The sequence below is a fragment of the Prochlorococcus sp. MIT 1011 genome, assembly GCF_047305235.1.
Lineage (GTDB): Bacteria > Cyanobacteriota > Cyanobacteriia > PCC-6307 > Cyanobiaceae > Prochlorococcus_B.
Genome location: NZ_CP138983.1, coordinates 57672 through 115342, shown reverse-complemented (window position 1 = coordinate 115342; position 57671 = coordinate 57672). Strand labels below are relative to the sequence as shown.

Sequence of the window (57671 nt, the reverse complement as noted above, 5' to 3'; positions counted from 1 at the left end):
GATTTATCGTTGCAGAACAATTTAGAGATCTAAATACAACACCCCAAGCAATCATTCTCGAACCAGTAGGTCGCAATACTGCTCCAGCTATAGCAGTTGCTGCACTTCAAGCAATTTCTTTAGGCAAAGATCCTTTGCTTTTAATTTTGGCAGCCGACCATTTGATAGAAAATATAGATGAGTTTAGAAGAGTAATTCAATCAGCAAAAAAATATGCAAACCAAGGAAGACTAGTAACTTTTGGTATTATTCCCACATGTGCAGAAACTGGTTACGGTTATATTGAAGCAAAAGAGTCACCTAATCAAGAAGATCAAATAACTGGCTTAGAAATAAATAAATTCATAGAAAAACCTAGCAAAGATATAGCAGAGAAATTAATAAAAGATTCTCGTTACACTTGGAACAGTGGTATGTTTCTTTTTAAAGCTAGTTCAATAATAAATGAATTAGAAAAATTCTCTCCAGAAATAATTAATTATTGCAAAATAGCTATAGAGAAAGATTCAGTAGACCTTGATTTTCTAAGATTAGAGGCAGAATCATTCAAAAAATGTCCTAAGATATCTTTAGATATTGCAGTTATGGAAAAAACAAATTTAGGCACAGTTCTTCCTTTAAATGTTGGATGGAGTGACATAGGAAGTTGGAAATCTTTATGGAATATTAGTCAAAAAAATAATGATGGAAACTATATTAATGGAAGAATAATAACCGAAGAAAGTAAAAACTGTTACTTTAAAAGTGAACAGCGCCTTATAATAGGAATAGGGGTGGAGAATCTAATAATTGTAGATACTAATGATGCTATTTTAGTAGCAAACAAAGATCAATCTCAAAATATTGGAAATATAGTAAAAGGATTAAGTTCAGAAGATTTTCCTGAAAGTAAACTACACAAAAAAATATATAGACCTTGGGGCAATTACACTACAGTATTGGAGGGGAATAGATGGCTAGTTAAGCTTATTGAAGTAAAGCCAAACGCTTCTCTTTCTTTACAAATGCATCATCATAGAGCTGAACATTGGATTGTAGTTAATGGAACTGCATTGATAGAAAAAAATGGAGAAAAACAACTTTTAAGCGAAAATGAAAGTACATTTATTCCTTTAGGATGCAAGCATAGATTAAGCAATCCAGGAAGAATGAAACTTGAGCTTATTGAAGTTCAAAGCGGTGCTTATTTAGATGAAGAAGATATAATCCGTTTTGAAGATTCCTATGGAAGAATCAAAAACCTTAGTTAATAAAAATATATGATTTTATCATTAAAAATTAGATAAATTGATTAGATAGAATTATTGAAAATTTCAAATTTTCATTCCACAGTTACACTTTTTGCTAAATTTCTAGGCTGATCAACATCTAAACCTTTACGAGCAGCTATGTGATAACTAAATAACTGTAAAGGTACAATGGTCAACAGAGGACTAACCCATTCACTAACTTTTGGAATAATAAATAATTCATCAAACATTTCTGATTCCGGTCCATGGGTAGATACCCCAATTAAACGGGCATCTCTGGCTTTAGCTTCTTGAGAGTTACTGAGAACTTTTTCATAAACGACACCAGGAGCAGCAATGGATACCACTGGGACATGTCGATCTAAAAGTGCAATTGGTCCATGTTTTAGCTCACCAGCTGGATACCCTTGCGCATGAATATAACTTATTTCCTTAAGTTTAAGAGCACCTTCAAGTGCGATTGGATAATTTATGCCTCTACCTAAGAAAATTACATCTTTTGTTTCAACAAACAAATGTGCTATTTCCTGTGAAAGAGCGTCATGTCTTTTTATAACATCTGTTAGCTGTTTAGGAATTAATCTCAAATCATTGGTGAGATTCAAAATTTCTTGGGGGGTTCTTTTTTCTCTATGAGAAGCAAATAAAAGTGTTAAACCATAAAAGGACAACATTTGACCAAAAAAGGTTTTAGTGGCTGCGACACCTATTTCAATACCTGATCCAAAATCAATAACATTTTCTAGTTCGCGACCAAATGAACTATCAACTCTATTGGTGATTCCCAGGTGATGAAAAGAAAAATTAGCATCTTTAGAAGAATCTCTTCTCTCTTTTTCCATCCTTAGTGCAGCTAAGGTGTCTGCGGTTTCGCCCGATTGACTTACTCCTATTGTCAAAGTATTAGGGGTAAGTGGAGGAGGAGCATATCGAAATTCACTTGCGAAATATACCTTTGTTGGGACCCCTGCAAACTGTTCCAACAAATGAGCACCAACCATGCTTGCATGTCTGCTCGTTCCACACGCAAGTATTTGTATTTGTTCTATCTTTTCAAGGATGAATTTCGAGATTGGGTAAGCCACTGAATTCTCCAAAGGTAAATCCATAGGCAAAAATCTATCTATCCATAATTGTGTTTTCTCTGGCTGTTCATAAATTTCCTTAAGCATGAAATGGCGGAAATTTTTTTTATCCGCAGAAAGCTCGGTGCCCTTTAAAAGCGATGGCGCTCTGTGCTGCCTATTCCCATCATCATTATAAAGTTCGATTCCTAATGGACTTAAAAGTGCAATTTCATTATCCTTTAAAGGTAAAAATGTACGTGTAAATTCTGCTAATGCAGGGGTATCACTTGCACAAAAAAACTCACCTTCGCCAAAACCAAGAACTAATGGTGCCTGTCCGCTAGAGACTACTAAAGCATTGGGAGCCTTAGACCAAATTACAGCTATTGCATAAGTCCCCTCTAACAAATTCAAAACCTTTTGAACAGCTTTTAACAACGTTTGTCCATTGGGAGGAAGCCCATTAGCCTGACTTTGTTCTATTTCAAGCCCAATTAAATGTGGAATTATCTCAGTATCAGTTTCTGATGTAAATTTAATTCCTTTGAGTTTCAGGCTTTGAGACAAATCCCTATAATTTTCAATAATCCCATTTTGGACAACTGCAATTTGCCCTGTTGAGTCAAGGTGAGGATGCGAGTTTATCTCATTAGGTTTACCATGAGTGGCCCATCTAGTATGTCCAATACCTACATGACCTTTTGGAGGGTTTTTGCTAATTAGATTTGCAAGATTAATCAACTTTCCTTTGGTTTTTTTTATATTCAGCTTTCCAATTTGATCATTATTTGAATTGTCAATTGTTGCTATCCCCGCAGAATCATAACCTCTGTATTCCAGTTTTCTCAATCCATCAATAAGTATGGAAGAAACTTCTCTTGATCCAATTACAGCAAATATTCCACACATAAACCTAAATTAATATCACAAATTATTTTTTATATAAAATAAACCTTCTTTAAGAAAAATACTAATTTTTAGTAAGCCAAACCCATACTTCTAGTTGTTTCATCACCTAAATAAACCCTAATACTGAGGAAATCAGTTGGACAAGCGGTTTCACACCGCTTACACCCAACACAATCTTCAGTTCTTGGAGATGAAGCTATCTGAGAAGCTTTACAGCCATCCCAGGGGACCATTTCAAGAACATCTAGTGGACAAGCCCTTACGCATTGGGTGCAGCCAATACAGGTGTCATAGATTTTGACGGCGTGTGACAAATTACCAACCCATATTTCCTTGATGTATAAAACTATACCTACGTTTCGCTACATAAAAAAAAATAGTTGCAATGCCGTCACTTTTGTTAACTCGACACTCTAACCCGTAAGATTGGAAGTCAGGTCTAAGAAGGTTATGTCCCAGGAAGCAATCCTTGAAAAAGTTCGTTCTATCGTCGTAGAACAACTAAGCGTTGAAGCCGGTGAAGTAAAACCGGATTCAAATTTCCAAAACGATCTCGGTGCAGACTCTCTCGATACTGTCGAATTAGTGATGGCTCTCGAAGAAGCATTTGACATAGAAATCCCTGACGAGGCTGCAGAAGGCATTGCCACTGTCGGGGATGCAGTCAAATACATCGAAGAAAAACAGTCTTGAGGTTCAAATGATGGAGAAACTCCATCGAGTTGTTATCACAGGTCTTGGCGCTATTACTCCAATCGGCAACAACCTCGAAAGTTACCTTCAAGGGCTTATCACCGGGAAAAATGGGGTAGATCAAATAACACTCTTTGATGCCTCATCACATGCATGCAGATTTGCAGCAGAAGTGAAAAGTTTTGACCCGACTGGCAAATTAGAGCCAAAAGAATCCAAAAGATGGGATCGTTTCTCAAAATTTGGAGTCATTGCGGCAAAAGAAGCCCTAAATGATTCAGGTCTGATCATTGACGATTCTAATTCTGGGAGAATTGGAGTAATTATTGGTTCAGGAGTTGGCGGATTGCTGACTATGGAAACCCAAGCTCATGTTTTAGACAAAAAAGGAGCTAATCGGGTTAGTCCATTTACTGTTCCCATGATGATTCCAAACATGGCTACTGGATTAGCTGCTATTGCACTTGGTGCTAAAGGTCCAAGTTCAGCAGTTTCAACTGCTTGTGCTGCGGGATCAAATGCGATTGGGGATGCATTCAGATTGCTTCAATTAGGCAAAGCAGATGCAATGGTTTGCGGAGGAGCAGAAGCAAGTATCACACCTTTAGGAGTAGCAGGTTTTGCCAGTGCCAAAGCCCTATCTTTTCGCAATGATGATCCATCTACAGCGAGTAGACCATTTGATTCGCAAAGAGATGGATTCGTTATTGGCGAAGGAGCAGGAGTATTAATTTTAGAAACTCTTGACCATGCATTAAAAAGAGACGCAACAATCCATGCAGAAATTATTGGTTATGGCACAACATGTGATGCCCATCACATTACATCTCCGACACCAGGTGGGGTTGGAGGAGCTGAAGCTATGAAACTTGCATTGATTGATGGGAAAATTAATCCAGAAGAAATCGATTACATTAATGCTCATGGAACTAGTACTCCAGCCAACGACAGCAATGAAACATCTGCTATAAAGACTGCTTTAGGGAATCATGCCTATAAAGTGCCTACAAGCTCAACTAAATCAATGACTGGGCACCTCTTAGGAGGCTCTGGTGGAATCGAAGCTGTTGCTTGTGCTCTTGCAATAAAACATGAAATAATTCCGCCAACAATCAATTATTCAAATCCAGACCCAAATTGTGATTTAGATTATGTCCCCAACAATGCAAGAGAAAAGAAATTAGGCGTCGTGCTATCTAACTCATTCGGGTTTGGCGGTCACAATGTCTGTCTAGCTTTTCGACAAATGATCTAATCAATTTCATTTTCACTTTCCACTTAATTTTTTTCACTCACTAATTCAAAATGGTTGCCTTGACTACTTCCCTAGACACACTTTGTATCAACAGCATCAGGATGCTTGCTGTTGATGCAATTAATAAATCCAAAAGTGGTCACCCAGGTCTCCCAATGGGTTGTGCACCTATGGGTTATGCCTTATGGGACAAACACTTACGTCATAATCCCAAAAATCCAAAATGGTTTAATCGAGACAGGTTTGTTCTTTCAGCAGGACATGGATGCATGCTTTTGTATGCTCTTCTGCATTTGACTGGCTATGACTCTGTCACCATCGAAGATATAAAAGAATTTAGACAGTGGGGAGCTAAAACCCCAGGGCATCCAGAAACTTTTGAAACTCCTGGAGTAGAAGTAACTGCAGGACCACTAGGAGCAGGCATTTCAAATGCAGTTGGATTAGCTATTGCAGAAGCTCATCTATCAGCAAAATTCAATAAGTCTGATGCAAAAGTTGTAGACCATTACACCTATGTGATCATGGGAGATGGATGTAATCAAGAAGGTATATCTTCAGAAGCCTGTTCTCTTGCTGGGCATTTAAAACTTGGCAAATTAATAGCTCTTTATGACGATAATCATATAACTATTGATGGAAGAACAGATGTCTCATTTACAGAGGATGTCTTAAAAAGATATGAAGCATACGGATGGCATGTACAAGAAATTCCTGAGGGTAATACAGATGTTGAGGGCATAGCACAAGCAATCGAAAAAGCAAAATCAGTCACTGATAAGCCATCCATTATCAAAGTAACTACAACTATTGGTTATGGATCACCCAATAAAAGTGATACTGCGGGCATTCACGGAGCTCCTTTAGGTGAAGAAGAAGCTGAACTCACAAGAAAACAATTAGGTTGGTCTTATAAACCTTTTGAGGTTCCCCAAGATGCTTACGATCAATATCGTCAAGCTATTCAAAAAGGTGCTCAACTAGAGGAACAGTGGAATCAAACACTAGCTGCTTACAAAGAAAAATATCCTAATGAAGCGTCTCAATTTGAGCGTATGTTAAGAGGAGAACTACCTCAAGGCTGGGACAAAGATTTACCGACCTATACAGCTGATGACAAAGGGGTCGCTACAAGAAAACATTCTCAAATATGTTTAGGTGCTCTTGGTCCCAACATTCCAGAACTAATAGGTGGTTCTGCAGATTTAACACATTCAAATTACACAGATATCAAAGGTGAAACTGGATCTTTTCAATATGACAGTCCGGAAAAACGTTATTTGCATTTTGGTGTAAGAGAACATGCTATGGCGGCGATATTGAATGGTATTGCTTATCACGATAGTGGTCTAATTCCTTACGGTGGAACCTTCTTAGTCTTCGCCGACTATATGAGAGGCTCTATGCGTCTTTCTGCTCTTAGTGAACTTGGGGTTATTTATGTTTTAACCCATGATTCCATAGGTGTTGGTGAAGATGGTCCTACACATCAACCCATAGAAACAATTCCATCATTGAGAGCAATGCCAAATATGATGGTTTTCCGTCCAGGCGATGGTAATGAAACCAGTGGTGCTTATAAAGTTGCAATTAAAAATCGTAAAAGACCAAGTTCCTTATGCCTAAGTAGGCAGGGCATGGCCAATCAACAAAATTCATCAGTAGAGAAAGTTGCTCTAGGTGGATACGTTCTTGAAGAATGTGATGGTACCCCTGAACTAATACTTATCGGAACTGGAACTGAACTTGATCTATGTGTAAAAGCGGCGAAAAAACTAACTTCAGAAGGGAAAAAAGTGCGTGTGGTTTCTATGCCATGCGTTGAACTTTTTGAAGAACAAAGCGAAAGTTATAAAGAAGAAGTTTTACCTTCCAACATTAGAAAACGCCTAGTAGTAGAAGCTGCAGAGAGCTTTGGATGGCATAAATATATTGGTCTTGATGGTGACAGCGTAACCATGAATAGCTTTGGAGCATCTGCTCCAGGTGGTTTATGTATGGAAAAATTTGGATTTACAGTTGAGAACGTAATAGAAAAATCTAGAAATCTTCTGAACAAATAAAATTAATCAATTACTTGCCAATAGTTAATCCAAGCAAGAAAAGTTAAACAAAGAACTAATTTTCTTTGTTTAACTTTACGGGGGTTAATTCAGTTGCTCCTTTTGACTTGATTTGATCATTTAATTTATCAAGATCTTCATCTGTAATTTTTGTATTCATTGGACAATGATTAGGACCACACATTGAACAAAACTCTGCTTTCTTGAAAATTTCTTCAGGTAAGGTTTCGTCATGATATTGCTTAGCTCTCTCTGGATCCAATGACAATGCAAACTGTTTTCCCCAGTCAAATTCTTTCCTAGCCTTACTTAATTCATCATCACGATCACGTGCTCCAGATCTATGTCTTGCTACATCTGCAGCATGAGCAGCAATTTTATAAGCAATAAGACCTTCCCTGACATCCTCAGGATTTGGCAACCCAAGATGTTCCTTAGGTGTTACATAACAAAGCATCGCGGTCCCATACCAACCTGCCATAGCGGCACCAATAGCACTTGAGATGTGGTCATAACCAGGAGATATATCTGTTACCAATGGACCTAGAACATAGAAAGGAGCTTCTGAACACTCCTCCATTTGCTTCCTAACATTAAATTCAATTTGATCAATAGGTACATGACCAGGCCCTTCGACCATGACTTGGACATCATGTTCCCAAGCACGTCTAGTCAATTCACCCAGGGTTTTCAACTCAGCAAGTTGAGCTTCATCGGATGCATCATGGAGACATCCAGGTCTTAGTGAATCTCCTAAAGAAAAAGTGCAATCATAGCGTTTAAATATTTCACAAATATCATCAAAACGAGTAAACAAAGGATTTTGCTTGTAGTGATAAAGCATCCATTGAGCAAGAATTCCTCCACCACGACTAACTATTCCAGTAATACGACCTTTAACCTTGGGTAAATGTTCAATCAATAAGCCTGCATGAATAGTTTGGTAATCAACTCCTTGCTGACAATGCTTTTCTATTATGTGTAAAAAATCATCCTCAGTTAGCCTTGAAATAGAACCGTGAACACTTTCTAACGCTTGATAAACAGGAACTGTGCCAATCGGGATAGGGGAGGCATTAATGATTGCAGTTCGAACCTCATCTAAATTAACCCCTCCAGTAGAGAGATCCATAAGTGTATCTGCGCCATATTTTACTGCCAGTTCAAGCTTCTTTAATTCTTCACTAATATCACTTGCATTAGGCGAAGCACCAATATTTGCGTTTACCTTACATTTCGAAGCAATACCTATTGCCATAGGCTCTAAGTTCGTATGGTTAATATTCGCAGGGATAATCATCCGACCTCGTGCAACCTCTTCCATAACTAAAGTCTCAGGAAGATTCTCACGCTTTGCAACAAAAACCATTTCTTCAGTGATTTCACCTTTACGAGCAAAATGCATCTGAGAAACGTTGTTTTTACCCTTTCTGGAAGCAACCCATGAATTCCGCATGAACTAAAAAGCTATTGAATAAACGAAGGGAGCAATATGCAAAGATCACAAGATTTCACTTTCCTTGCGCTGGTTCAAACCAGATCAGGTTCGGAGGGTGTGATCTCAGCCATAAAGCGAAGCGATATGGCACCCCTAGTGATAATTACAAATTAGCTCGAAATCCTCAACTGAACCCTAAAGTTTTTATAGATAAAAATTAAGGAGTTAAAAATTTTGATCATTCATATCCTTTTTTATCTCTAGGAACAACATTCGTCGTCGCCTAAATCTTCTAACGGCACCAGTCAAAACCAATCCACTACCAACTACTAGAGCAGGTATCGCTTGAATTTTATCTTTGCCCTCCCTATGTAAAAAGCCAGTAATTGCTAGTAAAATTAGCAAAGGTGCTGAAATTGAAATTAATGGGTTACCCAATCTGTTCATAAAATTAAGCAACTAATTGTGTTTAGGAGATTTAGAAGCCATAACTATTGTTTGAGATAAAATTTTTATTCCTAATTCCATGCTTCTTTCATCCAAAGAGAAATATCCACTATGCAATGGGGCACAACCTTGCTCACCAGCAACTCCTAATCGAAACATCGTCCCCGGAACATCTTGCAAAAAGAAAGCAAAATCTTCAGCACCTAATGAGGGATTTTCTAAATAAACAATATCTTCTTTATTCATAAAATTCGTCGCACAATCAGATAACAAATTAGTCAATTCTGGATCGTTATAAACTGGTGGCGCTATTGACTTGAAATTTATATTTGCCTTAGCTCCATAATTAGAGGCTATGTTTTTTACTATTTTCTCAATCCAATGAGGCAATTTTTCATAAAGATGGCTATCAAGACACCTTACTGTGCCGAGAATCTTAACCCTCTCAGCGATTACATTAAAAGCATTTCCGCCTGAAATTTTCCCAAAACTAATTACTACTGGCTTAAGAGCATCTAAACGTCTACTAATAGCCTCTTGAAGACCACTAATAACTTTTGCCGCGATCCAAATGGAGTCTGTTCCTTCATGAGGTCTAGCTCCATGTCCTCCTTTACCAATGATATCTATTTCCAATTCGGCAGCGGCAGCGGTAAAAGTACCACTTCTTATTCCAATTTTTCCAACAGACAAATCTGGATAGACATGAACACCAAAAAGAGCTTGAACCCCCTCAAGAACTTTTTCAGCTCTCATCCAATTTGCACCTTGTGCAATCTCTTCAGCAGGTTGAAAAATGATTCGGATTCGAGAAGTTGTAAATTTACTGTTTGATAATACTTTTGCCACTCCCAAGCCAATACAAGTATGCAAGTCATGCCCACATGCATGCATCAAGCCTTGGATTGAAGAAGAATAATCCAAACCTGTTCTCTCCTCGATTGGCAAAGCATCCATATCTACTCGTAAGCCAATAACAGGTCCGTTTTTATTACCCATTTCAGCAACCACACCAGTTTTCCCGACTGCTTCTTTTACTTCCCAACCTGATTTTCTAAGCTCCCCAGCGACAAAAGCAGCAGTTTGATATTCCTGACCACTTAGTTCTGGATGAGCATGGAGATGTCGACGTAATAAAATTAACTCAGGAAGCATTTCTTTTGACAAAAATTCAATTTTTTTTCCTAAGTCCTTCATATATCCTCCAACGCAAGAAATGCAATCAAATCATTAGTAGGTTTTGGAGGCCAACGTCGGATATGCAACAACCAATCTTTCTCACGGTATCTAATATCAAGTCCAGCAGCTGCAGCCCAATTACTTTCGGCTTCACCAGTAAAGCCTTTACGCCATAGAAGCGCACTTAGTGCTGCTCTAGCATCTGCGAATAAGGGGTATTTAAGAATCAATAATCTAATTTTCTTTTCAGCGAGTTCAAGATCACCCAATTGGTAAATCGCAAGAGCCTCACTTGACCTAGCCATAGCAATGGAATTATTTGAAGAGGCAGCTTGAGAAAATAATTTCTTCGCTTCAATCCAATTATCCATAGAGCCCATAACGTTACCTAAGTTATATAAAGCTGAAATGTCTTTAGGATTCTTCTTTAAAACGTAGTTGTAATCATTTCTAGCTTCTTCCCAAAGCCGCAACGCTTCTTCAGCAATTCCTCTATTAAGGTAAGGGTCTAAATCTTCAGGAGAAATTTCTATAGCCATAGTTTGATCTTTAATAGCTCCTTGAGGATCACCAAGAGCAAGACGAATATTTCCTCTATTACTTAATGCAGCCGCGTCATCTGGGTTGTCATGTAAGTAAAAACTCCAATCTTTTTCAGCTTGAATGAAATCCCCATCTTTGCTTTCTTGAAGAGCTTTATCGAATAAGTTTTTTTGAAGTACCTTAGCTTGAGATGAAAATGGTACAAAAACAATAGAAAGAACAAGAAGAACTATTGCAACTCTTATATTGATCATGTATCTGTTTTATTTGGTGAAGTTAACAGATAATGTTTTTCGGCAGCTGGAGTAACAACCCTTCCCCTAGCAGTTCTTTGTAAAAAACCAATTTGCATTAAATAAGGCTCAACCACAGTTTCAAGAGTGGTTGAATCTTCTCCTAGCGCAGCTGCTAAAGTTTCAAGTCCTACAGGTCCACCTTGATATTGATTCACTAATAAGCCTAAATAACTTCTATCTGTTTCATCTAAACCTCTTTGATCTACACGATGTAAATCAAGTGCATCATTGACAAGTTCCACATCAATGATTTTTGAAGAGGAATGCACTTCTGCATAGTCTCTCACTCTTCTAATAAGCCTATTTGCAATTCGGGGTGTCCCTCGACTTCTTCTGGCTAATTGATGTGATGCTTCTTCTGAAATTGATAAATCAATCAGTTTTGCAGATCTTTTAATTATGTTTTCAAGATCTAAATAATTGTAAAAGTCCAGTCGCTGAGTTATTCCAAAGCGATCTCGCATAGGGGAGCTCAAGGCAGCGGGCTTTGTGGTAGCACCAACCAAGGTGAAAGGTGGGATTTCGATTGATCGCATTCTTGAGGAAGTACCTTTCCCTACAGTTAAATCCAATCTTCTATCTTCCATCGCTGGATACAAAAGTTCCTGTGAAATGCGATTAAGTCTGTGTATCTCATCAACAAAAATCAATTCACGCGGCTGCATATTGATCAATAATCCAACAATGTCTCGCGGACGTTCAAGTGCTGGAGCACTTGTAACTCTAGCTTTAACTCCTAATTCCTCAGCAATAACCAAAGCCATAGTTGTTTTTCCCAATCCAGGCGGCCCATAAAGCATTAAATGATCAAGTGCTTCTCCCCTAGTCAATGATGCTTTAACTGAAATTTCAAGAACTTTCTTTAACTCAGATTGTCCTAAAAATTCATCAAAAGATTTAGGCCTAAGTGAATCTTGCTTAGATAATTTAAGTTCCTCTTTTAAAAGAGTAGAACCAACCAATCTTTCCTCTCCTTTATCATCGGGGAGTAGAGAATGATTAGTAATTGAAGACAAAATTGCCATGTCCGAAGGGTAGTGGCATCTAAACAAAAATGTAGCTAAATAGAAGAATGAGCAAAAAAGGAAAGAAAAAATCAAAAAAAAATTCCTTAGGCGATGGAAATCGTCGCTTAGCCGAAAATCGACAAGCAAGGTATAAATATGAAATCCTAGAAACACTTGAAACTGGCTTAGAGCTTCTTGGAACCGAAGTCAAATCGATTAGAGCTGGAAAAGTAAACTTAAAAGATGGATTTTGTTTAATTAAAAAAGATCAAATTCAACTTCATAATGTTCATATATCTCCTCATGATCATGCCGGTAAATTTTTCAATCACGAACCTCTAAGAATCAAAAAACTTCTTGCACATAGAAAAGAAATCGAAAAATTAAAAATAAATTTAGATAGAAAAGGTTTAGCATTAATACCTTTAAGTCTTTACCTCAAAGGCTCGTGGATCAAGTTAAAAATAGGAGTCGGGAAAGGAAGAAAGCTCCATGACAAGAGAGAAAGAGAGAAAGCTAATGACTCAAAAAAAGATGTAGCTAATGCTCTAAAACGTTTTTAGAAGGACAAATTTATTAATATCTTCTACAAAAATTTTCTCTAGAAAAGTAATATTTTAATGATTAACTATCAGTCACATCTAAACTAACATTTTCGGGCGGAGGTGTTGGATCAGGGTCAGCAATGAGCATATGTTGTAAAACAATTTCAGGACGCTCGCTATCTCTCCATCTAATACGATAAGCAGGCATTTTTGTCCCCCTACTTGTCGTTTGCTCAACAGGTTCCATTACCCAACCGCGTCTTGAACGCCCCTGGGGATTCCGCTTCACAACAGCATCTGCGTGCTTGAAACGAAAACCAACTCTCTCGCCACTCATCTGAACAAAATACTTACTCGCCTATTATCCACTCTGATGGGTCACTTTCCAGTTTGTTTTATATTTGATTCTGGTCGCAAAAGCGGAAAAGCTATTACATCTCTTATTGAAGGACTGTCTGTTAATAGCATTACAAACCTATCTATTCCTATTCCCAGTCCTCCTGTTGGAGGCATTCCGACTTCAAGAGCATTAATAAAATCTTCGTCCAAACTGTGAGCCTCAAGGTCGCCTGCTTCTTTTTTTGCCTGCTGTAAAAGTAAACGTTCTTTTTGATCAATAGGATCAATTAGCTCACTAAACGCATTAGCAGTCTCTCTACCAACAATAAAAAGTTCAAACCTTTCAACTAAACCTTTCTTAGTCCTATGTTTCCTAGCTAATGGAGAAATCTCAATTGGATAATCCATAACAAATGTAGGTTGCACCAGCCTAGGCTCTACAACTTGCTCAAACGCTTCATTCAATAGTCTCCCAACGCTGTCAGCCTTATCAGGCGTCTGAAGGCCCTCTCGAATCATTGCAGCTCTAGCATCGTCAACATTATCTCCAAACAATTCAAAATCAATACCAGTGAAATCCTGAACTAATTCATGCATCGTGGCCCTTCTCCAAGGGGGTTTCATATTTATTTCTTGCTCTTGATAATTAATTTTGGTAGATCCACATACCTTTTCGCAAACAGAAGAAAGTAATTGCTCTGTTAATTCCATCATGTCGAAATAGTCTGAAAAAGCTTCATAAATTTCAACAGAAGTAAATTCAGGATTATGCCGAGTGCTAATGCCCTCATTTCTAAAAATTCTTCCTAGCTCATAAACCCTTTGAAAACCTCCCACTACAAGTCTTTTAAGATGCAATTCTGTTGCAATTCTCAAATACAAAGGCAAATCCAGGGTGTTGTGGTGAGTTATGAACGGCCTTGCATCCGCGCCACCTGCTTCTGATTGTAAAACTGGAGTATCAATTTCAAGAAAATCTTTTTTATCTAACCATCGTCGAATTGAACTAACTAATAGAGCCCTCATTCGAAAAGTTTTTTTTGACTGTGGATTCACAATCAAATCTAAATATCTTTGTCTATAGCGCTTTTCCACATCGGCAAGACCATGCCACTTATCTGGTAAAGGTTGTAAAGATTTTGACAACATTGACCACTCGAAAACCTTTATAGAAAGTTCACCTCTATCAGTTCTTCTTAATATTCCAATTACTCCTATCCAATCACCAGAGTCAACTAGAGAAGTAATGTTCTCAAAATTATTCTTTGAATTCTCGTTGATTTCATTTTTATTTAATGTCGCCTTTTCTAAAAAGAGTTGAATTGTGCCAGTTTCATCAGCAAGAGTAAAAAAAGCAAGTTTGCCCATCACTCTTCGGGAAGTTATTCGCCCTGCAATGGATACTTCTTCTTGTTTTTCTTCGCCATTTGGCAAATCTGCGTATTTTTTCTGTAAAGCAGAGGAAGTGTCAGTAGCTCTAAAATTCAAACCATATGGACCTTGACCAAGGTTTTTTAGTGCTTTTGCCTTCTCAAGGCGGGTATCTCTTAATTCAGACAAAGCAATTCATACATACGGCAGTAAAAACGGATCAAATGCAAAACCTATCAATATTGAGCTATGAATCTCTAACTGGCAATAGCAGTAGGAAATTCACCCATTCTTTGAGAAGCGTAGCCAATACCTCTAACTGTTAAAATCAATTCAGGGTTCCTTGGATCTGGTTCAAGCTTGCCCCTTAAACGAGCCACATATACATCCACAACTCTTAAATCCGCAGCTCGCCTGGGAGGGTACCCCCAAAGCTGTTCCAAAATCTCTGCTCGAGGCACAACACGGCCAGGGTCACGAAATAATAATTCCAGCAAACTAAACTCTGTATAAGTAAGACCTATTCTTGCTCCGCCTCTACTGACTTGTCTTCTATTGGTGTCTACAACAAGATCACCAAGTTTCATTACTCCTTGTCCTGAAGGAACCTCCCTAGGCTCATCCACTGTCGGAGCAGGTCCAACTCTTCTCAATATCGTCGCAATTCTTGCCTCCAATTCCTTGGGGCTAAATGGCTTAGCAAGATAATCATCAGCGCCTAGATCCAAGCCTGCAACTCTTTCTGAAATCGCTTCAAGAGCAGTCAAAAATATTATTGGAACACAAGACTCTGCCCTTATTCTTCGACAAACTGCAAAACCATCCATCTTGGGAAGCATGACATCCAGAACAACTAAGTCTGGCGCTTCTTTATGAAAAACCTCGAGAGCTTGCTCTCCATCCTGTGCAGATAAAACCTGGTAACCAGCAAGATTAAGCCTCGTAACCAAGACTTTTAATACTGCTGGTTCATCATCTACAACCAAAATACAGGTCATAAGATTAGCTGTTGCCTTAGTGACAGGACCATCGAAATTTTGTGTCGAAAATGGCTTCTTGTTATATTGAAGATATCATCTCCAAGTCAGGTATTCAAAGCCCTTTGACTAATTTAAAAGATAGAGTCCCCACTATTAAATAATTATTTATTGTATTTTTAAAAATTTAAAATTCTCATAATTAGTTTTTTCTATAAGTAAAAAGAAGCCAAGAAGAAAAAAATGGAGCAACTAATCCAGTGATAATAACTTCAGAAATTACTACATAAATTGACCAAGAATGAAACCAATTATTTCTTAAAACATTGTACATAATAATTTTTTGAACCCAAATCGAAAGACCAACAAATGCAGTTCCAAAGATGGCCATTAAACCAATATTAAAAAATAATTCGATTTTTTTATTATGCAATCCGTATTGACTCCAAACTAAAGACAAAAGAAACAAAGACGGAACATAAGAGGCATCACTAATAGTAAAAGAATCTACAAAAATTCCCATTATTATCGCAGCCAAAGCTGCCCTCCAAGGTCTGTTCTTAAGAGAGAATGGTAACAATAAAATCACAGGCCAGCATGGGCTTATTCCATTTATTTTAAGCCAATCAGGAGATATAATTATAAAAGCTGGCAAACAAATTATTATAAAAAAGATTGATAATTTCTTATTGTTTTTAGCCATTATTTTTCAAAATTTGAACCCAATCTATTGCCTCAGGTGATGCAGTTAATTGGACTATCGCATATGGAGAAGGTAAAGCTTTTTCGTTAACATACTGAACAATTCCAATTGTTAAGTTTGGAGGTAATAAAGTACTTGCTGGAGATGTAGTTACAGCATCTCCAATCTTAGCTAAATTATTTTTATTTAAGAAAATTAGTTTTGGTCGATTTGTACCCATCCCCGTCAAAATTCCATGACGCTTTGTTCGATAAATCCAAGCTCCTACCTGATGGCCAGGATCAGTCAACAATCGAACTCTAGAAGTAAGTGGAGTCGTGCTGTCAACAAGACCAATTAAGCCACCTGGTCCAATTACCGTTTGTCCTTTCACAACCCCATCTTTTACGCCCTTATTAATTTCAAGCAATTGCCACCAATTTCTAGAAGATCTAGATATGACAGCTGCTGAAATTCTTTGATTAGTATTAAACTCTTTTAAAGCAAGAGCTCTTCTTAAACGATTATTGTCCTCCTCAAGTAATTTTAATCGAATATTTCTTTCAATATTTTCTCCTTCCTTAATCCATTCTCTTTGAGCAGTGCCAGGCAGTATTGGTTTTAGTAAAATTGAGTATAAATCTAAATATCCTGCTCCTTTTGTCCAACGAATCCCAAATAATAAAGCTCCAGATAAAAATATTACCCAAAACCTACTTTTCAAAAGCAAATGAAACCCTATGTTCCCTCGGGTTTTGATCATTATTTAATCTCTAATTACATTTCTAGCAAAATCAGGCGTATCTACAACTCTTCGCATTGATTTAAAATCATCCAATACCAAACCACATCCATTTACAACGCACAACAAGGGATCTTCAGCTACGTGAGTAAAAATCCCTGTTTCATGACTTAAAAGATCACTAATTCCTCTAACCAATGCTCCGCCTCCCGCAAGCATTATCCCCCTATCAACAATGTCTGCAGCAAGCTCAGGTGGAGTTCTCTCAAGAGTTCTTTTCACAGCATCAACAATCTTATTCAAAGGTTCTGACATGGCTTCACGTAAATCGCCTGCTTTCAAATTGATTGAACGAGGCAGACCTGAGAGTAAATGTAAGCCCCTTACATCTATTGATTGCAAATCAAATTCATTAGATGGAAAAGCTGATCCAATTTTAATTTTTATCTCTTCAGCAGTTCTCTCCCCGACCACTAAATTGTGTACTTTCTTCAAATAAGTAGCGATAGAATCATTAATCTCATCACCCGCAACTCTTACAGATTCACTTAAAACTGTTCCACCAAGACTTAAAACAGCCACTTCAGTAGTCCCTCCACCAATATCAACAATCATTGTTCCAATAGGCTCTGTGACTGGCAAAGAAGCTCCTATTGCAGCAGCTACAGGCTCATCAATCAAATGTACCTCTCTTGCTCCAGCGAGACCAGCTTCACGAACTGCTCTTCTCTCTACACCAGTCACTCCACTAGGGATACCAACCACTAGTCGAGGAGCAATGATTCCTCTTCCCTCATTGCACTTTTGAATAAATGTCTTAAGCATTTGCTCTGCTGCATCAAAATCAGCTATCACTCCATCACGCAGTGGTCTAACAGCACGTATATTCCCAGGAGTTCGACCTAACATTAATTTTGCATCATTACCTACAGCCAAAGGGACTCCTTCCTCCAAATCCATTGCTACTACTGATGGTTCTTGTAAAACAATTCCTTTACCAGAAACATAAATCAATGTATTAGCTGTACCTAAATCGATCCCAATATCTCGGGAGAATTTGAAACGGTTAAAAAACACGGATTTCAATCATTTCAACAATCATAAAGAGAGTTGAACTAAGATAAATATATTATTTAGCAACCAATAAACATCAGAGGCAAAAATGGGAATAAATTCAGTCACTCTTGTAGGCAGAGCAGGAAGAGATCCTGAAGTTCGATATTTTGAATCTGGAACGGTGGTAGCAAATTTAACTATGGCTGTAAACAGAAGAAATCGAGAGGATGAACCAGATTGGTTTAATCTTGAAATCTGGGGAAAACAAGCGCAAGTAGCAGCAGATTACGTAAAAAAAGGCTCATTGATAGGCGTAACTGGTAGCTTCAAAATGGATAGTTGGAAGGATCGTAATACAGGAGAAGATAGAAACAAACCAGTTGTCAGAGTTGATCGTCTTGAATTATTAGGATCGAAAAGAGATTCAGAAAATAGTAATTTTCAAAACAACAACTCTTTTAATCAACAGCCGAGTAATGATGAAATCCCATTTTAAAAAATATTATTTTAATTGATAATTAGTTTACGAAGAGTTTTATAAATCAAAGTTACTAGTGCAACTGATATACATGAAATAATAATGATTTTAAAAACACTTGAAAAAGGACTAATCCACGTTTCAATATTTGCATAATTATCTCCCAGATAAAATCCTGTAATTGTTAAAAATAAAGTCCATATCAAGCTCCCAGCTGTCGTCCAAATAAGAAAAGGAGTAATGGGCATCAACTCCACCCCGGCAGGGACTGAAATCAAGGTCCTAATTCCAGGTACTAATCTTCCCCAAAACACCAAAGAGACTCCATACCTATTGAACCATTTACGACTTCGAGCAAGATCCTGAGGATTAATTCCAATCCATCGTCCATTATTCTCAAGCCATTTCTCAAGTCTTTCTTCATTAACTAATTTGCCAATTCCGTACCAAGGCAAAGCCCCAATTACGGTTCCTGTTAATCCTGCTAAAACAACTGGGAAAAAATCTAATTGCCCTTGAGCCACATAAAAGCCACCAAGAGGCATTATTAATTCCGAAGGTATTGGAGGAATTAGATTTTCCAAAAACATCGCTAATAAGATTGATCCATAACCAATCCACTGGTTAGTCTCTACGGCATTTCCTATCAATATTGGTAAAGAAGATATAAATTCTGATATTTCCATTTAGTTTTTATTATTGAAATAAATTAATAACGATATTGATCTGTCTTATAGGGCCCTTGAATTGGAACATTAATGTAATCAGCTTGTTCTTGAGTTAACTTAGTTAACCTTGCTCCTATCTTATCTAAATGAAGAATAGCTACCATCTCATCGAGATGTTTTGGCAAAACATAAACTTTTTTCAAATATTTAACTCCATATTTGAATAATTCAATTTGAGCTAATACTTGATTAGTAAAAGAATTGCTCATAACAAAACTTGGATGACCAGTAGCACATCCAAGATTGACTAATCTTCCCTCTGCTAAAAGAATAATTTTATTGCCGCTTGGCAGAGTTATGTGATCAACTTGAGGTTTAATATTTTCCCATTCATAGGACTTTAATGAGGAAACCTCTATTTCATTATCAAAATGACCAATATTACAAACTATCGACTCATTTTTCATCTTGATTAAATGCTCATGACGAATAACTTGGAAGTTCCCCGTAGCAGTAACAAAAATATCCACATCTTCAACTACTTCATCTAGTCTAACTACTCTGAAACCCTCCATTGCCGCTTGAAGAGCGCATATAGGATCTATCTCAGAAATCATTACTGTCGCCCCTAAACCTCTTAGTGACTGAGCAGAACCTTTACCAACATCCCCATAGCCCATAACAAGGGCTACCTTGCCAGCCACCATTACATCTGTAGCTCTTTTAATTCCATCAACCAAGGATTCTCGGCAACCATAAAGATTGTCAAATTTACTTTTGGTAACAGAATCATTTACGTTAATTGCTGGGAAGACAAGTTCTCCATTCTTTTCCATTTGGTAAAGACGTGCTACACCAGTTGTGGTTTCTTCAGTTACGCCTTTGATAAACGACTTAGCTGTTGAATAAAAATTTGGATCTTGAGAAAGTTTTTTCTTGATAGATGCAAATAAAGCTATTTCCTCTTCATTTGAAGGGTTATCTAGAACTGAAATATCTTCTTCTGCTTTGCTCCCCAAGACAATCAATCCAGTCGCATCTCCACCATCGTCAAGAATCATATTGGCAGATTCACCATCTCTCCATTCGAAAATTTTATGAGTATATTCCCAGTATTCATCTAAAGTTTCACCCTTTTTAGCAAATACTGGGACTCCTGAATTTGCAACAGCTGCAGCAGCATGATCTTGAGTAGAAAAAATATTACATGAAGCCCATCTAACTTTTGCACCAAGTTCAACAAGAGTCTCAATAAGAACTCCTGTTTGAATAGTCATGTGGAGACTACCTGCAATGAAAGCCCCTTTTAATGGTTTTTCGGTTCCATATTTTTTTCTCAGTGCCATTAAACCAGGCATTTCTGTTTCAGCTATCAAAAGTTCTTTTCTGCCGAATTCTGCTTCGGTTATATCCTTAACTACGTAATCAGTATTCTTATCAATACTGTTGAGATTTGACTTGGTTGCTGCGAACATAAATTGAACTCTCTATGGGAGATTGTGAGAAAAGATAGTGAAAAACAATTCAAGGTTTTTAATTCATTTGCTCAGCAGAACAATAATTACTGCTGGACTCTAGACGAACCTGAATCAACTATGTCATTAGGATCAACATTAACAAAAAAATTTCCAAATCTAAGCATTCTCCTTTTATATGGGCCTCTTGGAGCAGGAAAAACGACATTAGTTAAAGGAATTGCAAAAAGTCTACTAATTCAAGAGCCCATAACTTCTCCAACTTTTCCTTTATCTCAACATTATCCTTTGGGATCTCCTCCATTGATCCATCTTGATCTTTATAGAATTGAAGAGCCACATGCAGCAAACGAATTTTTTTTACAAGAAGAAGAAGAATCAAAAGCCATGGGAGCATTGATGGTTGTTGAATGGCCAGAAAGATTATCTCTTCCAATGCCTGATGCTTGGAGAGGAAAACTAGAATATTCCTTAAATAAAAAAGCCCGAAATTTTCAGCTTATTCCTCCATTATATAAAGACAATAAATTATCAATATCTTCAAGATAAGGTTGTGGATTTATCGCCCCTACCCCTTTACATACATGTGCGCCACATGCAATCGCAAATTGAATTATATCTTGAGCAATTTTTTGATTTATTTCATCTAGATCAATCGATAAAAGTTTGTAAATTAATCCCGCAGTAAAAGCATCTCCGGCTCCTGTAGTATCAATTATTGAAGATGGTGAAATGGCATTCGATTGTCCATAAATATTATTTAGATACCATGCAACAGGACGAGGACCATCCGTAACAATTACAGATGGTCTTTGAGATAAAGAAAATGAAATATCTCTTGGATTTGATGAATCGAAAAACCATTCCGCCTCCTCTTTTGCAAGTTTTATGAGCGAAGCATTTTTCAAAATTAAATTTACTTGGATTTTCTCCTCAAGCGTCGGGGCTAGTGATTTTGAAGCTTTTTTTCGCCAAAAAGTAGGCCTCCAATTCAAATCTATAGCTATTTTTATTCCAGAATTACACGCCTTTTCGACACACCATAAAAAAGAATCTGCTGAGATTTCAGAAGCCAAGGGAATTGTTCCAATAATTAACCACTTAGCTTTCTTTGAAACTAATTGCCAATCTTGAATAATCTTTTTCTTGGAAATAGCTTGATCAGCAAATCCCAACCCCTTTTCCCCTTCAAACCCCCCAAATACTCTTTCGCCATCATCTTCTCTTCTAACTAAAACAATCCTTGTGGGACGAAGCTTATCTTCCTGCAAACCAACTATATTTATTCCTCTATCAATCATCAAATTCTTAAAATCCTTACCAATCAAATCATTTCCCAGGGCGCCCATAAAAGAAACACTTGCCCCCAATCGACTTAATGCACAAGCAACATTTGCCGGAGCTCCTCCAAAACAATCTGTTACTGGCTTGTCACGGGAAGGATCACCTCCTGGTGGACCAAGACGATCAATTAAAGCTTCACCAACAGAGATTACATTTGAAGATTTCATTGAATCTTGAGTATCAATAAAGTCATTTTTCATAAAATTATCAATAAATCATAGATTTTCTTTTTCAATGCCAAGATGTTTAAATAATGCAAAAATAATTTTTGTATTAGCAGCTGGGAAAGGAAACTCCAAAAGTCTATTAGGTTTGACCCAAAGTAATTTTTGACATGCTAAAGCTCTGGGTTTGCCAGAAAAAAAATCACATATATAAACAGTAAAAAAAAGTTTCTTGTGACTATAGGTGTGTTCGAAAGATAATAACTTCTCAACAAGTTTAATATCAATTCCAATTTCCTCTTTTATTTCTCTTGTTATAGTCTTTTCTATAGGTTCATTTGACTCTTTTTTACCTCCTGGGAATTCCCACATCCCTCCCATACTTCCACTATCTAGACGCTGATCAATAAGTATTTCTCCATCTTTATTAAAAACAAGAGCAAGACCAATTTCTTGAAAAGGAATCTCTTTTTTCAAATTTCTCTTAGGGAAGTCGATCGGATCGTACTTTAAAAAAGCAAGACAATAATTTTGAATAGGACAAACATTACATTTAGGCTTATTTGCTGTGCAAACTATTGCACCTAAGTCCATCAAAGCTTGATTGAAGTCCCTAGGATTATGATTAGGGACTAACTGCTCACTTAAACTCCATAATCTTTTCGTATCTTGCTGACTAGATTTATTACTTGCAATCAATCTGGATAGAATTCTTCTAACATTACCATCCAAAATTGGAAATGATAAATCAAACGCTGAGGAAATAATACTACCCGCTGTACTTTTCCCAATTCCAGGAAGTGCCATCCATTGATCTAATTCAACGGGCCAAAAAGAAAAATCCAAAATATTATTTTTGCCAATTAAATTGACTAATAATTTTGAAGATTTATGAAGTCTTTTCGCTCTAGAATAATAACCAAGACCTTGCCAAAGCAAAAGAACTTCTTGCTCATCTGCTTCTGCCAAGGCTAACAAATCCGGGAAAGTTATCATCCATTTTTTCCAATATCGAAGTACTACCTTTAATTGAGTTTGCTGGAGCATTACCTCCGCAATCCAAATCCCATAGGGAGAGAGCATCTCGCCAGTTTCAGGCATAGATCCATCCTCTTTAAGTTTCCAAGGTATTCCAAGACGACCTTGATTAGAAAACCATATTAATAAATCATTTTGAATATCATTTATATTAGTAATAATCTCCATTTTTAAATTAAATCTGTCCAATCATTTAAGAATGAAAAATTAAAATATGAATATTTTAATTTATATTTTAACTCATTTGAACTTCAACTATACCAAATGTATTCATCCAATAGCCGATTTCATGATATTATACATTTTAAATAATATTCATTTTAACCCCACTAATTTAGAAAAACCATCTATTTAATAAATTCACAGAAATAAATTAAATATCAAATTTTGATGCCTATAAATACTCACGAATTAGCATTCAATCAAACTAAATCTTATTAACAAATAAATATAAATTCTTAGATATATTTATGATGGTATTACTATCTTCAGCTAAGAACTTATGAAACAATTCTGGACTTGGCAAAATCTTCAAATTGCTTGGCAAGTTGAGGGAGAAGAGATACCTTCTCCAATTGCAATAGTCTTAATACATGGGTTTGGTGCATCTAAAGATCATTGGAGAATGAATCAAAAAAAGATAGGTTTAAAAGCACCTTGCTATGCATTAGATTTAGTAGGATTCGGAGAGAGTAGTCAGCCAAATTCTTATTTACTATATGAAAGAAAAACCTCTAAAAGTTTCTTTTACTGCTTTGATAGTTGGAGTCAGCAAGTTTTTGATTTTTGCAATGAAGTAGTTAAAAAACCCGTCTTATTAATAGGAAATTCAATTGGGGGGGTAATAGCATTAAACACATCAAACAAATTATCTCAAAAATGCTTAGGAGTAGTTTTAATTGATTGTGCTCAGCGAACAATGGATGATAAACGGCTAGCCGAACAATCATTATTAATGCGATTTCTTAGACCAGTCATTAAAACAGTAGTAAGGAAAAGATTTTTAAGTTCAACCCTGTTCAAAAACGCAGCAAATCCCAAATTTATATCAAAGATATTAAAAATAGCTTATCCAAGCGGAGGTAACGTTAATCAAGAATTAATAGATATACTTTTTCAACCAACTCAAAGGAAAGGAGCAAAAGAAGCGTTTAGAGGATTCATTAATCTATTTGATGATTATCTCGCTCCTGATTTACTTACACACTTCGAAAAACCAGTACATTTAATTTGGGGCGAGAAAGATCCCTGGGAGCCCGTTAAAGAAGCAAAAAGATGGAGTAAAACATTTAAATGTATAAAGTCTTTAGAGATTATTTCTAATGCAGGGCATTGTCCTCACGACGAAATGCCAGAGAAAGTCAATCCAATTATTGAGAAAATAATTCAAGAAGCCATGTAGGCTTGAACTGATTCACCTGTTTTTCTAAGCCCTCTCAATCCATCACGCTCTAGATTTCTTACTCTATCTCTACTAATTCCTAGGACTCTTCCAATCCCAGTTAAACTCATTGGATCATCACCATCCATTCCATAACGCATTCTTAATACTCGATTTTGTAATTCAGGTAATTGTTCAAGTAATGATTCTAAATCTCCTTTCATACAATCGCTTTCTATCTGCTCAGAAGGCATATCAATTTCGTTAGATAATAAATCCAGTAAAATAGTATCTTCTCCATCGCCAATTTTTGTTTCCAAACTAACTGGCTGGCCCGCTTTGCTCATAAGGTCTTTAACATCATCTTCAGGCAATTCAACGTATTCAGATAATTCTTTTAATGATGGAGTTCTAGAAAGTTCTTGGCTTAACTCCCGTTGACCTTTTTTAAGTTTATTTAGCATTTCAGTTATGTGAATAGGAAGTCTTATAGATCTACTTTTTTCAGCAATTGCTCTTGTAATTCCTTGTCGAATCCACCAGTATGCATAAGTTGAAAACTTATATCCACGAGTTGGATCAAATTTCTCAACACCTCGAACCAACCCAATTGTTCCCTCTTGAATTAAATCTAATAGTTCCATATTTCTTTTCGTATATTTCTTAGCCACACTCACAACTAAACGAAGATTGGCCGCAACCATTCTCTCCTTTGCTCTTCGCCCACTTTTTAGCTTCTTTTTGAGTTGAAAAATAGACATTCCCACTTTTTCAGCAAGTAAACTAATCTCAGGTTTTTCTCCCAAATCACTCTCAAGTTCTGATTCAATATTTTCAAGAACCATTAGATCTTGAACCTGTCTTCCCAAAGTTATTTCTTGCTCATGCGAAAGCAAAGGTACTCTTCCAATATCTCTTAGATAAGAACGAACTAAATCAATGTCAGATAAAGACCTTGCAGAAGCAACGGTAGTTGTTTTCTTTGTTTGAAGAGCCTCTACTGCCGTTGCCATAGGTTTGTTTAGTTTTGTAAAGCTTACTACTAAGAATTGTAAAGATCAATTACATAGGGATCGGCTCCCCGCACTTTGAGTACAAACACTCAGTCGGATTCTACGCCAGTCTCCCTAAAAGCCAAGAAGCTGTTTTTAAGTAGATCAACACTCCTGCAACATCTGTAGCGGTAGTGATGAAGGGAGCAGACATTAAAGCGGGGTCTAATCCCATGCGATCAAAAAGCAAAGGCAAAGAAGCACCGGCCGTCGCAGCAAGAGTTGTAATAGCCATCAAACTTATACCTACAGCTGTAGCAACCAAGGGTCCCTCTCCTTGCCACCAAGCAAAAGGGACAACGAAAATAGCCATTAAAATACCTAGCAACGCTCCAGCTAAAGATTCTTTAGCGACAGCCCTGAATAGACCAAGTCGTTGAATACGTTGAGTACTTAAACCTCTAATAACAACCGTTGAACTTTGAGCCCCAACATTGCCACCTGCACCAATTAATAACGGAATGAAAGCAGCCAATAAAACCACTTGTTTCAGAACCTCATCATTCATTGCAATAACTTGAGTTGTTAATCCATTCGCTAAAACCAAAACAGCAAGCCAGACAATTCGGCGTCTAGCTACAACGAATAAATTACTTTGGAAGTAATCATCTTCATCCCCAGCTTGAACTGCACCAGCGGCATAAATATCCCTAGTTGCCTCTTGCTCAATAACATCTATCACGTCATCCACAGTGACAATGCCAACTAATCTTTTTTCAAGGTCGACGACAGGTAAAGCTAAAAAATCATATCTTTGAATTGCTCTTGCAACCTCTTCCTGATCAGTATCTGTTCTTACATTAACAACCTCTCTTGTCATAACTTCCCCAATAAGTGATCCAGGATCAGCCACCACTAGATCCCTTAAAGATAAAATTCCAGTCAGGTGTCTCTCTTTATCAGTTACATAAAGGCTATAAATTGTTTCTGAAAAAGTAGCTCTTTGTCTTACCAGTTTCAATGCTTGTGAGACACTAAGAAATTCTTTAAGATCTATAAATTCTGTAGTCATCAATCTCCCAGCTGTTTCGGATGCGTAACCCAAAAGTTGAGCAGTTACACGTCTTTCCTCGGGGCTCAGCTCTGCGAGCAAACGTCTTACAACTTTTGCAGGTAATTCATCAAAAAGACGAACGCGGTCATCAGGTGACATCTCCTCAACCAAGTCAAGTACTTCATTTGATCTCAAGCGATCTAAAAGATTTTGTTGAACTGAGGGATCTAAATATTCATAAACTTCGATAGCTTCATTTTTATTTAACAACCTAAAAGCCAAGGCTTGTAAAATCATGGGCAACGTATCAATAGCCTGAGCTATGTCAACAGGCTGTAAAGGACTCAGGAGTGATTTAACTCCGTCGTAATTGCCTGCGGAAAGCATTGCTTCTAATTGCTGTGCAACTGCCTCAGCGACCCAACTGCCATTCGCTAAAGATTGAGTCTCACTAGATGCCCCTAATTGTTCTTTCATATTCGGAGCAACAAGCCTCTATTATTTTATGACTAACTTCCATTTTTGTTACTTCAATATCCATGTCCGTAAATATCAGCAAAGTTCAAGTCCTCTCTTTCGATAATGAAAAAATAACTTTTGATCATTTCAAAGGAGATGTATTATTGATTGTCAATGTTGCAAGCAAATGCGGATTCACTAAGCAATATAAAGCTCTTCAAAGTCTTCAAGACAAGTACGAATCAAAAGGTTTCAGAGTTTTAGGTTTTCCATGTAATGATTTTGGGAACCAAGAACCTGGAGAACTAGAAGAGATCAAAAAATTCTGTTCAATATCATATGGAGCAAATTTCCAACTTTTCCAAAAAGTTCATGCAAAAGGCAATACAACAGAACCATTTACAACATTGAATAAAATCGATCCAGCTGGAGACGTTGAATGGAATTTCGAGAAATTTCTTATTAATAGAGAAGGAGAGGCCATCTCAAGGTTCAAAAGTTCAGTCGAACCAGATAGTGTGGAAATTCAAAAAGCTATTGAAGGTTTACTTAACTAATTAATAACTTTCCTAGCAAACAAATCACCTAAACAAATAGCAATAAAACCAATTAGTACAATTAAAAATGAATTCAAAAAAAATAATTTATATAAACCTTTACTAATTAATTGGAATAATTGAAAAGACCAGCCACTAAATGTAGTTAAAGAGCCACAAAATCCAAACCCAAAAATCAATTTATATCTGCGAGAAATAGGCAAAGAATTTATCATCCCTAATAAAAAACAACCAATTATATTTACTATAAAAACATCATCAATCTGCCATCGAAATAAAGCACCTGGAACAGCCCCTATTGAAATAAGAAAGAATTTATTTTTCTTTAGAAAATTACTCATTTATTAATTACCTAAAGAGGAACCCAAAGCTAAAGCTAATATTCCTAAAGAAAAAGAAAAGGAAAATAGTTTTAATGCTTTAAAAAACTTAAATTTTACACATAAATCAAATAAATCATAAACAAAAGTAGAAAAAGTACTTAGGCTTCCTAAAAAACCAATCAAAAAAAACAATGCTAATTGAGATGAAAAAGTTAAAGATTTTATCTTGGGTAAAATAGAAATAAATAAACCAAGAAGAAAACAAGAAAAAGTATTAATTGCTAAAATAACAAAATATCCATTTATATTTATTTCTTTAAGTTTTTGGTAAATTATAAATCTGGCATTTACTCCAAATACTGCACCAATAGAAACCAATAGAATATGCTGAAATGTATCAAGATTGGCCAATATTTACCCATCCTCTTTTATAAAAGAGTTGATTAAAATCCTGAATTAAAATATTAACTAATAACCATTTTTCCCTATCAGAACTATCCCATATTTTCAAAATTTTGACTGGAGTTCCTGCTTTAACACGCGTTAAAATAGATGAATTATTCGAGGCTGAAGAAAGCAAGTTAAAGTCTTTCAATGCAATTATTGGTGATCCAACATTATTTTTTCTATTTTGGATAATTGATTCTTGCGCACCTCCAGCAGGTAATGTTGTGGGCACTACCAAAGCAATACCTAAAAGCCATGTCCAAACAATAAAAGTACTAATTATATTCATCAAATATCTAAAGTTGCAAGATCAAGTTCAACACTATGAGTTTCAATAAACTCTCTTCGTGGTGCAACTTTATCACCCATTAAAATTGTAAATATTCGATCAGCTTCAAGCGCATCTTCTATCTCAACTCTTTTCATCATTCTTGTTGTAGGATCCATTGTTGTTTCCCATAGTTGTTTGGGCATCATTTCTCCTAACCCTTTAAATCTTTGAATTGTATAATTAGCCTTTTCTCCAAAACTTGCAATAGTTTTTTGCAAATCTGATTCGTTATAGCAATAAGTATGTTTTTTCCCTCGTTCTACTTTATAGAGAGGAGGACAAGCAATATAAATATAACCACCTTCCACAAGGGCCTTTTGATACCTATAAAAGAAAGTCAAAAGCAACGTTCTAATATGTGCACCATCAACATCAGCATCAGTCATTATTACTACTCTGTGATACCTGAGATTCTTAACTTCAAAATCTTCACCTTTAATACCTAAACCAAGAGCCGTTATTAAAGATTGAATCTCAGTATTTTTATAGATCTTCGCATCATCAGTTTTTTCAATATTTAGAATTTTACCTCTCAATGGAAGAATTGCCTGGAATTTTCTATCTCTGCCTTGCTTAGCTGATCCACCAGCAGAATCTCCCTCAACTATATAAATCTCCGATTCTGATGGGTCTCTTGAACTACAATCTGCAAGTTTACCAGGCAATGTAGAACTTTCTAAAACACTTTTTCTGCGAACAAGCTCTCTAGCTCTTCTTGCTGCCTCAGCAGCATTAAAAGCTTGAATTGCTTTCTCTAAAATCAAGTCTATTATACCTGGATTAAATTCTAAATATTGACTGAGAGATTCACCAACCAAATTATCAACAATTCCGCGCACTTCAGTATTTCCTAATTTAGTTTTTGTTTGGCCTTCAAATTCTGGATCTGGGACTTTTACCGATAGAACAGCGGTTAATCCTTCTCTAATATTTTCTCCTGCTAAATTTGAGTCGGAGTCTTTTCTTTTACCTCTTTTCTTGGCAAATGTATTTAAAGTTCTAGTTAATACTGTTTTTAATCCCTCAATATGAGTTCCACCATCGATCGTGCGAATATTATTGGCAAATCCAAGAATACTGTCTGAATAAGCATCAACACACCATTGCATTGCTGCTTCTACTTGAACTCCATCTTTTTCAGAATTGACATAAATTATCTCTGGATGTAGTGAGTCTTTTTCCTTAGTCATATATTCAACGTATTCTTTAATTCCACCTTCATAAAAATAAACTTCTTCATGAGGAATTTGTCTAGAATCGTTTAACTTTTTCCTTTCATCACGAAAGACAATTCGAACTCCTCCATTCAAATATGCAAGTTCTCTAAGCCTCGAAGATAATATTCCGTATTCAAAAGCTATACCATCAGTAAAAATCTTTTCATCAGGTTTAAAACAAACAGTGGTCCCAGTTAAGTTTTGATCTGCCTTGGAAAGATTCTCTGATTTTAAATTTCCAATTGATGCACCTCTTTCAAATCTCTGGAAATGAATTTTTTTTTGTCTGCGAACTGTTACCTCTACCCACTCACTCAAAGCATTTACTACAGAGATACCAACTCCATGCAAGCCTCCAGAGACCTTGTATCCTCCACTTCCAAACTTTCCACCTGCATGCAGAACAGTCAACACTGTCTCTAGTGCACTTTTGCCAGTGCGAGGATGAATATCAGTTGGAATTCCTCGACCATTGTCAGTAATAGATGCTGAACCATCATTACAAAGTAAAATAGTTATTTGATCACAATGGCCTGCAAGTGCCTCATCTACCGCATTATCAACAACTTCATATACAAGATGATGAAGCCCTTTAGACCCAGTTGAGCCTATATACATTCCAGGGCGCTTCCTGACAGGTTCCAAGCCTTCCAGTACTTGGATCTGCTCAGCACCATAAGCCGCTTGGACTTTTGAATCTTTACTCATTCGGGTTAAAGCAAACAGGCCAGGTTGTCTTTGATACGATCATTAGTCGAAACCTTTCCTGAAATTTCAATTTAACATTGGTATTACGGAAAGTCTTTGGAAAAATTCCAAAACCAAATCAAAATAATTAATTGTCATGCAATTACTGCTAATAAAACTTCAGAACAAAGAATTATGCAACCCAATAGACCACTCGTAATAGCCCTCATGGGTCCAACTGCAGGCGGGAAAACCGAACTGGCAATTGATATTGCAAACAAAATCAAAACCAATATTCACAATGTTGATTCGCGTCAAATATACATCGATATGGATATTGGGACTGCCAAACCAACACCAGAACAACAAAGACAAGTTCCTCATTTTTTAATTGATTTATGCTTACCTTCAAAACCAATAAATTTTTATGAATTTTATTTGCTAGCAAGAACTTCCATGGAGGAAGAATTAAAAAACCATAAGTTAATTTTACTTGTTGGAGGAAGTGGACTATATCTTCAATCATTAATTGGTGGACTTAATCCTCCTGGAGTGCCTCCTCAAAAATTCTTAAGAGAACAACTTAATAAAATAGAAAAGAACGAAAGGCATAGTTTATTAAAATGTTGTGACCCTAAGGCTGCAGAACAAATACATCCCCACGATGCAATAAGAACAATTAGGGCTCTAGAGGTTTTTTATGCCACAGGAAAAAGTTTTTCAAAGCAAAAAAGTTCAATTCCTCCTCCATGGGAAATTTTAGAGCTTGGTTTAAGCCCTGAAAATTTAACCACGAGAATCAAGGAAAGAACTAAAAAAATGTATAAAAACGGATTGATTGAAGAAACTGAAAATATGATTATTAAATATGGAAATGATTTACAGTTGCTAAAAACTATTGGATATGGGGAAGCAAGGTCTATTATTAATGGAAAGATAAACTTTGAGGAGGCCCTAGCAATAACAACCAAACGCACACTCCAGCTAGCCAAAAGGCAAAAAACTTGGTTCAGGAATAAACATAATTCAAAATGGCTAAATGACGAGAATGCACTCTCCGAAGCTTTATCGTCTATTGATGAGGTTCTAAGTTGATAATTTCATATACGCTTAGAATTAGTCCAAAGGTTCTTTCCACCTAATTTAAATACTGAATGCCACCACGTCCTCGTTTTGATCGTCGCGCTCCAGAAAGGGAGTTGCCAAACATTAATGAAAGAATCAGCTATCAAAGTCTGCGAGTAGTTGATTCAGATGGCACCCAACTTGGTGTAATCAGCCGTGAAGAAGCTTTAGAAGTTGCTAAGGACCGAGAGCTAGATCTTGTTTTAGTGAGCGAAAAAGCAACTCCTCCAGTATGCAGGATAATGAATTACGGAAAATTCAAGTTTGAGCAAGAAAAAAAAGCAAAAGAGGCTAAGAAGAAATCACATCAAACAGAAGTTAAAGAAGTAAAAATGCGATACAAAATTGATCAACACGATTATCAAGTTCGTATTAGTCAAGCCACTCGATTCTTAAAAGCTGGAGACAAAGTCAAATGTACAGTTATTTTCAGAGGTCGCGAAATACAACATACAGCTCTAGCCGAAACTCTTTTAAAAAGAATGGCAAATGATCTTGAAGAGAAAGCAGAAGTTCAACAATCTCCAAAGAGAGAGGGAAGAAATATGATTATGTTTTTAACACCGCGTAAAACTCCATTATTAAAGAAAGAAAAAGATGTAACTGAACCCAAAAAAGCTTTAAGGACGATCAATTAAATTAAGTAAAGTTGAAATCAGACAAATAAATAATTGTCACTTGGTATTCTTTTAATTAATCTAGCCACATTAAAACCTGTCATATATCTGTGAGATTCCACATACAACAAGAAAGTGAAATCCCTGCCTCAAGTCAGTTATACAATCAAATTTGTTTTGCAATAGCAGCTAGACATTACCCCCCTGGACATAGGTTGCCTAGTACTAGACAACTAGCAATGCAAACAGGACTTCATAGGAACACAATTAGTAAAGTTTATAGACAACTTGAAACTGATGGGGTCGTAGAAGCGATTGCCGGTTCAGGTATCTATGTTAGAGATCAACAGAAACAAAAAGATGTAAGAAACAGCTCAGCCTCAATACGTAAAAAAGTCGTCAAAGACATAGACAATGAGGTGCGTAAAAGTATTGATGAGCTTTTAAATTCAGGTTGCACCTTGCAACAAACCAGAGAATTATTTACTCGTGAAATTGATTGGAGACTTAGATGTGGAGCACGTTTACTTGTTAGTACTCCAAGAGAAGATATAGGGGCATCATTACTGATTGCAGAAGAGTTAGCTCCTCATTTAGATGTCCCTGTCGAGGTTGTCCCAATGGAGGAACTTGAAAGTGTTTTAGAAAGTTCTAGCCAAGGGACAGTGGTAACAAGTAGATATTTTTTACAACCCTTAGAAGAGATAGCTAAACGTCATCAGGTCAGAGCTGTAGCAGTAGATCTTAGTGATTTTCAAAAAGAGCTAACAATTTTAAATAAGCTTCGTTCAGGCAGTTGTGTAGGGATAGTGAGCATTAGCCCAGGAATACTGAGAGCAGCAGAGGTAATTTTACACAGCATGCGCGGTAATGAAATTCTTTTGATGACTGCCAATCCTGATGTAGGGAGCCGTCTTATTGCTTTGTTGAGAGCGTCAAGTCACGTCATTTGTGATAGTCCGAGCCAGCCTGTTATTGAACATACCTTGAGGCAAAATATATCTCAATTAATGAGAATGCCCCAAATCCACTGCGCAGATAAGTACCTTAGTGATTCCACCATAGAAGAATTACGTAAAGAAATCGGTCTTCTCGAGCAAAAAACTACTGACTTAATCGATGATTAAATTAATTAAATCAGATTTCAAAATTATTAAAGAAAGAGATCCTGCTGCAAGAGGTTTTCTTGAAATTGTACTTTGCTATCCAGGCTTTCAAGCATTAGTTTTGCATCGTATTAGTCATAAATTATGGAATTACAAACTTCCTTTGTTACCTAGAGTGCTTAGTCAATTAACAAGGAATATAACTGGTATTGAGATCCATCCAGGAGCAAAAATAGGAAGAGGCGTTTTTATTGATCATGGTATGGGGGTGGTAATAGGAGAAACGAGTGAAATTGGCGATAGATGCCTTCTTTACCAAGGAGTCACACTTGGGGGGACAGGGAAAGACAGCGGCAAACGTCATCCAACTCTTCAGGAAAACGTTGTAGTTGGAGCTGGAGCAAAAGTACTAGGTGCTATAAAAATAGGTTCAAATACCAGAATCGGTGCTGGATCTGTAGTCGTTAAAAATGTTGAAAAAAATAGCACAGTTGTAGGAATTCCTGGAAGAGTGGTTCATCAAAGTGGAGTGAACATTAATCCTCTTGCACATTCAGCATTACCAGATGCTGAAGGAAGTGTTATTAAAAATTTAATGGACAGGATTGATCACTTAGAAAATCATATAATTGGATTACAAGATTTAATTGAAAAAACTAATATTCCAATAAAGAAAAAACAAATTCTCATTAACGAATCTCAAAGCCTCAGAGATAAAGAAATTATTGATTTTTTAGGCACTAGTGAAGAAGATATTTAATCATAAAAATACTATAAGTAATATTATTAAACCAAAAAAGGTATTTTCTTAGTTTGAAAGTGTAAAGCGATAAGAGAACAGGATAAACCAAAAATATTAATACTCAAGATTAATAATTGGCAATTAATATTAACACTTGAAGTTATCAAACTGTGGCGTAAAGAGTCTATCAATATATAGAAAAAATTAATATTAGTTATCCAATTTAAATCTCCCAAATTTTCTTTTCTATATAAAATTGGTGATATTAAAAAAATCAACTGTAAGACGATAGGAACTAATTGTGCAAAATCTGAAAAACGAAGACTGACCAAAGCAATAATTAAAGGGAGCCAAAATAAAAAAATAAATAGATTTAGAAATGGAATCCATGATGCAACGATCAGATTGTAGAAAAGAGACTTATCAAAAAATATAAGAACGACAAAAACTAATACAAATGATTGAAAAAAAGTTTGTATCTGAAAAGCCCATTCTTCAACTACATAAAATATTGGCTTAAGTTTTAAATTTTGAATATTAGATCTATTGTTAATAAAAAGTGTAGGAGCACTTGAGATTGAAGAACAAATTGAATTCCATACAACCAGACCAATACCAAGATAAATCAAATAAGATTTAAAGTCACTGACAGCAAAAACTGTTCCATAGACAATACCTAAAGTAGCTATTGAGAGTAAATTCGAAAATCCAAGCCAAAAGCTACCTAATGCTGTTCTCGCAAATCTAGCTCGTGTTCTTGATGTAGCTGTAAACCACCAAAGCTGCCTAGTCTCTAGCGAGAATTTAATATTATCTCTAAATATTTTCATAATAATCACTCGCATGATAATAATTTAATGCTTCATCTAGATGGCCGTCATAAACAATTGACCCATGATTAAATACAATTCCTCTAGTACAAAATTGTCTAAGTAATTCCTCTGAGTGACTAGCCAAAAAAAGTGTTCCTGCCGAATCAATAAAAGATTTAAGTCGCTTCTCTGCTCTTTCAAAAAACTCAGTATCTCCAGTTCCAAATCCCTCATCTATGGCTAAACAATCATGTTTACATGAGGTTAAAAGAGAGAAGATTAATCTAGCTGACATTCCCTCACTATAGGTTTTAATAGGCAAAGAGATATAATCGCCTAAACCTGAAAAATCTACAATCTCGCTAAGGTATTCCTGAAATCCATTAAAATTACTATTAATTAACAAATAGTGTGCCTTAGCAGCATCTATTCCACTTAATTCATTACTTGTTAAAAAACTTTTTTGAAGCATTGGATAAACATTAACACTAATTTTCATTTTCCCGGAAGTTAATGAATATATGCCTGAAATCAACTTTAAGAAAGTACTTTTTCCTGAACCATTATGACCAATTAATGCAACACGTTCTCCTTTGGTAAAAGTGACATTTAAATTTGATAAAGCCTGAACACTTGTTTGATTATTTTTTATTTTCAAACCACCGCCAGTCAAAGGAACTTTTATAGTATTTGCAAGTATCTTTGTAAATTTTTTATTATTAGAAAAAACTGGAATTGATAAAGATACTCCCTCTATTTCAATAACAGGTTTATGATTTGATGACTTTGAAAAAAAAATAATCGACTGAATAGTTTTTTTTACATCTATAAGATTAGATTTATGTTCCGAATTAATTTGACTGATAAACTCCACACCAACTGATAACGCATAGCCAGAAATCCAAGGATTCGTAGAAGAAGGTTGATATAAACCAACTCCATTAATTGTTGACTCTAATTCTTGAGAAAATAATTCAGCAGATTGCACCTTATTGTCTAAAGTTGATTTATCAATTATTTGCTGCTTATTTTCACTTTGACTTGATATTGATATTGATTCAATTAAATCACACGCTAAATCTGAAATATCATGAGAACCTGATTTGATTGATCTTAACCAATAACTTAATCCTGCGAAATCAACCTTTCTACTAAATAAATTTAGATAGAATTGATTTATCTGTAAATCTAAGGATTTACTATGTATTATAGATTTTTTATATTCCTCTTGGCTATATAAATGACATGCTATTTCTCTTAACTTAACCCCTTTACCAGCTTGCAAAAGCCAATATTGAATTCCTGGCGGATCAGCTGGTCTGCCAAAATAAGCAATATATAACTCTTGTAATTTTCTAGAATCAACTTCCATTACTTAGATAATTAGATTTCATCATCCAGTATTTTTTTTAGCTGGCTGAAACATAAACATTGAATAAATAACATTTCTTCTCATGTTAATCATCATCTCTAAAAACATATCATAACCCTCATTTTTATATTCAATTAAAGGATCTTTTTGTCCATAGCCTCTTAATCCAACTGACTCTCTCAATGAATCCATTGACTGTAAATGTTCTCTCCAAAGTGTATCTAATTGTTGAAGAATAAAAAATCTCTCGGCCTCTCTCATTATTCCTGGGTGAGTTTGCTCTACTTGAGCTTCTTTCATATCGTAAGCATTTCTTAGCTGCTCTTTTAAGAAATCTTGTAGTTCAAGTTTATTCAATCCAAGCAAATCATCAGGTTTAAGTTCATCTAATAAATAAATAAATTCTTTGACTTTTAAAACCAACTTATCTAAATCCCACTCTTCAGGTGGCAAGTCTTCATTAACATATGCTTCAACTATTTCCTCCATCGTTCTTTGTCCATAACCAATAACTTGCAGCTTTAACTCCGTTCCATCTAAGACCCTTCTTCTTTCTAAATATACTGCTCTTCTCTGATTATTCATTACTTCATCATATTCAAATATTTGTTTCCTAATATCATAATAATATGTTTCTACTTTCTTTTGAGCTCCTTCTAAAGAACGAGTAAGCATTCCAGATTCTATAGGCATATCTTCTTCCACCCGAAAAGCATTCATAAGACCTGCGACTCTATCTCCACCAAAAATGCGAAGCAGGTTATCTTCTAACGATAAAAAGAAACGAGTACTTCCAAGATCTCCTTGTCGACCAGCTCTACCTCTTAATTGATTATCAACTCTTCTTGACTCATGACGCTCAGTTCCAATTACATGAAGTCCCCCAGCCTCACGAACTTTGGTTTCCTCATGGCTCAATACCTCTTCATATTCATTTTTAATTAATTGAATAGCAACTCGTAATTCCTCAATATTTTTATCTTGAGTAGGTGTCTTTTCAGCCGCAGTAGCAATATAATCGTCTAATTCAATAAAGCTCAACGAACGATCACCCCATACCTTTACTAAATTTGAGGCTAATGAAACAAGCCTTTGTTCAGTTTCTTCAGTAAGTGAGACAGGGAAAATATTTTGCAAAGAAGCAGATTGTATTTTTTTGCTAGTCATAGGATCCTCATTTTTATCTTCTTTAAATCCGACTGAAGGTGAATTTCGTTGAAGGGGTATCGGAGGCTTATGACCTTCTTCAGGTTTGACTAATCGAGTGCTTAAAATTTCCCTAATTTTCAATCTGGCCATATAGTCACTATTACCACCAAGAATAATATCTGTTCCTCTTCCAGCCATATTAGTGGCAATGGTGACAGCACCTGAGCGTCCAGCTTGTGCCACTATTTCCGCTTCTCGCTCAACATTTTCTGGTTTTGCATTCAATAAATTGTGAGGTATTTGCTGCTCTGACAAAAGAGTACTTAAAAGCTCACTCTTCTCAACGCTTGTAGTACCTACAAGCACTGGTCTTCCTTGTCTATGAATTTCAGCTGTTTCTTTTGCGACTGCTCTCCATTTCCCTGATTCAGTTTTAAAAACTTGATCCACCCAATCTTCCCTTGCAATTTGTCGATTAGTTGGAATAACAGTTGTCTCTATTTTATAAGTTTTTTCAAATTCAACTTCTTCAGTTTTTGCCGTTCCTGTCATGCCAGATAGTCTTGGATAGAGAAGGAAGAAATTTTGATATGTAATCGAAGCTAAAGTCTGGGTCTCAGGCTGAATAGGGAGATTCTCTTTGGCTTCAATTGCTTGATGTTGACCGTCGCTCCAGCGTCTTCCAGGCATTACCCTCCCTGTAAATTCATCGACTATGACTGCCTCCTCATCCCTAACAATATAGTTCACATCTTTCGTGAAAAGCTCTTTTGCCTTTAATGCATTTGTTACGTAGTGAGCCCAGGGATCTTTCGGATCAAATAAATCTTTAACCTTCAAAAGCTCTTCTGCTTTAGCGAAACCTTCATCAGTGAGTATGCAACTTCTTTGTTTCTCATCTACCTCGTAATCACCCTCAGGATCAATACCATCTTTACTCATTTCCTTGGCTCTCACTAATTTCTCTACAACTGCCGAGGCTTTTTGATATTTCTCTTGAGGTCTTTCCACTTGACCTGAAATAATTAATGGTGTTCTGGCTTCGTCAATAAGAATCGAATCAACCTCATCAATAACGCAAAAGTTAAAATCTCTTTGAACAATCTCAGATTTATCAGCTGCCATATTGTCACGTAAATAATCAAATCCCAACTCAGAGTTCGTGGCATAGGTTATGTCACATTCATAATTCTTTTTTCTTTCTTTAGGCGACATTGATTGTTGAACCAACCCAACACTGAGACCAAGAAAACGATGAACTTGACCCATCCATTCAGCATCTCTTCTGGCTAGATAATCATTCACAGTGACCACATGAACTCCTTTGCCTGCCAAAGCATTTAAATAACTTGGCAAAGTAGCGACGAGTGTTTTACCTTCGCCAGTTTTCATTTCTGCTATTTGGCCCTCATGCAAAACCATCCCTCCTATAAGCTGGACATCAAAATGCCTCATACCTAAGACACGTTTAGAAGCTTCTCGAACTACCGCAAAAGCCTCTGGTAAAAGTTGATCAAGGATTTCAAGTTGAGATTTAAAACTTTTAACTTGTTCTATCTTTTGTCTAAATTCTGTAGTCTTTCTTCTGAGCTCATCATCGGTTAAACCAACTAAATCTTCCTCAAAAACATTTATATCCGTAACCAAGGGATAAAAAGATTTTATTTTTCTCTTATTTGGATCGCCTAATAATTTGCCTAGCATCAAATCAAACTTAATTACTAATATATTAACTTGTAAGATTGATAAATGAGAGTTTATATTTTAATAATATAATATTATTGATAATCTTAATAAAGATGAAAAATAAAGCTTAAAGCAATTAATGAAAAAGAAAAGTTATTTATAAATACAAATGCAATGATACAATAGAATAAAAAACTTTAGGAGAGCAAAGGGTGGGTAAAACGAAAACTGCTTTGATTACTGGTATCACTGGTCAAGATGGAAGTTACCTTGCTGAATTATTAATAAATAAAGGATATGAAGTGCACGGAATTATAAGGAGAACTAGCCAAGTGAATACTCAACTAATTAAAAATTTAATAAATAATAAATCAAAGAAAGAACTTACTTTACATTATGGTGATTTGACAGACAGTATAAATATCCTACGAATAATTAAAGAAGTTGAACCTAATGAAATTTACAATTTAGGAGCTCAAAGTCATGTAAAAGTTAGTTTTGAATCACCAGAATATACGGCTCAAACAGATGCTTTAGGACCACTCAGAATCCTTGAAGCAGTTAGGATCTTAGGCCTTGTTGAAAAAACAAAAATATACCAAGCAAGCAGTTCAGAGCTTTATGGCCTCGTTCAGGAATCGCCGCAATCTGAATCAACGCCTTTTTACCCAAGAAGTCCCTATGGGGTTGCAAAATTATACGCATATTGGATAACTATTAATTACAGAGAGTCTTATGGAATGTTTGCATGCAATGGAATTTTATTTAATCATGAATCCCCACGGAGAGGGGAAACATTCGTTACCAGAAAAATCACTAGGGGGCTAACAAGAATTGATTCTGGAATTCAAGAATATTTAACAATAGGTAATCTTGATTCTTTACGAGACTGGGGACATGCAAAAGATTATGTAGAAATGCAATGGAGAATGCTTCAACAAAAGGAGCCTCAGGATTATGTTATTGCCACAGGCAAACAATGTTCAGTAAAAAAATTTATTGAAATTTGTGCAATCAAATTAGGCTGGGGAGGTATAAATTGGGAAGGTGAAGGCATACACGAGATAGGCAAAAGAAGAGATAATGGAAAATTAGTAATCAAAGTAGATGCATCACTATTCAGACCGGCAGAAGTTGAAACATTGCTTGGTAATGCTAAAAAAGCATACTCCAAACTTGGCTGGGAACCTACCTATGACATTAATGATTTAGTATCAGAAATGATAGAAAGTGATCTCAAGATGGCTATGAAAGAAAGTAGTTTATAAAAGAATTATTCCAAATTTTTATTCTATCAATTACAGTGGTAAACGTAATCAATAGTGCATTGAAGTTCTAACAAAAGATTTATCAGGTAAGTAAAACCGAGAAAGAGTATCAATGGGAATAGGACGACCATGATGAGAAATGAAAATAATTTTTTATACTTAAAGAAGAGTTTTTTGAATATAAAACAGTTATCGATACAAAGATATTTTAAGTATTCAATAAAATACAAGTATGGAATAGTGTATGATGGGTAATAATACTAGAAAGAAAAAATGGCCAACGTAACTATTGACGGGAAAGATTACAACCTAGATGATTTAAGTGAAAAAGCAAAGGAGCAACTAGCAAGTTTACAATTTGTACAAAATGAATTACAAAAACTTGAAGCGCAAAAAAACGTTTTAAGAACTGCATCAGCTGCATATTCTATGGCTCTGAAAAATGAACTCAATAGCTAAAATGAATAAATCCTTTTTTTATATACCATGTAACTTCAAACTAAAATAATTATCAATTAATTTTTTGGTTTTTCTAAAACATGTGATTTCCAAATCAATCAATGAAAGCTCTAGAACTTTTTCCTAATAAATGCATAAAATTATTACACAAGAATAATTTACTTAAGCCACTTATTAGATCTGAACTTATAAATAATTTATTATCAGATATTCATATTCAAACTAAAATAAAAGAAAAAATTATAGCAGATTTTTGTGAAAGATTAAATATAACTGATGACGCAAATTTAAACATGTGGTTAGCAGAGAATAAACTAGATAAATCTAGCTTTGAAACACTAGCATTAACCAAAATTCGTTTAAAAGAATATTGTAAACTTAATTTCGAACATCAAGTGGAAAGCAGATTCCTTGAAAGAAAAAACGAGTTAGATATAGTTGTTTATAGCATAATCAGAGTTAAAGATTTTTTCTTAGCGAGAGAGATTTTTTTCAGAATCCAAGAAAAAGAAGCAAGCTTTGGAGATATGGCCGCTAAGCATTCCGAAGGAATAGAAAATAAAACCAGAGGATTAATAGGCCCTGCCCCATTAGGCAGAGCACATCCAAGGCTTGTAGAATTAATAAAACAATCGAAAATTGGAGAAATCAATTCACCTATTCAAATTGATGAATTCAATATAGTTTTAAGATTAGAATATTATGAGCCAGCCAAGCTAGATAGTTTTATGAAAGAAAAATTGAGTGAGGAGTTATTCAATAAATGGATTGACAAGGAAACCGATATCGTAAATAACAATCTCTTAAAAAAAATATTAGTTAATAATCCTGAATCAAATCTAATACAAATATCATGAGTAAAAAAATCAATATTAATTTGAAATCAATAGAAGCTTTTAAACTTATAAGTGATTCTAGTATAGAAAAAATTGAGAATGAATCAAATTTACTACGATATAAAACTGGATACCCAATATGTAATAAAAAAGATCTTATTCCAAATACAGTTCTTATTCTCCTAAGTGGAGAAGCAAGGCTTTTATATGGAACAACTTTTAAATCGCAAACAATAACGAAATTAAGTTCAGACTCTTTTATTGGTCTTGCTCCTTTATTACGAGCAAAAGGATGTGAATTAATTACCGCGAGTAATGATGTATTAGGTTTGGCTATTCCTGATAGCTTAATTTTATATTTATATAAAAAAGAAAAAGAATTTAGAAATTGGTGTAATAATAATTTTCTTCCATCAGAATTATTAGAATTAGCTATTCATCTAAGTAAAGAATCTGATAATTCTGACATTGTAGATAATATTAAAAAAAATTTTAATGAACTATTAATGAATGTCAAATTAAATATATTTGATAATGGCGAAAAAATTACTAAAAGAGAAGATTATATTTATTTTGCTGGTAGTGCCAATATAGATAAAAAAGCAATCGGCGATATCATCCAAAATAATGAAATAATTATCACAAATGGTCCTCTTCCAGCAAGGGTTTTTTCACTAAACAAAAAACTTTATTATAAATTAGTAAGCAATAAAAATGATTCTAAATTAGTTAAAACGAATGTTAATACTAATACAGAGAATGAACTAAACATAAAAACTGGTCCTGATATGTTTGACATTAGTACTGAAGAGCTAGGTAATTACAATCCAAAAAAAGAATTTAAAATAATTAAAGCCAGTGGTGCTTTGAGAGAGTCTTTGGCTTGTCTGCAAATGATAGCAACAGAAATGAAACTACCCTACAGAGTAGATTCAATAGAAAAAATTCTTCGAGACACAATTAAAAGAGGTAAAAAACCAACCATTCATCTTCTTGGAGGAATAACTTCCTCAATGGGCTTACATTCATCTACGGCTAAAGTAGCTCCACGAATGGCAGACAGACTTCCAGCTCCCGCAATAATTACTTGGAAAGAAAGTTTTGCTGTTATAAAAGAAAGTCATTCAAATAAATTAGAATTAGTGTCTCCAGTCGAAGGATTAATTCAATTAAATTCTGATCAATTTGAAGAAAGTTTTGAGAAAGGATACATTGAATTGCTATTAGTTGAAAAACATGAACAAACGCCAGAAATAAAGTTTGGACTCCAATGGTTATTGCCAGCAATCAATCGCTATCGCAACGTTCTTTTACAAGTTTTCTTAGCATCGTTCGTAGTGCAACTATTTGGTTTAGCCAATCCATTAATGATTCAAGTAATCATTGATAAAGTTATTAGTCAAAGAAGTCTAGATACACTGCAAATATTAGGATTAGCACTAGTAGTAGTTACTATTCTTGGAGGAATACTGAGTAGTCTCAGAACATTTTTATTTAATGAAACAACAAATAGAATTGATACTAGATTAGGCGCTGAGGTTATTGATCACTTACTACGTTTACCTTTAGGTTATTTTGATAGAAGGCCAGTAGGTGAATTAGGAAGCAGGATAGCTGAATTAGAAAAAATCAGAAATTTCCTTACTGGACAAGCTTTATCTACAATATTAGATGCAATATTCTCTCTTATCTATATAGTAGTAATGGTAATTTATAGTTGGTTGTTAACATTAATTGCTCTGGGAGTTGTACCTATACAAATCATGATAACTATAATTGGAACACCCTTAATCAGAAGACAAATTAGAGATGTGGCACAGGAAAACGCCGTTACTCAAAGCCACTTAGTTGAAGTTTTAACAGGTATTCAAACTGTAAAAGCCCAAAACATTGAAAGAGTAAGTAGATGGAAATGGCAAGAATTGTATTCAACTTATGTTGCAAAGTCATTTCAAAAAACTATTACTGGAACTGCTCTAGGAGAGACAAGTCAAGTCTTACAACAGTTATCTCAACTACTAGTACTATGGGTAGGAGCAACTTTAGTACTTAATGGTCAGTTAAGTTTAGGTCAATTGATTGCTTTCAGAATTATATCTGGATATGTAACGCAGCCATTATTGAGATTAAGCACTATTTGGCAAAACGTACAAGAGCTTCGTGTTTCATTTGAAAGGCTTTCAGATATTGTCGATACCCCTGAAGAAACTTCTCTAGCAGATCAAGCAAAGATTCCATTACCAAGTATTGACGGATCAGTTGAATTCGAAGACGTATGTTTTAAGTTTTCTCCTGGACAACCTGATATTTTGAAGAAAGTATCTTTAAGCATTAAGCAAGGTCAATTTGTAGGAATAGTTGGTCAAAGTGGAAGCGGTAAAAGTACTTTAATGAAATTACTTCCACGGTTATATAAACCTAATTCTGGCAGAATCAAAATAGATGAATATGACATAGATAAAGTGGAATTGTATTCTTTGAGAAGACAAATTGGAATCGTGCCTCAAGAACCTTTACTTTTTGCTGGAACAATAAATGAAAACATTGCACTAACTGATCCCGAAGCGGCAAGTGACGATATTGTGAAAGTCTCCAAAATTGCAAGTGCCCATGATTTCATAATGGAATTAGAAGATGGATATAGCACTAATGTTGGTGAACGAGGCGCAGGTTTATCAGGGGGCCAAAAACAAAGAATAGCGATTGCAAGAACACTATTGAGTAACCCAAAACTTCTAATTATGGATGAAGCTACAAGTGCACTAGATTATGAAACTGAACGAAAAGTATGTGAAGGTTTAAAAGATTCATGCAAAAACTCTACGGTATTTTTTATCACTCATAGGCTAAGTACAGTAAGGAAAGCAGATCTAATCGTAATGCTTCATCAAGGTTCGATTGTCGAAACTGGAACCCATGACGAATTGATGAATTTAAAAGGTAGATATTTTGCCCTTTATCGTCAACAGGAGTCTACTTAAAATGAAAATAAGAAAAAAAGAGCAATTTTTAAAATCATTAAAGGACATAAAAAGCTCAATCAAGTTGAAATCAAAAACATTAAGTAAAACGCTAAATACTTTAAAAATTGAAAAAATTAACCAAATAAAATTAAAACCTGTTGAATTTATTCAATCCTTACAAGATAAAATAGATAAAGGATTGAGCAATGATGTAAATCTAGTTTTTTTAAAACAATCAAAATTTTGGGCAAGTTCAATAACCTGGGTTTTAATGGGAAGTACCGCCTTTTCTCTTGGGTGGTTAGCTATTGCAAAAACAGACGAAGTTGCAATAGCTACAGGTAAATTAGAACCAAAGGGGGGAGTGTTTGAGGTACAAATGCCTTTGGAAGGAATTGCGAGAGAATTACTTATAAAAGAAGGAGATGTTGTAAAAAAAGGACAAATTCTTATTCATCTTGATACTGAAATTACAGAAGCAAAAAATGCGGCCTTACAAAAAAGTCTAATTTTCAATGAAGAAATAACAAAAAGATTAGAGCTTCTTGTCAATGAAGGTGCCGTATCAGAATTACAATATATGCAACAACTTGATAAAGTTGAACAGCTTAAAAGTGAAATAAAGACAAATTTAGTCACTCTAAAATATCAAGAGATAACATCTCCAATAGACGGGGTAGTTTTTGAACTTCAACCCAAAGGTCCAGGTTATGTAGCACGAAGCAGCCAACCAGTGATGAAAATAGTTCCTATGAACAACTTAATTGCGAAAATAGAAATTGATAATCGCACAATAGGTTTTGTAAGTGAAGGTAAAGATGCAGATATAAGTATCGATTCTTTTCCCGCAAGCGACTTTGGAATTATTAAAGGTAAGGTAAAAAGTATCGGTTCTGATGCATTAACTCCAATTCCATCACAAGGAAAGGGTTTTCGTTTCCCTGCAAAAATTGAATTAGAAACCCAGTTTTTAGAACTTAAGTCAGGCAAAAAACTCCCACTTCAAGCTGGTATGAGCCTATCAGCTAATATTAAACTTAGAAGAGTTACTTATTTACAATTACTTTTCAATAAATTTAGTGATAAAGCAAATTCATTAAAATCAATATGAGAATCAGCTCATAAAAAAATATGAATCATCCATTCACATATCAGTTAGAGAAATAAAATCCATTGAATTAGTTAACAAAAAAAGAACAGATACTCTCAAAATATTTATCAAGAGTCCTCAATATATTAAATAAACATTAGAGAAATTAAAAAAGAGTTTGAATGATGTCTATGCAAAAAATACAAAGACACCAAAAATAAATATTAGAAAAAAGATAATAAGCAAAAAAAAAGGCCCCGTATTAACGGGGCTTTTTTTAGCGGAATTAAAACCTTTGTAAAAGTCTTAGTTTTAAGAAGCAGTAACGCAGAAGTTATCACTATGCCAATCATCGATATCCAATGATGCAACAGTCGCAACTTTAGTTGTTGTGATTGTTCCATTTGCAGCGGAGGATGCAAAGAAGACATGCTGAGTCGTACTTGCATCACTAGATGAGGCAGTAACGAATACAGCTTTACCGCTTCCAGACATATCTAAGTTGCCGTACTCACCACCTGCAGCCAATGCAGCATCAAGTCCAGCAGCTGTAGTTATGTCTTGCCCACCAGTTATATCAACCAATAGGTTAACGTTACTCGTTACATCAGTCGAACTTGCAGTGTTAGCTGTTCTAGCAGCAGTCATAGCTGAGGCATCTAAGAAAGCATCGGGCTTTAGAACATCACCACTTGCGCCTTGTTCGAAGTTAGTAATTGAATCAACACCATTGTTTGCTGCTGTAGATCCCATCACAATTGTGTAGTCAGTTTCCTTTGCTGTGTCTCCTGTATCCAAAGTGATTGTGTCGGTTCCTTTTCCACCTGTAATCAGGTTTGCTGTTGAAGCAGCATCTGTATATGCTGCACTCAACGTGATCGTGTCATCTCCATCTCCTGCAGTTACAACAACTGCTCCATCCTGACCAGCGTGAGTTTTTACTGTAACTGTGTCGTTTCCTTTACCACTAATAACTGTGATAACAGTATCTGCACCGTCTGTAGCCTCTTCAACTGTAATCTTATCGGCGTTATCAGAACCAGTTAGGTCAATGGTATTTGCAGCAGAGGCACCAGCAGCAGTGTCTTTAATGTCCATCTCAACTGAGTTTGAACCAGTTAATTGAGATGCATCAACAACAACCACCTCAGTTGCAGCAGCTGATGCAAGCGCTTTAGCAGAAATCTTCAACTGATTGCCAGAGATAGCTGTAGCTAATGAGTTAGCCCAACCACCTAAAGTTACTGTAAAATCACCTGCGATAGCACCTGTAAATCCAAGGGTCTCCACATTTGACATTCCATTGAGTGTTGTATCATCGAATGTCAAAGCAGTACCTGAAGCCGTCGTATTACTGAAGTTAACTACGTCAACGCCAGCTCCAGCATCAATTGTTGCTGCAGCCAACTGAGCTATTGTTCCTTGATAAGTATCTATACCGCCTCCAGCATTTACTGTTACTGAACCACCAGATCCAACTGTTCCTACTGTCAATGTGTCTGAAACTGCCGAACCTGTAACTGTCAGGTCACCTGTTTGACCACCTGTAGTAACAACAGCTCCACCAGTGATAGCTGATGCATCAAGAGTAGTAACTTTTACTGCGTTAGATGAGATGTCAACGGCTGCAGATTTCGTACCCTTAACGTTGATTGTCTTCAAGTCTCCTGCAGAAGTAAATGAAACCGCAGCTCTATCAGAATCTGCTGTTGTTAAAGCGTCACCTGAGTTTGCTGTGAAATTCAGAGTCTCAAAACCAGTAACTGTCGCAGTTGTGAAATCAGTAGCAGATGCAGCAGTTGCGTGCTTTGAAGTTATTGAAAGTACATCAGATGAACCAGTTGCATCTTTAAGTGAGAATGTTCCACCCGCATGATTAGCACCTTCAATGGTGATGTTTCCAGCAAGTGCTGCTGTCATATTTGTCAAGTTAGCGTTAGTAACTTTTGCAGCATCAATTGTTGAAGCTAGATACTGAGTATCTGTATCTACGCCAGCAGCTACTTGAATAACGTCAAAGTTCGTATATCTGTCAGCTTCATCAGCGGTATTGACATGAGCTGCGTCTGCAACAACTAGAATATCTTCGCCTGCTCCTGCATTAGCAGCAAATTTATCAGTAGTAGCAGTAAAACCACCTAATCCAGTTGTGAAAACATCAGCAGCTGATCCAAGTGTGATTACTGCAGATTTATTATTTGAGCCAGGACCAGTCATTGTGATAGCACCTGTGGCATCACCAGCTGCAACTGTAGTAATGGTGTCACCAAGAGTGCCTATATCTACAGCTCCAGCACCAGTGATATTCAAAGTTGCTTTTGCACCTGTAGTAACTAGTTCACCTGTCGTAAATTTGACAGCTGCATCAAGATTAATTGTCGTTGCAGCTGCTAAATCTAAATCATCAAGAGTTGAGGCAGTACCAGTAGCATTTACATTAATTGTAGTTAGCTTTGCACCTGTTACGGCTACATCCTCATCATTGTCACCACTACCAGCAGCAGCAGCAACTTTATTTAGCCCTAGTGTTATTGCAGTATCTGTAGCAGCAGCCGCAATAACGATTCCAGTACCAGAAACTGTAATATTTTCAAGTCCTACAGATGTAACGGTAATAGGAACGGTATATGTAGCCGCACCATCACCTCTAATGAAATTAGCTGTTGTGATACTTGCCTGATCTGAAGTAAGTGTGAAAGCAACATCTTCATCGTAGACATTTAAAGTCTCTACATTTTTTACTGTTGGAATAGCAGCGACAGTTCCGTCAGAGTAAATGTTGAATGTATCTGTTCCAGCTCCACCATCAATTGTGTCAGCGACAGAAGTAACTTCTTTAGAATCAGTTCCTCCAGCAGCGCTGTTATCTGCATTGAATGTGTCATTACCAGCAGTACCAGTAAAATCTGATCCTGTATCAATAGCTGTAGTTAGAGCGAAGGTCTTAGCTCCAGCAACTACAGATGGATCACCATTACTGACGATTTTATTAACGCTAGCGGTAACGCCTGCAGCAGTATGAGCAGTGTCCTTATCAATTCCTGATAGATAAGTAACTCCTTCAGTGATATTTACCCCAGATGCCCAAGGGCTTGTTGACTCAGCTTGATAAGCAAGAATCGCAGCAGTGCTTCCTTTTACTTCTGCAGTGTAAGCAACAGCTGCGTTGGTTCTGTTAGTTAAAGCTGTTTTGTCATCTGAACTACCATCATTATTTTTTGCCGCCCAAATTAAGTGAGTAGCAATTTCAGCAACTTTAAGGACGCCTAAATTGATCTGCTGAGTCCAGTACGTTAAACCTGTTACATCAGCTTCTCTATCAAAAAGGTTTTTGTAGATCTGATTAACTTGAGCTTCTACTGATTTGCTGCCGTATGCATCTTTGAATTCGGCTTGTGCATACATGTCAGCAGCGAACGCAGCTGTGGTGATCCCTTGTTCAGTCCAGTAATCAAGACCTGTAGGATCAGCAGCGCGCCCGAAGTATGCAACGTAGAGCTCTTGGAGTTCAGTGCTAGTCGCGTTGGCCATGGGGGAAAAGTTTAAGTGCTTTGCTAGGGATCACCGCATTGAATAATGCGGTTATCTGCTTGGCAGGCCAATATACAGGCTTGCAGTACAGAATCTTGCGGAACTATAACCTCTCCTATTCATAAGACAATGGTTTTAAGGGATTAATAAAAGGGAATCCAAACAAAATCCGTAATTCTCAAAAGAATCAGTTTATTTGCGTTCTTTATTATTTAACGATGCAAAAAAGTTACAAAGGATAGGTAAAAATGCTTTTGCCACTTAGTTTTTCAGGCTTTGAACTCAAATCAAAAATCAAGTCTTAATCAAAAAAAAGATCGATTTCTCATTTTGATAATTCAACCATTTTCATCCATAAAGTATCCAGATAACAAAGTGCACACCTTCTTCAATATCAGTCGAAAAAGGGGTTTTGCAATGAAAATGATGGCCAATTATTCTTAAAAATACAAAATTTGCCATCCGTTTATGAATGACCAAAAGTGGACAAATCAATGCAAAATAGAATTACAAGAGTTAGATCCTTGCCTCATCAAAAAAAAGTTTTGGTCTTTGGAAGCGGCGGTCAAGATGGATCGCTCCTATGCAATTCATTGATAAAGAAAAATAATTCTGTAATTGGTGTGAGAAGAAGCTCAACAAAATTTGCTAAAAACCATTATGTACTTGGAATACAGAACGATTTAGAAACAAAAGAATGTAATTTAATGGATTTCCAAAATTTACGTCAACTAATAGCAACCGAAAATCCAAATGAAATATATAATTTAGCAGCTCAATCTTCAGTGGGGAAATCGTTTACGAACCCCAGAGAAACAATTGAAAGTATTGCGAATGGAACATTAAATATATTAGAAGCTTGTAGACAAATAAAATATGAAGGTAAATTATTCTTTGCTGGAAGTAGTGAAATTTTCGGTAATACAGAAATAGCAGCAGGTATAAACCATCAGCAGAGCCCTATTAGTCCATATGCAATTGCCAAACAAACAAGTTTTAATCTAGTTAAAGTTTATAGAGAACTTCACAATTTAAAATGTCAGACTGGAATTTTATTTAATCATGAATCACCATTAAGAGATAAAAATTTCATAACAATGAAAATAATAGCAGGAGCAATTGAATGTTACAAGAATAGGAATCATAAAGTAAAATTAGGTAATTTAAATATCCATAGAGATTGGGGCTGGGCAGAAGAATATGTGGAGGCAATTCAGTTAATGACTATGGGGAATAACAACACAGATCAGATCATCTGCTCAGGAAGATTAACAAGTCTAATTGAATTTATATCGATGACTTTTGAAAAACTAGATCTTAATTATCAAGATCATATTATTATTAGTTCTGAAAATATAAGAAAATCAGATATATTTAAAAGTTTTGGTGATCCAAAACCCTTCTATGACCAATTCCAATGGAAAGCAAAATTAACAATAAGCGAGATAATTGATAATCTAATTGAAGAGCAGCTCAAGTAGAAAAAGACTTATTAATCTCTAGACTCTTTATTAGAAGAGAAATCCTATTACCTAACTTAGAAAAACTACGCTGATGGATTAATTTTTCTCTCTCTTGAAATAAGTCAAAACGCCGCGGCTTTTCAAACCAACTATAAATACCATCAGCAATCTCTTGGCTGGTGAAGCCTGGCATAAAATCAACTAAATCTTTAACATCATCAAATATTTGCAAAGGTGTAACAAGGACAGGTTGAAGTGATGATAAACCAGTTCTCACGGAGGCACTGGAAGATTCATTAGAAAATTGATAAGGAAAGACAATTAATTCATAATTTGACAACCTACTTATTATTTCTGCATCGCTGTAGTAGTTCGTATCAATATTAACTAATTGAGTAAGTTCTAAATTGAAGATTTCATTTACAAGATCATCATAATAAGAATTATAATTTTCACTATAAGAGGCACAATAAATAGTGAGTTTGATGTCTATAGATTGTTTTTTCAATAAATCTATAGACCTAATAAGTTCCTTATAACCTTTATTAGGTAAACAAAATCCAAAAGAGGCAATAGATCGAATTTGCTTAATATCATTTGAATAATTTTTTTTCAAAATTTTATTTTCTATTTCTAAATGTTGAGAACTAGAACCTAAAATACCATGAGGGAATAAAAATACATTATCAACCAATCCTAAATTTTTTAATCTATTTAAATCATTTATAGTATGAATGATTAATCTATCACATCTCTTTAAAGCAGAAGTTAATAAACGAAGTTCTTTTTCTTTATTACCAATCGGATCTTGAGTTGAGTGAAGAAAAACTATTATATTTATATCATTATTCTTAACTTCATTGATAAAATTAGAAAAAGTTTCAAATTGAAAAAAACCATAATTAAATTGAATTACTAAAGTGGTTATATTTAACTTGCGGATTAGATTAATTACTTGGTCAAAACTATCGTTATCAAGTGAATCTAGCTTCCAGGATTTGTGTAAACTCTGATTTTGATGGGCAACATCAATATCATTAGTAGATTTTATTTCATGAGACGGATAAAAGACCTCAATTTCTTCTTTCATACTCTCAATCAAATGACGTGAATAAGATGCAATGCCACATCTAGAGAACCAAGTTGAAATCCAAGCTACTTTTGAATAATAATTATCTTTAGTGCTCACCAAATGTTTAACGAATGTTTTATTTTCAAATGCGACCTTATCCCATGTAAATGAATTAATTGTTCCTTTCGCATTAGTGGTTTTAGTAGAGATTTCTTTTTCAGTAGCAGAATAAACAAGTTTAATTTTATCAATTAAATCTTGAGTAGAAGGTTCCACATAGTAAGAATAGTCAAGATCAAAGTGAGACTTAGAATTAGCAAATTTAAAATCAACTAGCCAACTATTAGTTTCATCACAAAAATCTCTTTGGCCGCCCCAAGCTGTAGTGATAACAGGTAAACCTAGAAGCATGGCTTCGGCAATCGGCAATCCGAATCCTTCACCCCTGCTAGGAGCAACAAAAACATTGGACTGCAAATACAAAGATTTCAATTGAGCTAAATTCAAATCATCTTTAATAATTTTCACATCAGGAAAATGTGTATTATTTTTTTTAAGTTCTTTTATCTGTTGCTCAATATTATTATGCGGATTATCAAAAGTTTTAATAATCAAAGAAACATCATCATTTTCGTTGAAAACTGTTGAATAAGATTTCAATAGTATATCAACTCCTTTTCTTGGGAAACAAGAAGATATATGTAAAATTTTATATGATTTAGAATTAATATTAAAGTTATAATCAACCTGAATATGTTTAATGTGGTCTACTCCTAAACCACAAACCTTAATTGGTATATGCACTCCATTATCTATTAAAATCTTTTTTACAAATTTAGACATGACTGTTATTCCTTGAAGGTTAGAGTTGAAATCTTGCACCCATTGCTGTGGAAACTCAGACTCCTCCCATCCATATGCATGTAATAAATTAATAGTTGCTTTGACATCATTTACTCTTGGGGGATAGAGATTTCTAGTACAAATAAAAAACTGATCGTTACCTTTAATGGCTCTCTGATAAAGTTTATTAATAGTTGAATTTTTGTCTAAAAAATTAGAATCTGGCTCATAATCACCTGGTCCATCAGTACAAAGAAGAGAGACATCTTCGCCTAATTTGTCTAAAGATAAAGCATAATTCCGATTTAAAATTGCTAAACTATAAGTTGAATCAAATGGACCTTCGATTCGCCATGATAAGCTTTCATAATTTTTTAATTTTCTAGATATTTCTATTTTTTTTGATTGATTATTAATAATTGCTATTGCTGAAGCCAAAGATTTTAAATAGTTTACATTAGATATTTTTCTAACTTTGACTAATGGACTTTGAACAACATTTTTTATTAAAATTTTATACTTAATATCTAATAAATCATTGAAATCACAATATTTTTCTTTACCAGAGTTAGATTTGTTTGCTATTACTTCTTTTAGGGCATCTATAGTTTTTCTTGTCGTTTGTTGCCATGAAAAATATTTGATTCTTTCACTAGAATTAGAACACAGAGCTTTATAAAAATTATGATCTGTTAGACTTTTATAAATTAAAGACGATATGTCTTGTGCATTATAAGGATCAAAAAGAAATCTTTGATCACTAATAATTTCGGGCATACTGGTAAGATTAGATGCAATAACAGGCGCACCACAATTCATTGCTTCTAAAATAGGTAGTCCAAACCCCTCATACAATGAGGGGAAAATAAACAATTGGCAGTTACGATATAAATCAGCTAATTCGATATCAGTTACAAAGCCGAGAAAAACAACATATTCAGGAGGTAAGCCAAAGTTAGTTATCCATTCTTTAATTAAAATTATTTCTTCCTCTGTATAGGGTCCTGTTAAAACTAATTTATGTTTAAATATAAGATTAATAGGGAGTAATGCATAAGCTTCAATTAATCGGAATAAGTTTTTCCTGGGATCCGTAGCACCAGAGTACAACAAAAAACGTCCTAACAATTTCTTATCAATTCTCGGATTTGATGATATTGACGAAAAAATTTTATTATTACATGCTGAAGAAATATTATAGATTAATTTATTATTTATATTTAAATACTTAGAAGCATCCCTTAATGAAGATTGTGAAATAGCAAGTAGTCCATCCAAGCTTGATAATTCTTTAATCTTATTCAAATAATAAAGTTTAAATTCAGGATCAATATTTAAATATTTATCACATTGAATTAGTGGAATTAAATCGTATAGGATTGAAACAATAGGAGGCAAATCAAAACCCTTATTATGACTAACTAAAGTATTATCCCTAAACCCATCAAAAAAACTTGTAATTAATATAATATCTGCATTAATTAGCGACAAGGCATAACTTCTAAGTTGAATTGACACCCAATGCTTTGAATACCTCCCAACATAAGTTCCATTCACATCTCCTATTATTGGACATTCAAAGAACGTCAAAGTTAAATTTATATTATTTAGTTCATCCTCGAAGTCATATCTCAGATCAGTCAATGCCGAATTAGTAAATAAGATATATTCATTCTGGGGATAATACTGTATCAGTTCTTTTGTAAATTGCAAACAATATCTACCTATACCTCTTTTACGATTCCCCTCTCTTTGCAAGCCCTGTAAATCAATTATAATTTTCATAATTAAGAATATTTATTTAAATCATTAAAAATAGTCTGAGCATCCTCAGATTTATCAAAATATATCTCTAGTTTTTTATCATTCTTCAAAACCATTTCCAAATCTTCTTTTAAATGTTTACTTTTTCTAGAGAATTTATGTTGATAAATTCGAACACCATATTTATCAAGAATCCTCTCAATATATCTAAGAAAAAAGAATAATGATTTTATTTTATATAATTTTCTTATTGAAAGTTTATAAAAATTACTATTATAAAAGTATCGACAAATGCTTATCAATTTATTTTTGAATCTACTATTAAAATAAATAATTTTTCTTTTTATTTTTTGAATTTTACTCCTCATAGTAGATAAATAGCTGTTTTCATGAAGTGTTATAAGCTTTTGTACTTGCCTTTCTAACTCTAAAATCCTTTTTCGCATTAAAAAAATGGCTTCGTCGTAATGCGCATAGCGATTACTTGAATAATTATCAAAATCAATTGCTGCATCTAAAGTTGTTATCCCCAACCTCATATCTCTTTTCAAAAGGTTACTATCATTAAAAATTGCATTATCTAAAATATTAGACTTTGAAGCTATTAATACAAGATCTTGCGCCACCCCATTAAATACCCTTGTTAATTTATCATGGTCCGAGTTTTGTAATGGTCCTCCATTGATAAAATAATATTTTAATTTAGTAAAACCACTTCTTTTGATCATGAAAGCCAACAAATCAGGATGAATTGGATTTATATGAGTAGGGTCTATATGAAAAGATTTGGTCGCGACCAAAAGATTATCTATACTGGGTGTTTCTAAAATAAGTAAACCATCAGACTTTAAAATTCTTCTAGATTTTTTAATAAGTTCTTTAATATTTGAATGATTCATATGCTCAATAACATGAAAAGCACTAACTATAGAAAAACTATTTTCTGAAAATTTATCTAATAGGAATAGTGCATCTCCCTGTTTAATATTTAAGTTTAATTTCCTAGAATGATTTACCATTTTGGGATCTAACTCTATTCCAATAGAGTTAAACCCGATTTCATTACATTTCTGTATCCATTCACCTCTGCCAGAACCAATATCTAAAAGAGATGGATTCTTATCTATATTTAAAATATAATCTAACAATCCATCATAATTAGAATGAACTTGCATTATTTGTTCTCGACTACCACGAAAATTATTTTCGAATTCTAAATAAAAGTCTGAATCCATAATCAGTAATAAATTCAGTTTTAAAATCTAACAATCATAATAGTTGATGATCTTCAATTAAAATTTTATAAAAAAAAGATTATATACGCATACTACTATTCAAAGGATCGCGATTCGATTTATCACTTTGCTAATAATTAAACATTCTCAATCATTGTACTATTATTAGAAATACAAGTATTAATTCTTGTAGAGCTAGAATTCAAGCATTAGGAGGCTTCTAATAATTGTGATGAAGATGAAGGGGATATCGCTAGTTAAACATGCCCCAACAGCACCTGGACTCCGTCTGTTAGGCATTGGCCCTAGGTTGAAACCTACTAATGGCTTACTTAAACTTCAATCATTTCTCAATGAGAACGCTTTTTGGGCTAAAGGTAGAAATAAGCAACAGCTATGCCAAATGCTCTTCAACAGCACAGTTGTAGTGAGCCTTTGGCATCGCAATCAACTAATAGGATTTGGAAGAGCAACGAGTGATCTTGTATTTAGGGCTGTGTTGTGGGATGTAGTTGTTGCTTCAGATCGTCAAGGCCTAGGGTTTGGGAAGCTAATAATAGAGGCTATCTTGACAAATAAAAAAATTCAATCTGTTGAAAGAATCTACCTACTGACTACTAACAGTTCCGAGTTTTATAAACAATTCGGATTTAAGTTAAATAATAAGCAATCATTACTCATAATTAATAAAAACGAGTATTAATGATTATAGTTAATTAATTCTATATTCTCTAAGTAACCAAATCTAAAATACTTGTTTCGAAAGTCTCTTTAAGGCCCTTAAAACAAGAGTTAAAATTCAAAATGCGATCTTTAATTTCTTCTTCCATACATAAATCTAAAGTATTTAATTGGTTAAATTCATAAATCCATTTATCAACATTAGAAAGGTCAAGTAAGCGAAAATCATGATTTTCTCTAACAAGACTTGCAATCTCTCGATGAGAAGGTAGATCACTTGCTAAAACTCTAACGCCCAAAGATGCAGCATCCAAAACCGGTATACCAAAACCTTCAACGCAAGACGGAGAGGCAAAAGCGTGAGCATTCAAAAATAGCCATGCCTTTTCTGTTTCGTCTACATAGTCTAACAATTTTATCCGCGAGTCACTTTCACATATTCTCTTGATATCTAAGCCATATTTATCATCATGTATTTTACCAGCAACACATAAATCAAAACCTTTACTAGCTATTTCACTACTTTGGAATATATTTACTAAAAAATGTAGATTTTTTCTTGGAACAACAGAAGAATTAAATAAAATATATTTCTTACTTATACCCCTTAAATTTTTTACTTTACTAGCTAATTCCAACTTATTTATATTTAATGAAGGCATTGGATAAATTATATTGTTCTCATGATTTGAACAAGGTTTTTCAAGAAGAAGACATATTTTTTCTCTAGAAGCCTTGGAAATAAAACAATTTTTAGTTTTCATTGCATCTTTCAAGCGATTATAAAAGCCAAAAGGGTGATCAGGATGTTTAGAGAAAGAAAGAGGTATGAAATCCATAATAAGCTGTATACAACTGTCACTATGTTTAGTATTAGATTTCACATCAATACACAGCGGACATGATGTAATTAATAAGTCTATATTTAACTTTCTAAAATCAATTGTTGGAGCTTTAAAGAGAAATCTTTTACTTCTTAAAGCGCTATAATTATATATATCTTTAATAGATAAAAAACCTGATACCTTAGAAAGATAATCTACTCGTTCTTGGCCAAAATAAGGAGTATTCTCAAAGTTAGACAGATGAATTAATCTTCCTGAAAATCTGCCTCTTCTGAGATAAAATCTAAATATAGAGAATAATAACTCAATGATTATTTGCGATTCGTTTTTAAAATGTATAAGCTTATTCACTAACTTTACAATTAAATCTTCATCAAGATCATAATTTTTTTTCTTTTTTGTTTTTTTCATTCGATTGGATGGATCACAAAATTGATCAAGAATGTCCGCACAGTCAACTTCTCTTACTGATTGCTTACTCATTGATAATTTCATTAACGGATTCAAGCGTCTACCATAAAATCCTGTTAACAAATAA

At 35.0% G+C, this 57671-nt stretch carries 50 protein-coding genes and 1 riboswitch (2 of these 51 cut by a window edge); of the genes, 20 read left to right on the top strand and 30 right to left on the bottom strand.

Annotation, left to right across the window (positions count from 1 at the left end; translation table 11 throughout):
• Positions 1 to 1250 carry the 3' portion of a mannose-1-phosphate guanylyltransferase/mannose-6-phosphate isomerase gene (locus tag SIB75_RS00525; protein ID WP_413683524.1) on the top strand. 208 nt of this gene lie to the left of the window's left edge, so only the last 1250 of its 1458 coding nucleotides appear in the window; the start codon falls outside the window, past its left edge; it ends in the stop codon at positions 1248 to 1250.
• A 71-nt stretch (positions 1251 to 1321) separates the two neighbouring features.
• Here SIB75_RS00525 and glmS read toward each other — a convergent pair whose 3' ends face one another.
• Positions 1322 to 3226: a glutamine--fructose-6-phosphate transaminase (isomerizing) gene (glmS, locus tag SIB75_RS00520; RefSeq protein ID WP_413683523.1), complete on the bottom strand. Its 1905-nt coding sequence runs from the start codon at positions 3224 to 3226 to the stop codon at positions 1322 to 1324.
• 68 nt (positions 3227 to 3294) lie between these two features.
• Positions 3295 to 3540, bottom strand: coding sequence for a photosystem I iron-sulfur center protein PsaC (psaC, locus tag SIB75_RS00515; protein WP_011295528.1), 246 nt, complete (start codon positions 3538 to 3540; stop codon positions 3295 to 3297).
• A gap of 136 nt (positions 3541 to 3676) precedes the next feature.
• On the opposite strand from psaC, the gene acpP reads away from it, so the two are divergent.
• From acpP to tkt, 3 genes are read left to right on the top strand one after another with little or no spacing between them, the layout of a single operon-like run.
• Positions 3677 to 3919: an acyl carrier protein gene (acpP, locus tag SIB75_RS00510; protein ID WP_413683522.1), complete on the top strand. Its 243-nt coding sequence runs from the start codon at positions 3677 to 3679 to the stop codon at positions 3917 to 3919.
• A gap of 7 nt (positions 3920 to 3926) precedes the next feature.
• Positions 3927 to 5174 (top strand): beta-ketoacyl-ACP synthase II, encoded by a 1248-nt coding sequence (gene fabF / locus SIB75_RS00505; RefSeq protein ID WP_413684745.1) that lies wholly within the window; start codon positions 3927 to 3929, stop codon positions 5172 to 5174.
• Between the two features lie 50 nt (positions 5175 to 5224).
• Entirely contained in the window at positions 5225 to 7237 is a 2013-nt protein-coding gene (tkt, locus tag SIB75_RS00500) for a transketolase (RefSeq protein ID WP_413683521.1), read from the top strand.
• A gap of 55 nt (positions 7238 to 7292) precedes the next feature.
• Here the strand turns inward: tkt and thiC are convergent, their stop codons facing one another.
• The 5 genes from thiC to ruvB form a co-directional block, all read right to left on the bottom strand.
• Positions 7293 to 8693: a phosphomethylpyrimidine synthase ThiC gene (thiC, locus tag SIB75_RS00495; protein ID WP_413683520.1), complete on the bottom strand. Its 1401-nt coding sequence runs from the start codon at positions 8691 to 8693 to the stop codon at positions 7293 to 7295.
• Positions 8694 to 8736: 43 nt separating this feature from the next.
• Positions 8737 to 8840, bottom strand: a riboswitch (TPP riboswitch).
• 60 nt (positions 8841 to 8900) lie between these two features.
• On the bottom strand, positions 8901 to 9122 hold the full coding sequence (locus SIB75_RS00490; protein ID WP_413683519.1) for a DUF3188 domain-containing protein: 222 nt from the start codon (positions 9120 to 9122) through the stop codon (positions 8901 to 8903).
• A gap of 12 nt (positions 9123 to 9134) precedes the next feature.
• Positions 9135 to 10319: an amidohydrolase gene (locus tag SIB75_RS00485; RefSeq protein ID WP_413683518.1), complete on the bottom strand. Its 1185-nt coding sequence runs from the start codon at positions 10317 to 10319 to the stop codon at positions 9135 to 9137.
• Positions 10316 to 11098 carry a tetratricopeptide repeat protein gene (locus SIB75_RS00480; protein WP_413683517.1) on the bottom strand — a complete coding sequence of 261 codons (783 nt, stop codon included), beginning with the start codon at positions 11096 to 11098 and terminating at the stop codon, positions 10316 to 10318. The genes SIB75_RS00485 and SIB75_RS00480 overlap by 4 nt, the downstream gene beginning before the upstream one ends.
• Positions 11095 to 12165: a Holliday junction branch migration DNA helicase RuvB gene (gene ruvB, locus SIB75_RS00475; protein WP_413683516.1), complete on the bottom strand. Its 1071-nt coding sequence runs from the start codon at positions 12163 to 12165 to the stop codon at positions 11095 to 11097. The genes SIB75_RS00480 and ruvB overlap by 4 nt, the downstream gene beginning before the upstream one ends.
• Before the next feature lie 47 nt (positions 12166 to 12212).
• Between ruvB and smpB the strand changes: the two genes are divergently transcribed.
• Complete coding sequence (gene smpB / locus SIB75_RS00470; protein WP_413683515.1) at positions 12213 to 12710, top strand: SsrA-binding protein SmpB; 498 nt, start codon at positions 12213 to 12215, stop codon at positions 12708 to 12710.
• A gap of 61 nt (positions 12711 to 12771) precedes the next feature.
• Here smpB and SIB75_RS00465 read toward each other — a convergent pair whose 3' ends face one another.
• From SIB75_RS00465 to SIB75_RS00440, 6 genes are all read right to left on the bottom strand, one after another.
• Positions 12772 to 13029 (bottom strand): hypothetical protein, encoded by a 258-nt coding sequence (locus tag SIB75_RS00465; protein ID WP_413683514.1) that lies wholly within the window; start codon positions 13027 to 13029, stop codon positions 12772 to 12774.
• A gap of 41 nt (positions 13030 to 13070) precedes the next feature.
• Positions 13071 to 14591, bottom strand: coding sequence for a lysine--tRNA ligase (gene lysS / locus SIB75_RS00460; RefSeq protein ID WP_413683513.1), 1521 nt, complete (start codon positions 14589 to 14591; stop codon positions 13071 to 13073).
• 68 nt (positions 14592 to 14659) lie between these two features.
• Positions 14660 to 15400 (bottom strand): response regulator transcription factor RpaB, encoded by a 741-nt coding sequence (gene rpaB / locus SIB75_RS00455; RefSeq protein WP_413389326.1) that lies wholly within the window; start codon positions 15398 to 15400, stop codon positions 14660 to 14662.
• A gap of 181 nt (positions 15401 to 15581) precedes the next feature.
• Positions 15582 to 16082, bottom strand: coding sequence for a hypothetical protein (locus tag SIB75_RS00450; RefSeq protein ID WP_413683512.1), 501 nt, complete (start codon positions 16080 to 16082; stop codon positions 15582 to 15584).
• Complete coding sequence (gene mreC, locus SIB75_RS00445; protein WP_413683511.1) at positions 16075 to 16824, bottom strand: rod shape-determining protein MreC; 750 nt, start codon at positions 16822 to 16824, stop codon at positions 16075 to 16077. The genes SIB75_RS00450 and mreC overlap by 8 nt, the downstream gene beginning before the upstream one ends.
• Positions 16825 to 16827: 3 nt before the next feature.
• Positions 16828 to 17880, bottom strand: coding sequence for a rod shape-determining protein (locus SIB75_RS00440; RefSeq protein ID WP_413683510.1), 1053 nt, complete (start codon positions 17878 to 17880; stop codon positions 16828 to 16830).
• 85 nt (positions 17881 to 17965) lie between these two features.
• Here SIB75_RS00440 and SIB75_RS00435 point away from each other — a divergent pair, with 85 nt between their 5' ends.
• On the top strand, positions 17966 to 18355 hold the full coding sequence (locus tag SIB75_RS00435; RefSeq protein WP_413683509.1) for a single-stranded DNA-binding protein: 390 nt from the start codon (positions 17966 to 17968) through the stop codon (positions 18353 to 18355).
• A gap of 11 nt (positions 18356 to 18366) precedes the next feature.
• On the opposite strand, the gene SIB75_RS00430 is transcribed toward SIB75_RS00435, so the two are convergent.
• Both SIB75_RS00430 and ahcY read right to left on the bottom strand, forming a co-directional pair.
• Positions 18367 to 19023, bottom strand: a complete 657-nt coding sequence (locus SIB75_RS00430; RefSeq protein ID WP_413683508.1) for a DedA family protein — start codon at positions 19021 to 19023, stop codon at positions 18367 to 18369.
• Between the two features lie 23 nt (positions 19024 to 19046).
• Entirely contained in the window at positions 19047 to 20480 is a 1434-nt protein-coding gene (gene ahcY, locus SIB75_RS00425) for an adenosylhomocysteinase (protein ID WP_413683507.1), read from the bottom strand.
• A gap of 24 nt (positions 20481 to 20504) precedes the next feature.
• Here ahcY and tsaE point away from each other — a divergent pair, with 24 nt between their 5' ends.
• A complete protein-coding gene (gene tsaE, locus SIB75_RS00420; protein WP_413684880.1) occupies positions 20505 to 21029 on the top strand; it encodes a tRNA (adenosine(37)-N6)-threonylcarbamoyltransferase complex ATPase subunit type 1 TsaE in 525 nt (174 codons plus the stop codon).
• On the opposite strand, the gene SIB75_RS00415 is transcribed toward tsaE, so the two are convergent.
• Together SIB75_RS00415 and mutT are read right to left on the bottom strand one after the other, a co-directional pair.
• Positions 20975 to 22024, bottom strand: a complete 1050-nt coding sequence (locus SIB75_RS00415) for a carbohydrate kinase family protein (RefSeq protein WP_413683506.1) — start codon at positions 22022 to 22024, stop codon at positions 20975 to 20977. The two genes, tsaE and SIB75_RS00415, sit on opposite strands and share 55 nt — an antisense overlap.
• Before the next feature lie 15 nt (positions 22025 to 22039).
• Positions 22040 to 23194, bottom strand: coding sequence for an 8-oxo-dGTP diphosphatase MutT (mutT, locus tag SIB75_RS00410; RefSeq protein WP_413683505.1), 1155 nt, complete (start codon positions 23192 to 23194; stop codon positions 22040 to 22042).
• Between the two features lie 334 nt (positions 23195 to 23528).
• Between mutT and SIB75_RS00405 the strand changes: the two genes are divergently transcribed.
• Positions 23529 to 24428 (top strand): alpha/beta fold hydrolase, encoded by a 900-nt coding sequence (locus SIB75_RS00405; RefSeq protein ID WP_413683504.1) that lies wholly within the window; start codon positions 23529 to 23531, stop codon positions 24426 to 24428.
• On the opposite strand, the gene SIB75_RS00400 is transcribed toward SIB75_RS00405, so the two are convergent.
• Both SIB75_RS00400 and mgtE read right to left on the bottom strand, forming a co-directional pair.
• On the bottom strand, positions 24413 to 25420 hold the full coding sequence (locus tag SIB75_RS00400) for an RpoD/SigA family RNA polymerase sigma factor (protein ID WP_413683503.1): 1008 nt from the start codon (positions 25418 to 25420) through the stop codon (positions 24413 to 24415). The genes SIB75_RS00405 and SIB75_RS00400 overlap by 16 nt on opposite strands.
• A gap of 100 nt (positions 25421 to 25520) precedes the next feature.
• Positions 25521 to 26930: a magnesium transporter gene (gene mgtE, locus SIB75_RS00395; protein WP_413683502.1), complete on the bottom strand. Its 1410-nt coding sequence runs from the start codon at positions 26928 to 26930 to the stop codon at positions 25521 to 25523.
• A 62-nt stretch (positions 26931 to 26992) separates the two neighbouring features.
• On the opposite strand from mgtE, the gene SIB75_RS00390 reads away from it, so the two are divergent.
• Positions 26993 to 27469, top strand: coding sequence for a glutathione peroxidase (locus SIB75_RS00390; protein WP_413683500.1), 477 nt, complete (start codon positions 26993 to 26995; stop codon positions 27467 to 27469).
• Here SIB75_RS00390 and SIB75_RS00385 read toward each other — a convergent pair.
• Genes SIB75_RS00385 through gyrB form a run of 4 tightly spaced genes read right to left on the bottom strand, consistent with a single transcriptional unit; the run spans position 27466 to position 30495 of the window.
• Positions 27466 to 27810 carry a fluoride efflux transporter FluC gene (locus SIB75_RS00385; RefSeq protein ID WP_413683499.1) on the bottom strand — a complete coding sequence of 115 codons (345 nt, stop codon included), beginning with the start codon at positions 27808 to 27810 and terminating at the stop codon, positions 27466 to 27468. The genes SIB75_RS00390 and SIB75_RS00385 overlap by 4 nt on opposite strands.
• Positions 27811 to 27813: 3 nt before the next feature.
• Entirely contained in the window at positions 27814 to 28203 is a 390-nt protein-coding gene (locus SIB75_RS00380) for a fluoride efflux transporter FluC (RefSeq protein ID WP_413683498.1), read from the bottom strand.
• Positions 28190 to 28528: a hypothetical protein gene (locus tag SIB75_RS00375; protein WP_413683497.1), complete on the bottom strand. Its 339-nt coding sequence runs from the start codon at positions 28526 to 28528 to the stop codon at positions 28190 to 28192. Before SIB75_RS00375 ends, SIB75_RS00380 begins: the two co-directional genes overlap by 14 nt.
• Positions 28528 to 30495, bottom strand: coding sequence for a DNA topoisomerase (ATP-hydrolyzing) subunit B (gene gyrB, locus SIB75_RS00370; RefSeq protein ID WP_413683496.1), 1968 nt, complete (start codon positions 30493 to 30495; stop codon positions 28528 to 28530). The genes SIB75_RS00375 and gyrB overlap by 1 nt, the downstream gene beginning before the upstream one ends.
• 174 nt (positions 30496 to 30669) lie before the next feature.
• Here gyrB and miaA point away from each other — a divergent pair, with 174 nt between their 5' ends.
• The 4 genes from miaA (at position 30670) to cysE (ending at position 34082) form a co-directional block, all read left to right on the top strand.
• Positions 30670 to 31569, top strand: coding sequence for a tRNA (adenosine(37)-N6)-dimethylallyltransferase MiaA (gene miaA, locus SIB75_RS00365; protein ID WP_413684879.1), 900 nt, complete (start codon positions 30670 to 30672; stop codon positions 31567 to 31569).
• A gap of 59 nt (positions 31570 to 31628) precedes the next feature.
• Positions 31629 to 32237, top strand: coding sequence for a translation initiation factor IF-3 (gene infC / locus SIB75_RS00360; protein ID WP_413683495.1), 609 nt, complete (start codon positions 31629 to 31631; stop codon positions 32235 to 32237).
• Between the two features lie 89 nt (positions 32238 to 32326).
• Positions 32327 to 33343: a GntR family transcriptional regulator gene (locus SIB75_RS00355; RefSeq protein WP_413683494.1), complete on the top strand. Its 1017-nt coding sequence runs from the start codon at positions 32327 to 32329 to the stop codon at positions 33341 to 33343.
• Positions 33336 to 34082: a serine O-acetyltransferase gene (gene cysE, locus SIB75_RS00350; RefSeq protein WP_413683493.1), complete on the top strand. Its 747-nt coding sequence runs from the start codon at positions 33336 to 33338 to the stop codon at positions 34080 to 34082. Before SIB75_RS00355 ends, cysE begins: the two co-directional genes overlap by 8 nt.
• Before the next feature lie 26 nt (positions 34083 to 34108).
• Here the strand turns inward: cysE and SIB75_RS00345 are convergent, their stop codons facing one another.
• From SIB75_RS00345 to secA, 3 genes are read right to left on the bottom strand one after another with little or no spacing between them, the layout of a single operon-like run.
• Positions 34109 to 34894 carry an ABC transporter permease gene (locus tag SIB75_RS00345; RefSeq protein WP_413683492.1) on the bottom strand — a complete coding sequence of 262 codons (786 nt, stop codon included), beginning with the start codon at positions 34892 to 34894 and terminating at the stop codon, positions 34109 to 34111.
• The gene (locus tag SIB75_RS00340; RefSeq protein WP_413683491.1) at positions 34881 to 36248 is read right to left on the bottom strand and encodes an ABC transporter ATP-binding protein; all 1368 of its coding nucleotides are present in this window, start codon (positions 36246 to 36248) and stop codon (positions 34881 to 34883) included. Before SIB75_RS00340 ends, SIB75_RS00345 begins: the two co-directional genes overlap by 14 nt.
• A 21-nt stretch (positions 36249 to 36269) precedes the next feature.
• Positions 36270 to 39101 carry a preprotein translocase subunit SecA gene (secA, locus tag SIB75_RS00335; protein ID WP_413683490.1) on the bottom strand — a complete coding sequence of 944 codons (2832 nt, stop codon included), beginning with the start codon at positions 39099 to 39101 and terminating at the stop codon, positions 36270 to 36272.
• 194 nt (positions 39102 to 39295) lie between these two features.
• Here secA and gmd point away from each other — a divergent pair, with 194 nt between their 5' ends.
• The 5 genes from gmd (at position 39296) to SIB75_RS00310 (ending at position 45720) form a co-directional block, all read left to right on the top strand.
• Positions 39296 to 40351, top strand: a complete 1056-nt coding sequence (gene gmd / locus SIB75_RS00330) for a GDP-mannose 4,6-dehydratase (protein WP_413683489.1) — start codon at positions 39296 to 39298, stop codon at positions 40349 to 40351.
• A gap of 273 nt (positions 40352 to 40624) precedes the next feature.
• Positions 40625 to 40810, top strand: coding sequence for a hypothetical protein (locus SIB75_RS00325; RefSeq protein ID WP_413683488.1), 186 nt, complete (start codon positions 40625 to 40627; stop codon positions 40808 to 40810).
• A gap of 101 nt (positions 40811 to 40911) precedes the next feature.
• Entirely contained in the window at positions 40912 to 41667 is a 756-nt protein-coding gene (locus tag SIB75_RS00320) for a peptidylprolyl isomerase (protein ID WP_413683487.1), read from the top strand.
• Complete coding sequence (locus SIB75_RS00315) at positions 41664 to 44627, top strand: peptidase domain-containing ABC transporter (RefSeq protein WP_413683486.1); 2964 nt, start codon at positions 41664 to 41666, stop codon at positions 44625 to 44627. The genes SIB75_RS00320 and SIB75_RS00315 overlap by 4 nt, the downstream gene beginning before the upstream one ends.
• Before the next feature lies 1 nt (position 44628).
• The gene (locus SIB75_RS00310; RefSeq protein WP_413683485.1) at positions 44629 to 45720 is read left to right on the top strand and encodes an HlyD family secretion protein; all 1092 of its coding nucleotides are present in this window, start codon (positions 44629 to 44631) and stop codon (positions 45718 to 45720) included.
• 291 nt (positions 45721 to 46011) lie between these two features.
• Here the strand turns inward: SIB75_RS00310 and SIB75_RS00305 are convergent, their stop codons facing one another.
• Positions 46012 to 49230 (bottom strand): DUF4214 domain-containing protein, encoded by a 3219-nt coding sequence (locus SIB75_RS00305; RefSeq protein WP_413683484.1) that lies wholly within the window; start codon positions 49228 to 49230, stop codon positions 46012 to 46014.
• Between the two features lie 494 nt (positions 49231 to 49724).
• On the opposite strand from SIB75_RS00305, the gene SIB75_RS00300 reads away from it, so the two are divergent.
• On the top strand, positions 49725 to 50711 hold the full coding sequence (locus SIB75_RS00300; RefSeq protein ID WP_413683483.1) for a GDP-mannose 4,6-dehydratase: 987 nt from the start codon (positions 49725 to 49727) through the stop codon (positions 50709 to 50711).
• Here SIB75_RS00300 and SIB75_RS00295 read toward each other — a convergent pair.
• Together SIB75_RS00295 and SIB75_RS00290 are read right to left on the bottom strand one after the other, a co-directional pair.
• A complete protein-coding gene (locus SIB75_RS00295) occupies positions 50704 to 54393 on the bottom strand; it encodes a glycosyltransferase (RefSeq protein ID WP_413683482.1) in 3690 nt (1229 codons plus the stop codon). The genes SIB75_RS00300 and SIB75_RS00295 overlap by 8 nt on opposite strands.
• A 2-nt stretch (positions 54394 to 54395) precedes the next feature.
• Complete coding sequence (locus tag SIB75_RS00290; RefSeq protein ID WP_413683481.1) at positions 54396 to 55607, bottom strand: class I SAM-dependent methyltransferase; 1212 nt, start codon at positions 55605 to 55607, stop codon at positions 54396 to 54398.
• Between the two features lie 238 nt (positions 55608 to 55845).
• On the opposite strand from SIB75_RS00290, the gene SIB75_RS00285 reads away from it, so the two are divergent.
• Positions 55846 to 56310, top strand: a complete 465-nt coding sequence (locus tag SIB75_RS00285; RefSeq protein ID WP_413683480.1) for a GNAT family N-acetyltransferase — start codon at positions 55846 to 55848, stop codon at positions 56308 to 56310.
• 28 nt (positions 56311 to 56338) lie between these two features.
• Here the strand turns inward: SIB75_RS00285 and SIB75_RS00280 are convergent, their stop codons facing one another.
• Positions 56339 to 57671: the 3' portion of a glycosyltransferase gene (locus SIB75_RS00280; protein ID WP_413683479.1), read on the bottom strand. Its footprint extends 137 nt past the window's final position; the window shows 1333 of its 1470 coding nt (coding positions 138-1470); its start codon lies off the right edge, out of view — the gene reads right to left on this strand; the stop codon is at positions 56339 to 56341.

What these genes read in the sequence shown, in the direction of transcription:
- SIB75_RS00320 (WP_413683487.1), top strand. Translation starts at nt 40,912, where the DNA reads ATGAAAGCTCTAGAACTTTTTCCTAATAAATGCATAAAATTATTACAC.
- SIB75_RS00390 (WP_413683500.1), top strand. Translation starts at nt 26,993, where the DNA reads ATGTCCGTAAATATCAGCAAAGTTCAAGTCCTCTCTTTCGATAATGAA.
- SIB75_RS00285 (WP_413683480.1), top strand. Translation starts at nt 55,846, where the DNA reads ATGAAGGGGATATCGCTAGTTAAACATGCCCCAACAGCACCTGGACTC.
- infC (WP_413683495.1), top strand. Translation starts at nt 31,629, where the DNA reads ATGCCACCACGTCCTCGTTTTGATCGTCGCGCTCCAGAAAGGGAGTTG.
- SIB75_RS00295 (WP_413683482.1), bottom strand. Translation starts at nt 54,393, where the DNA reads ATGAAAATTATAATTGATTTACAGGGCTTGCAAAGAGAGGGGAATCGT.
- SIB75_RS00480 (WP_413683517.1), bottom strand. Translation starts at nt 11,098, where the DNA reads ATGATCAATATAAGAGTTGCAATAGTTCTTCTTGTTCTTTCTATTGTT.
- SIB75_RS00450 (WP_413683512.1), bottom strand. Translation starts at nt 16,082, where the DNA reads ATGGCTAAAAACAATAAGAAATTATCAATCTTTTTTATAATAATTTGT.
- SIB75_RS00400 (WP_413683503.1), bottom strand. Translation starts at nt 25,420, where the DNA reads ATGGCAACGGCAGTAGAGGCTCTTCAAACAAAGAAAACAACTACCGTT.
- gyrB (WP_413683496.1), bottom strand. Translation starts at nt 30,495, where the DNA reads ATGAGTAAAGATTCAAAAGTCCAAGCGGCTTATGGTGCTGAGCAGATC.
- tkt (WP_413683521.1), top strand. Translation starts at nt 5,225, where the DNA reads ATGGTTGCCTTGACTACTTCCCTAGACACACTTTGTATCAACAGCATC.
- SIB75_RS00435 (WP_413683509.1), top strand. Translation starts at nt 17,966, where the DNA reads ATGGGAATAAATTCAGTCACTCTTGTAGGCAGAGCAGGAAGAGATCCT.
- mreC (WP_413683511.1), bottom strand. Translation starts at nt 16,824, where the DNA reads ATGATCAAAACCCGAGGGAACATAGGGTTTCATTTGCTTTTGAAAAGT.
- SIB75_RS00430 (WP_413683508.1), bottom strand. Translation starts at nt 19,023, where the DNA reads ATGGAAATATCAGAATTTATATCTTCTTTACCAATATTGATAGGAAAT.
- SIB75_RS00325 (WP_413683488.1), top strand. Translation starts at nt 40,625, where the DNA reads ATGGCCAACGTAACTATTGACGGGAAAGATTACAACCTAGATGATTTA.
- SIB75_RS00345 (WP_413683492.1), bottom strand. Translation starts at nt 34,894, where the DNA reads ATGAAAATATTTAGAGATAATATTAAATTCTCGCTAGAGACTAGGCAG.
- SIB75_RS00490 (WP_413683519.1), bottom strand. Translation starts at nt 9,122, where the DNA reads ATGAACAGATTGGGTAACCCATTAATTTCAATTTCAGCACCTTTGCTA.
- SIB75_RS00485 (WP_413683518.1), bottom strand. Translation starts at nt 10,319, where the DNA reads ATGAAGGACTTAGGAAAAAAAATTGAATTTTTGTCAAAAGAAATGCTT.
- SIB75_RS00465 (WP_413683514.1), bottom strand. Translation starts at nt 13,029, where the DNA reads ATGAGTGGCGAGAGAGTTGGTTTTCGTTTCAAGCACGCAGATGCTGTT.
- SIB75_RS00415 (WP_413683506.1), bottom strand. Translation starts at nt 22,024, where the DNA reads ATGAAAAATGACTTTATTGATACTCAAGATTCAATGAAATCTTCAAAT.
- glmS (WP_413683523.1), bottom strand. Translation starts at nt 3,226, where the DNA reads ATGTGTGGAATATTTGCTGTAATTGGATCAAGAGAAGTTTCTTCCATA.
- SIB75_RS00340 (WP_413683491.1), bottom strand. Translation starts at nt 36,248, where the DNA reads ATGGAAGTTGATTCTAGAAAATTACAAGAGTTATATATTGCTTATTTT.
- SIB75_RS00300 (WP_413683483.1), top strand. Translation starts at nt 49,725, where the DNA reads ATGCAAAATAGAATTACAAGAGTTAGATCCTTGCCTCATCAAAAAAAA.
- SIB75_RS00310 (WP_413683485.1), top strand. Translation starts at nt 44,629, where the DNA reads ATGAAAATAAGAAAAAAAGAGCAATTTTTAAAATCATTAAAGGACATA.
- cysE (WP_413683493.1), top strand. Translation starts at nt 33,336, where the DNA reads ATGATTAAATTAATTAAATCAGATTTCAAAATTATTAAAGAAAGAGAT.
- SIB75_RS00405 (WP_413683504.1), top strand. Translation starts at nt 23,529, where the DNA reads ATGAAACAATTCTGGACTTGGCAAAATCTTCAAATTGCTTGGCAAGTT.
- SIB75_RS00385 (WP_413683499.1), bottom strand. Translation starts at nt 27,810, where the DNA reads ATGAGTAATTTTCTAAAGAAAAATAAATTCTTTCTTATTTCAATAGGG.
- ruvB (WP_413683516.1), bottom strand. Translation starts at nt 12,165, where the DNA reads ATGGCAATTTTGTCTTCAATTACTAATCATTCTCTACTCCCCGATGAT.
- mgtE (WP_413683502.1), bottom strand. Translation starts at nt 26,930, where the DNA reads ATGAAAGAACAATTAGGGGCATCTAGTGAGACTCAATCTTTAGCGAAT.
- mutT (WP_413683505.1), bottom strand. Translation starts at nt 23,194, where the DNA reads ATGGAGATTATTACTAATATAAATGATATTCAAAATGATTTATTAATA.
- thiC (WP_413683520.1), bottom strand. Translation starts at nt 8,693, where the DNA reads ATGCGGAATTCATGGGTTGCTTCCAGAAAGGGTAAAAACAACGTTTCT.
- ahcY (WP_413683507.1), bottom strand. Translation starts at nt 20,480, where the DNA reads ATGTTCGCAGCAACCAAGTCAAATCTCAACAGTATTGATAAGAATACT.
- acpP (WP_413683522.1), top strand. Translation starts at nt 3,677, where the DNA reads ATGTCCCAGGAAGCAATCCTTGAAAAAGTTCGTTCTATCGTCGTAGAA.
- SIB75_RS00375 (WP_413683497.1), bottom strand. Translation starts at nt 28,528, where the DNA reads ATGAATATAATTAGTACTTTTATTGTTTGGACATGGCTTTTAGGTATT.
- SIB75_RS00305 (WP_413683484.1), bottom strand. Translation starts at nt 49,230, where the DNA reads ATGGCCAACGCGACTAGCACTGAACTCCAAGAGCTCTACGTTGCATAC.
- SIB75_RS00290 (WP_413683481.1), bottom strand. Translation starts at nt 55,607, where the DNA reads ATGGATTCAGACTTTTATTTAGAATTCGAAAATAATTTTCGTGGTAGT.
- secA (WP_413683490.1), bottom strand. Translation starts at nt 39,101, where the DNA reads ATGCTAGGCAAATTATTAGGCGATCCAAATAAGAGAAAAATAAAATCT.
- SIB75_RS00315 (WP_413683486.1), top strand. Translation starts at nt 41,664, where the DNA reads ATGAGTAAAAAAATCAATATTAATTTGAAATCAATAGAAGCTTTTAAA.
- miaA (WP_413684879.1), top strand. Translation starts at nt 30,670, where the DNA reads ATGCAACCCAATAGACCACTCGTAATAGCCCTCATGGGTCCAACTGCA.
- smpB (WP_413683515.1), top strand. Translation starts at nt 12,213, where the DNA reads ATGAGCAAAAAAGGAAAGAAAAAATCAAAAAAAAATTCCTTAGGCGAT.
- fabF (WP_413684745.1), top strand. Translation starts at nt 3,927, where the DNA reads ATGATGGAGAAACTCCATCGAGTTGTTATCACAGGTCTTGGCGCTATT.
- rpaB (WP_413389326.1), bottom strand. Translation starts at nt 15,400, where the DNA reads ATGACCTGTATTTTGGTTGTAGATGATGAACCAGCAGTATTAAAAGTC.